The sequence below is a fragment of the Pseudotabrizicola sp. 4114 genome (genome assembly GCF_031457365.1).
GTDB lineage: Bacteria > Pseudomonadota > Alphaproteobacteria > Rhodobacterales > Rhodobacteraceae > Pseudotabrizicola.
Genome location: NZ_JAVDWP010000008.1, coordinates 56,339 through 114,009, shown reverse-complemented (window position 1 = coordinate 114,009; position 57,671 = coordinate 56,339). Strand labels below are relative to the sequence as shown.

The 57,671-nt window shown below is 64.0% G+C and carries 49 protein-coding genes and 1 tRNA gene; 29 read left to right on the top strand and 21 right to left on the bottom strand.

The window, feature by feature from the left end; translation table 11 throughout:
* Nucleotides 1-6 precede the first annotated feature (6 nt).
* From J2X53_RS17010 to J2X53_RS16990, 5 genes are all read left to right on the top strand, one after another.
* Complete coding sequence (locus tag J2X53_RS17010; protein WP_349038686.1) at nt 7-1,170, top strand: aminotransferase class I/II-fold pyridoxal phosphate-dependent enzyme; 1,164 nt, start codon at nt 7-9, stop codon at nt 1,168-1,170.
* 46 nt (nt 1,171-1,216) lie between these two features.
* On the top strand, nt 1,217-2,416 hold the full coding sequence (locus J2X53_RS17005) for an N-acetylmuramoyl-L-alanine amidase (protein WP_349038685.1): 1,200 nt from the start codon (nt 1,217-1,219) through the stop codon (nt 2,414-2,416).
* A 128-nt stretch (nt 2,417-2,544) separates the two neighbouring features.
* Nucleotides 2,545-5,100, top strand: a complete 2,556-nt coding sequence (locus J2X53_RS17000) for a PBP1A family penicillin-binding protein (RefSeq protein ID WP_349038684.1) — start codon at nt 2,545-2,547, stop codon at nt 5,098-5,100.
* 91 nt (nt 5,101-5,191) lie between these two features.
* Entirely contained in the window at nt 5,192-6,316 is a 1,125-nt protein-coding gene (prfB, locus tag J2X53_RS16995) for a peptide chain release factor 2 (RefSeq protein WP_349038683.1), read from the top strand.
* A gap of 156 nt (nt 6,317-6,472) precedes the next feature.
* Nucleotides 6,473-7,216: a DUF2189 domain-containing protein gene (locus tag J2X53_RS16990; protein ID WP_349038734.1), complete on the top strand. Its 744-nt coding sequence runs from the start codon at nt 6,473-6,475 to the stop codon at nt 7,214-7,216.
* A 138-nt stretch (nt 7,217-7,354) separates the two neighbouring features.
* On the opposite strand, the gene J2X53_RS16985 is transcribed toward J2X53_RS16990, so the two are convergent.
* The 4 genes from J2X53_RS16985 to bcp all read right to left on the bottom strand — a co-directional run bounded on the left by J2X53_RS16985 (nt 7,355) and on the right by bcp (nt 10,697).
* Nucleotides 7,355-7,891: a polymer-forming cytoskeletal protein gene (locus J2X53_RS16985; RefSeq protein WP_349038682.1), complete on the bottom strand. Its 537-nt coding sequence runs from the start codon at nt 7,889-7,891 to the stop codon at nt 7,355-7,357.
* Nucleotides 7,881-9,221, bottom strand: coding sequence for a M23 family metallopeptidase (locus J2X53_RS16980; protein WP_349038681.1), 1,341 nt, complete (start codon nt 9,219-9,221; stop codon nt 7,881-7,883). Before J2X53_RS16980 ends, J2X53_RS16985 begins: the two co-directional genes overlap by 11 nt.
* Before the next feature lie 181 nt (nt 9,222-9,402).
* A complete protein-coding gene (locus J2X53_RS16975) occupies nt 9,403-10,224 on the bottom strand; it encodes a ferritin-like domain-containing protein (protein WP_349038680.1) in 822 nt (273 codons plus the stop codon).
* The gene (gene bcp / locus J2X53_RS16970) at nt 10,224-10,697 is read right to left on the bottom strand and encodes a thioredoxin-dependent thiol peroxidase (protein ID WP_349038679.1); all 474 of its coding nucleotides are present in this window, start codon (nt 10,695-10,697) and stop codon (nt 10,224-10,226) included. The genes J2X53_RS16975 and bcp overlap by 1 nt, the downstream gene beginning before the upstream one ends.
* A gap of 127 nt (nt 10,698-10,824) precedes the next feature.
* On the opposite strand from bcp, the gene J2X53_RS16965 reads away from it, so the two are divergent.
* The 8 genes from J2X53_RS16965 (at nt 10,825) to J2X53_RS16930 (ending at nt 24,015) form a co-directional block, all read left to right on the top strand.
* The gene (locus tag J2X53_RS16965) at nt 10,825-14,211 is read left to right on the top strand and encodes an AsmA-like C-terminal region-containing protein (RefSeq protein WP_349038678.1); all 3,387 of its coding nucleotides are present in this window, start codon (nt 10,825-10,827) and stop codon (nt 14,209-14,211) included.
* A 14-nt stretch (nt 14,212-14,225) separates the two neighbouring features.
* Nucleotides 14,226-15,257 carry a tRNA preQ1(34) S-adenosylmethionine ribosyltransferase-isomerase QueA gene (gene queA / locus J2X53_RS16960; protein ID WP_349038677.1) on the top strand — a complete coding sequence of 344 codons (1,032 nt, stop codon included), beginning with the start codon at nt 14,226-14,228 and terminating at the stop codon, nt 15,255-15,257.
* A gap of 191 nt (nt 15,258-15,448) precedes the next feature.
* Nucleotides 15,449-16,702 (top strand): MFS transporter, encoded by a 1,254-nt coding sequence (locus J2X53_RS16955; RefSeq protein WP_349038676.1) that lies wholly within the window; start codon nt 15,449-15,451, stop codon nt 16,700-16,702.
* A 53-nt stretch (nt 16,703-16,755) separates the two neighbouring features.
* On the top strand, nt 16,756-17,343 hold the full coding sequence (locus J2X53_RS16950; protein ID WP_349038675.1) for a DUF924 family protein: 588 nt from the start codon (nt 16,756-16,758) through the stop codon (nt 17,341-17,343).
* A gap of 75 nt (nt 17,344-17,418) precedes the next feature.
* Nucleotides 17,419-18,816: a dihydrolipoyl dehydrogenase gene (lpdA, locus tag J2X53_RS16945; RefSeq protein ID WP_349038674.1), complete on the top strand. Its 1,398-nt coding sequence runs from the start codon at nt 17,419-17,421 to the stop codon at nt 18,814-18,816.
* A gap of 80 nt (nt 18,817-18,896) precedes the next feature.
* Complete coding sequence (locus J2X53_RS16940) at nt 18,897-20,057, top strand: MFS transporter (protein ID WP_349038673.1); 1,161 nt, start codon at nt 18,897-18,899, stop codon at nt 20,055-20,057.
* Nucleotides 20,058-20,151: 94 nt separating this feature from the next.
* The gene (gene uvrA / locus J2X53_RS16935) at nt 20,152-23,016 is read left to right on the top strand and encodes an excinuclease ABC subunit UvrA (protein ID WP_349038672.1); all 2,865 of its coding nucleotides are present in this window, start codon (nt 20,152-20,154) and stop codon (nt 23,014-23,016) included.
* 9 nt (nt 23,017-23,025) lie between these two features.
* Nucleotides 23,026-24,015, top strand: coding sequence for a DUF4105 domain-containing protein (locus J2X53_RS16930; protein ID WP_349038671.1), 990 nt, complete (start codon nt 23,026-23,028; stop codon nt 24,013-24,015).
* Here the strand turns inward: J2X53_RS16930 and J2X53_RS16925 are convergent, their stop codons facing one another.
* Nucleotides 24,016-24,222: a DUF2892 domain-containing protein gene (locus J2X53_RS16925; protein ID WP_349038670.1), complete on the bottom strand. Its 207-nt coding sequence runs from the start codon at nt 24,220-24,222 to the stop codon at nt 24,016-24,018.
* Between the two features lie 175 nt (nt 24,223-24,397).
* Nucleotides 24,398-25,897, bottom strand: a complete 1,500-nt coding sequence (locus tag J2X53_RS16920) for a CoA-acylating methylmalonate-semialdehyde dehydrogenase (protein WP_349038669.1) — start codon at nt 25,895-25,897, stop codon at nt 24,398-24,400.
* Nucleotides 25,898-26,004: 107 nt separating this feature from the next.
* Between J2X53_RS16920 and J2X53_RS16915 the strand changes: the two genes are divergently transcribed.
* From J2X53_RS16915 to coaD, 3 genes are all read left to right on the top strand, one after another.
* Nucleotides 26,005-26,925: a LysR family transcriptional regulator gene (locus J2X53_RS16915; RefSeq protein ID WP_349038668.1), complete on the top strand. Its 921-nt coding sequence runs from the start codon at nt 26,005-26,007 to the stop codon at nt 26,923-26,925.
* A gap of 54 nt (nt 26,926-26,979) precedes the next feature.
* Entirely contained in the window at nt 26,980-27,414 is a 435-nt protein-coding gene (locus J2X53_RS16910) for a CBS domain-containing protein (RefSeq protein WP_349038667.1), read from the top strand.
* A gap of 148 nt (nt 27,415-27,562) precedes the next feature.
* On the top strand, nt 27,563-28,063 hold the full coding sequence (gene coaD / locus J2X53_RS16905; RefSeq protein ID WP_349038666.1) for a pantetheine-phosphate adenylyltransferase: 501 nt from the start codon (nt 27,563-27,565) through the stop codon (nt 28,061-28,063).
* A 130-nt stretch (nt 28,064-28,193) separates the two neighbouring features.
* Here the strand turns inward: coaD and J2X53_RS16900 are convergent, their stop codons facing one another.
* The 5 genes from J2X53_RS16900 to gap (J2X53_RS16880) form a co-directional block, all read right to left on the bottom strand.
* Nucleotides 28,194-28,364, bottom strand: coding sequence for a hypothetical protein (locus J2X53_RS16900; RefSeq protein ID WP_349038665.1), 171 nt, complete (start codon nt 28,362-28,364; stop codon nt 28,194-28,196).
* A gap of 123 nt (nt 28,365-28,487) precedes the next feature.
* On the bottom strand, nt 28,488-31,049 hold the full coding sequence (locus tag J2X53_RS16895) for a cation:proton antiporter (protein WP_349038664.1): 2,562 nt from the start codon (nt 31,047-31,049) through the stop codon (nt 28,488-28,490).
* A 92-nt stretch (nt 31,050-31,141) separates the two neighbouring features.
* Nucleotides 31,142-32,143 (bottom strand): type I glyceraldehyde-3-phosphate dehydrogenase, encoded by a 1,002-nt coding sequence (gene gap / locus J2X53_RS16890; RefSeq protein WP_349038663.1) that lies wholly within the window; start codon nt 32,141-32,143, stop codon nt 31,142-31,144.
* A gap of 87 nt (nt 32,144-32,230) precedes the next feature.
* Nucleotides 32,231-32,374 carry a hypothetical protein gene (locus J2X53_RS16885; protein WP_349038662.1) on the bottom strand — a complete coding sequence of 48 codons (144 nt, stop codon included), beginning with the start codon at nt 32,372-32,374 and terminating at the stop codon, nt 32,231-32,233.
* Between the two features lie 27 nt (nt 32,375-32,401).
* The gene (gap, locus tag J2X53_RS16880; protein WP_349038661.1) at nt 32,402-33,403 is read right to left on the bottom strand and encodes a type I glyceraldehyde-3-phosphate dehydrogenase; all 1,002 of its coding nucleotides are present in this window, start codon (nt 33,401-33,403) and stop codon (nt 32,402-32,404) included.
* Nucleotides 33,404-33,582: 179 nt separating this feature from the next.
* Between gap (J2X53_RS16880) and J2X53_RS16875 the strand changes: the two genes are divergently transcribed.
* Nucleotides 33,583-34,551, top strand: a complete 969-nt coding sequence (locus J2X53_RS16875) for a DUF808 domain-containing protein (RefSeq protein WP_349038660.1) — start codon at nt 33,583-33,585, stop codon at nt 34,549-34,551.
* A 9-nt stretch (nt 34,552-34,560) separates the two neighbouring features.
* Here the strand turns inward: J2X53_RS16875 and J2X53_RS16870 are convergent, their stop codons facing one another.
* Complete coding sequence (locus J2X53_RS16870; RefSeq protein ID WP_349038659.1) at nt 34,561-34,995, bottom strand: Rrf2 family transcriptional regulator; 435 nt, start codon at nt 34,993-34,995, stop codon at nt 34,561-34,563.
* Between the two features lie 210 nt (nt 34,996-35,205).
* On the opposite strand from J2X53_RS16870, the gene J2X53_RS16865 reads away from it, so the two are divergent.
* The 8 genes from J2X53_RS16865 (at nt 35,206) to J2X53_RS16830 (ending at nt 48,386) form a co-directional block, all read left to right on the top strand.
* On the top strand, nt 35,206-36,573 hold the full coding sequence (locus tag J2X53_RS16865) for an FAD/NAD(P)-binding oxidoreductase (RefSeq protein ID WP_349038658.1): 1,368 nt from the start codon (nt 35,206-35,208) through the stop codon (nt 36,571-36,573).
* Between the two features lie 13 nt (nt 36,574-36,586).
* Nucleotides 36,587-36,934, top strand: a complete 348-nt coding sequence (locus J2X53_RS16860) for a DUF5368 domain-containing protein (protein ID WP_349038657.1) — start codon at nt 36,587-36,589, stop codon at nt 36,932-36,934.
* A gap of 291 nt (nt 36,935-37,225) precedes the next feature.
* Complete coding sequence (locus J2X53_RS16855) at nt 37,226-39,619, top strand: glycogen/starch/alpha-glucan phosphorylase (RefSeq protein ID WP_349038656.1); 2,394 nt, start codon at nt 37,226-37,228, stop codon at nt 39,617-39,619.
* A 43-nt stretch (nt 39,620-39,662) separates the two neighbouring features.
* Nucleotides 39,663-41,843 (top strand): 1,4-alpha-glucan branching protein GlgB, encoded by a 2,181-nt coding sequence (glgB, locus tag J2X53_RS16850; protein ID WP_349038655.1) that lies wholly within the window; start codon nt 39,663-39,665, stop codon nt 41,841-41,843.
* Between the two features lie 20 nt (nt 41,844-41,863).
* Nucleotides 41,864-43,135, top strand: coding sequence for a glucose-1-phosphate adenylyltransferase (glgC, locus tag J2X53_RS16845; RefSeq protein ID WP_349038654.1), 1,272 nt, complete (start codon nt 41,864-41,866; stop codon nt 43,133-43,135).
* An 81-nt stretch (nt 43,136-43,216) separates the two neighbouring features.
* A complete protein-coding gene (glgA, locus tag J2X53_RS16840; protein ID WP_349038653.1) occupies nt 43,217-44,641 on the top strand; it encodes a glycogen synthase GlgA in 1,425 nt (474 codons plus the stop codon).
* On the top strand, nt 44,638-46,764 hold the full coding sequence (gene glgX / locus J2X53_RS16835; RefSeq protein ID WP_349038652.1) for a glycogen debranching protein GlgX: 2,127 nt from the start codon (nt 44,638-44,640) through the stop codon (nt 46,762-46,764). Before glgA ends, glgX begins: the two co-directional genes overlap by 4 nt.
* Nucleotides 46,761-48,386: an alpha-D-glucose phosphate-specific phosphoglucomutase gene (locus tag J2X53_RS16830; protein WP_349038651.1), complete on the top strand. Its 1,626-nt coding sequence runs from the start codon at nt 46,761-46,763 to the stop codon at nt 48,384-48,386. Before glgX ends, J2X53_RS16830 begins: the two co-directional genes overlap by 4 nt.
* 133 nt (nt 48,387-48,519) lie before the next feature.
* Here J2X53_RS16830 and J2X53_RS16825 read toward each other — a convergent pair whose 3' ends face one another.
* The 8 genes from J2X53_RS16825 to J2X53_RS16790 all read right to left on the bottom strand — a co-directional run bounded on the left by J2X53_RS16825 (nt 48,520) and on the right by J2X53_RS16790 (nt 54,460).
* On the bottom strand, nt 48,520-49,596 hold the full coding sequence (locus J2X53_RS16825; protein ID WP_349038650.1) for a 2'-deoxycytidine 5'-triphosphate deaminase: 1,077 nt from the start codon (nt 49,594-49,596) through the stop codon (nt 48,520-48,522).
* Nucleotides 49,597-49,666: 70 nt separating this feature from the next.
* Nucleotides 49,667-49,744: transfer RNA gene (locus J2X53_RS16820), tRNA-Pro, on the bottom strand.
* A 96-nt stretch (nt 49,745-49,840) separates the two neighbouring features.
* On the bottom strand, nt 49,841-50,968 hold the full coding sequence (locus J2X53_RS16815; RefSeq protein ID WP_349038649.1) for a MerR family transcriptional regulator: 1,128 nt from the start codon (nt 50,966-50,968) through the stop codon (nt 49,841-49,843).
* 27 nt (nt 50,969-50,995) lie between these two features.
* Nucleotides 50,996-51,298, bottom strand: coding sequence for an integration host factor subunit alpha (ihfA, locus tag J2X53_RS16810; RefSeq protein WP_349038648.1), 303 nt, complete (start codon nt 51,296-51,298; stop codon nt 50,996-50,998).
* 93 nt (nt 51,299-51,391) lie between these two features.
* Nucleotides 51,392-52,363: a beta-ketoacyl-ACP synthase III gene (locus J2X53_RS16805; protein ID WP_349038647.1), complete on the bottom strand. Its 972-nt coding sequence runs from the start codon at nt 52,361-52,363 to the stop codon at nt 51,392-51,394.
* Entirely contained in the window at nt 52,360-53,472 is a 1,113-nt protein-coding gene (gene plsX, locus J2X53_RS16800) for a phosphate acyltransferase PlsX (protein ID WP_349038646.1), read from the bottom strand. The genes J2X53_RS16805 and plsX overlap by 4 nt, the downstream gene beginning before the upstream one ends.
* A gap of 27 nt (nt 53,473-53,499) precedes the next feature.
* Nucleotides 53,500-53,706: a 50S ribosomal protein L32 gene (rpmF, locus tag J2X53_RS16795; protein ID WP_103333526.1), complete on the bottom strand. Its 207-nt coding sequence runs from the start codon at nt 53,704-53,706 to the stop codon at nt 53,500-53,502.
* A gap of 154 nt (nt 53,707-53,860) precedes the next feature.
* A complete protein-coding gene (locus tag J2X53_RS16790) occupies nt 53,861-54,460 on the bottom strand; it encodes a DUF177 domain-containing protein (RefSeq protein ID WP_349038645.1) in 600 nt (199 codons plus the stop codon).
* 233 nt (nt 54,461-54,693) lie between these two features.
* Between J2X53_RS16790 and J2X53_RS16785 the strand changes: the two genes are divergently transcribed.
* The gene (locus tag J2X53_RS16785) at nt 54,694-55,191 is read left to right on the top strand and encodes an outer membrane protein assembly factor BamE (RefSeq protein WP_349038644.1); all 498 of its coding nucleotides are present in this window, start codon (nt 54,694-54,696) and stop codon (nt 55,189-55,191) included.
* A gap of 55 nt (nt 55,192-55,246) precedes the next feature.
* Here the strand turns inward: J2X53_RS16785 and msrB are convergent, their stop codons facing one another.
* Nucleotides 55,247-55,642 (bottom strand): peptide-methionine (R)-S-oxide reductase MsrB, encoded by a 396-nt coding sequence (gene msrB, locus J2X53_RS16780; protein WP_349038643.1) that lies wholly within the window; start codon nt 55,640-55,642, stop codon nt 55,247-55,249.
* Nucleotides 55,643-55,747: 105 nt separating this feature from the next.
* Here msrB and J2X53_RS16775 point away from each other — a divergent pair, with 105 nt between their 5' ends.
* The 3 genes from J2X53_RS16775 (at nt 55,748) to rpsI (ending at nt 57,598) form a co-directional block, all read left to right on the top strand.
* Complete coding sequence (locus J2X53_RS16775) at nt 55,748-56,485, top strand: GNAT family N-acyltransferase (RefSeq protein WP_349038642.1); 738 nt, start codon at nt 55,748-55,750, stop codon at nt 56,483-56,485.
* A gap of 151 nt (nt 56,486-56,636) precedes the next feature.
* On the top strand, nt 56,637-57,101 hold the full coding sequence (gene rplM, locus J2X53_RS16770; RefSeq protein WP_118154820.1) for a 50S ribosomal protein L13: 465 nt from the start codon (nt 56,637-56,639) through the stop codon (nt 57,099-57,101).
* Nucleotides 57,102-57,103: 2 nt separating this feature from the next.
* A complete protein-coding gene (gene rpsI / locus J2X53_RS16765) occupies nt 57,104-57,598 on the top strand; it encodes a 30S ribosomal protein S9 (RefSeq protein ID WP_349038641.1) in 495 nt (164 codons plus the stop codon).
* The last annotated feature ends 73 nt before the right edge of the window (nt 57,599-57,671 follow it).

Below are 57,671 nucleotides of genomic sequence, written 5' to 3'. Positions count from 1 at the left end.
GCGGGCATGAAGAGTTCAAGTCGGGGCGCAGTTGATCCCTTTATTGTGATGGATGTGATGGAAGAAGCACGCACACTGGAGGCTGCGGGCCGCCGGATCATCCATATGGAGGTCGGGCAACCCGGCACCCCGGCCCCGGCGGCGGCGCGGGCGGCGTTGACCGATGCAATGGCGGCAGGGTCTTTGGGCTATACCGTGGCGCTGGGGCTGCCAGAGCTGCGGGCGGGGATCGCGCAGCTGTACCAGCGTTGGTACGGGGTGGATCTGGACCCTGCGCGGGTGGTGGTGACCTCGGGCTCTTCCGCCGCGTTCCTTTTGGCGTTCACCGCGCTGTTTGACGCAGGCGACCGGGTCGGGCTGGGGGAGCCGGGCTATCCGAGCTATCGCCAGATCCTGCGGGCGCTGTCCTTGCAGCCGGTGGGGATACCGACGCGTGAGGAGAACCGTTTGCAACCGGTGCCCGCCGATCTGGAGGGGGTCGATATGGCGGGGCTGATCGTCGCCTCGCCCGGCAACCCGACCGGCACGATGCTGGATCATGCCGCCCTGAAGGCCCTGATCAGCCATTGCGCGGCGCGGGGGATTTCCTTTGTGTCGGATGAGATTTACCACGGGCTGCATTACGGCGAGCGGGCGGTGTCGGCGCTGGAAATCACCGATGAGGCTTACGTCATCAACTCGTTTTCCAAGTATTTCAGCATGACCGGCTGGCGGGTCGGCTGGATGGTGGTGCCGCCGGGTCATGTGCGCACCATCGAGCGGCTGGCGCAGAACATGTTCATCTGCCCGCCCCATGCCAGCCAGATCGTGGCGCTTGCGGCGCTGGACTGTGTGGACGAGCTGGAGGCCAACCGGGCTACCTATGCGACAAACCGCCGGCTGATGCTGGACGGGTTGCCGCTGGCCGGGTTCACCCGGATCGCGCCGCCGGACGGGGCGTTCTACGTCTATGCCGATGTCTCAGCGCTGACCGAGGACTCGCTGGGCTTTGCCCGCGAGATCCTGCATGAGGCAGGTGTGGCGGTGACGCCGGGGCTGGACTTTGACCCGGTGCGGGGGCGACAGAGCCTGCGGTTTTCCTATGCTCGGGCGACAGCGGATATTGTCGAGGGGCTGGCACGGTTGCAGGCCTATATGGCCTCACGTCCGGGTGGGATCGTGCAGGGCTGATGTGCACCTGCGGCGGGGATTTTTTCAGAATGAGTAGGGCGTGGTGATGAAGCTGTTTGTGCTGGTTCTGGGTCTGTTGCTGTCGCCGAGTCTTGCGGCGGCGCAGGAGCTGTCGGCGCTGGCGCGGCTGGTGCCGGAGCAATCCCGGGTGGCGGACAAGAGCGGCGGCATTGATGTGGAACTGGTGCTGAGCCAGCCGGTGCCCTGGCGGGTGCGGGTGCTGGATCAGCCGCCGCGTCTGGTGCTGGATGTGCGCGAGGTGGACTGGACCGGGCTTGGCTCGGTGGCGCAGGGCAGTGACGCGGTTGCGGGCCTGCGCGCCGGGGTGGTGCGGCAGGGCTGGTCGCGGCTGGTGCTGGAACTGACCGGGCCGCATCTGGTGGCGCGGGCCGATATGCTGACGGGTGACGCAGCGGCGACGGTGCGGCTGCATCTGGCCCCGGCGACGGCGGAGGAATTTTCGGCGGCGGCGGCGCAGCCGGAGCCTGCAGGCTGGGCGCTGCCAAAGATCGCCGATCTGCCCAAGCCGGTGCCACGCGGCAGCGGGCCGGTTGTCGTGGTGCTGGACCCCGGCCATGGCGGCATTGATCCGGGGGCGGAGCGCGATGGCTATACCGAGGCCGGGCTGATGCTGACCTTTGCGCGGGAATTGAAAGATCTGTTGGTGCGCGACGGTGGGTTTCTGGTGATCCTGACGCGCGAGGAAGACGAATTCGTGCCGCTGGAGTCGCGGATTTCCATCGCGCGGGCGGCGGGGGCGCATGTGTTTGTCTCGCTGCATGCCGATGCGATTGCCGAGGGCGAGGCGGTGGGGGCGACGATTTATACCCTGTCGGAAGAGGCCTCTGACGCCGCCTCGCAGGCGCTGGCCGAGCGGCATGACCGGGCCGATCTGCTGTCTGGCGTCGATCTGACCGCGCAGGATGATCTGGTGGCGACGATCCTGATGGATATGGCGCGCACCGAGACCGGGCCGCGGATCGACCGGCTGGCGCTGGCGCTGGAGGCGGCAATCAAGGCGGCGGAGCTGCGGATGCACCGGCACCCACGCCAGACGGCAGGGTTTTCGGTGTTGAAATCGCCCGATATTCCGTCGGTTCTGGTCGAGCTGGGGTTCATGTCTTCAGAGCGCGATCTGGCGCGGCTGATCGACCCGGAGTGGCGGGCAAGGATGGCCCTCGCCCTGCGCGACGGGCTGAAGGCCTGGGCTGCCGAGGATGCGGCGCTGTCGGCGCTGCAGCGCTGAGGCGCGCGGTTTGCCCGCATCCACGCCCGGGTGACGATTGCGCGAGGCGGCGCCTGTGCCGGGGGGTTCGTTTTGACCGGGACCGTGCAGGTATGTATAAGGCGCGGACAAGATACGGGGGTTACGGCTTGGTCCGCTTCATAGGCTCATTCTTTGGTGGCATTTTCACCCTGATCACCATGGGGGTGCTGTTTGCGGCCCTGTCGGTCGGGGCGATTTTCTATATGTATTCCCGTGACTTGCCCAGCCACGAGCGTCTGGCGCAATACACCCCGCCCACCATCAGCCGAATCTATTCGGGCGAGGGGCAGATCATCGACGAATTTGCCAAGGAACAGCGCCTGTTCGTGCCGGTCGAAGAGATTCCCGATCTGATCAAGCAGGCGTTCATCAGCGCCGAGGACAAGAACTTCTATACCCATGGTGGCTATGACGTGACCGGCATGGCCTCAGCCTTGCGGGATGCGGTGGTCAGCCGGGGGGAAACCCTGCGCGGTGCTTCGACTATCACCCAGCAGGTAATGAAGAACTTTCTCTTGTCCAGCGACAAGACCGGCGAGCGCAAGATCAAGGAACTGATCCTGGCCAGCCGGCTTGAGGAAACCCTGAGCAAGGACAAGATTCTCGAGCTCTACATGAACGAGATCTTTCTGGGCCAGAACAGCTATGGCGTGGCTGCGGCGGCACGCACCTATTTCAACAAGCCCCTGACCGATCTCGCCCCGCATGAGGCCGCGATGCTGGCCGCGATGCCGCAGGCGCCGGGCCAATACCATCCGGTGCGGGCCAAGGAGCGGGTGACGCAGCGCCGCAACTATGTGCTGCGCGAGATGTGGCAGAATGGCTTTATCGACGAGGCGACCTATGAGGCCGAGCGGGAATTGCCGCTGAAATCGGTGCAGAACGGTGATTTTTCGGCGTTCCGCGATGCCTTGCCGCCACGCGATTACTTTACCGACGAGATCCGCCGCCAGCTGTCGGGGACGTTTGGCGAAGAGGAATTCTTTGGCGGCGGGTTGTCGATCCGCGCCACCGCCGACCCGGAGTTGCAGGAAGAGGCCGCCCGTGCCTTGCGCCGGGGGCTGGAACGCTATGACCGGGGGCAGGGCGTCTGGCGCGGCACCCGCAAGACCATTGCGGCAGAGCAGCTGACCTCGGAAGACAGCTGGCGCGCGGCTTTGGCCGATGTCGATGTGCCGCGCGACATCGAGGGATGGTTCCCGGCGGTGGTGCTGGAAACCGGCGAGCGCGCGGCCCGGATCGGGATCGAGGGCCAGCCCGAGGAGGGCGATGGCCATTTCATCCCCGCCGAAGACGTGACCTGGGCCCGCAAGCGGCAGGAAAACGGGCGGCTGGGGCCGCAGGCCAAGCGCGCCAGCGATCTGGTCGCGGTCGGCGATGTGGTGCTGGTGCGCGCGGTGACCAAGGATGACGACGGCAGCTTTGTGCGCTGGTCCCTGCGGCAGGTACCGGAGGTGCAGGGCGGGTTCATGGCGATGGACGTGAACACCGGGCGGGTGCTGGCGATGCAGGGCGGGTTTTCCTATCAGGAGTCGGTGTTCAACCGGGCCACGCAGGCCACACGCCAGCCGGGATCGAGCTTCAAGCCGTTCGTTTATGCGGCGGCGCTGGACTCGGGCTTTACCCCCGCCACAATCGTGGTCGATGCCCCGATCGAGGTGAACACGCCGCAGGGGCTGTGGCGGCCCAAGAACGCGTCGAACAAGTTCTACGGCCCCACCACCATCCGCACCGGGATCGAGCAGTCGCGCAACCTGATGACGGTGCGGATTGCCGAAGAGATCGGGATGGACACGGTGGCCGGTTATGCCGAGCGGTTTGGCGTCTATGACCGGATGCCGACGTTTCTGGCCAACTCGCTCGGGTCGCAGGAAACCACGCTGTTCAAGATGGTGGCGGCCTATGCAATGTTTGCCAATGGCGGCGAACGGGTGGAGCCGACACTGGTAGACCGGGTGCAGGACCGCTTTGGCCGCACCGTCTATCGCCATGACCAGCGGGTCTGCGAAGATTGCCAGCTGGCCAGCCTGAACCCTGGCGCCGGGTTGCAGATCACCTCAAAGCGCGAGCGGGTGATGGATGCAATCACCGCCTATCAGCTGACCAGCATGATGGAGGGCGTGGTCAAACGCGGCACCGCGCGCGGCATCAACCTGCCGGTGCCGGTGGCGGGCAAGACCGGGACCACCAACGACAACAAGGACGTGTGGTTCGTGGGCTATACCAGCAACATCGTGGCCGGCTGCTATATCGGCTATGACCAGCCGCGCACCATGAACGGCGCCTCGGGCGGCGGGTTCTGTGGCCCGGTGTTCGAGCAGTTCATGCGCACGGCGATCAAGAAATACGGCGGGGCCAAGTTCAAGGTGCCACCGGGCGGCTATTTCATCAACATCGACCGCTTCAGCGGCGCGCGGCTTCCCGACGGGGCCACGGGCGACAACGTGGTGGCCGAATACTTCCGCGAAGGCGAAGAGCCGATCTTTGGTCTGGGCGCGCTGGTGGATGGTGGCTTCCAGATGGGGGGCAACCTGCCGCTGTTCGCTTATGGCGAAACCGACCGGGGCGGCAGCTCTGCCACGGTGACCACCGCCACGGGCGAGCGCAAGTCTGTGCCCGCCAAGGCCGATTTCGGCACGCTCAGTTCGGGCGGATTGTATTAACCCTTGCGAAACCGGCGCGGCAGGGGCGCACCCTTGCCGCGCAGCCCCCTTTTCGCTATGTGCCGGGCATCAGCCCGAAGGATAAAGACCCATGCGCGCCGAGACGCAGAACAATGTGACCACCATCGAGAAATCGCTGAAGCTTCTGGCGCAGCGGATGGACCGCGAGACCGCTCCGCACCGGTTGGAAGAATTCAATGCGATGATTGAAGACCCCAACCTGTGGAACGACCCGGCCAAGGCGCAGAAGCTGATGAAAGAGCGTCAGGGGCTGATGGAGTCGATCTCGACCTATGATCTGATTTCCTCGGGTCTGCGGGACAATGTCGAGCTGATCGAGATGGGCGAAGCCGAAGGTGACGCCGAGATCGTGACCGAGGCGGAAAATGCCTTGCGCGACCTGACCAAACTGGCCGCCGCCAAAGAGCTGGAGGCGCTGCTGGATGGCGAGGCCGACAGCAATGACACCTTCCTGGAGGTGAACGCGGGCGCGGGTGGCACCGAGTCCTGCGATTGGGCGAGCATGCTGGCGCGGATGTATGTTCGCTGGGCCGAGAAAAAAGGCTACAAGGTCGAGCTGCAGTCGGAAACCGCAGGCGAAGAGGCGGGCATCCGGTCGGTGTCGTACAAGATCACCGGGCACAATGCCTATGGCTGGCTGAAATCGGAATCGGGCGTGCACCGGCTGGTGCGGATCAGCCCCTATGACAGCGCCGCGCGGCGGCACACCTCGTTTTCCTCGGTCTGGGTCTATCCGGTGATCGACGACAATATCGAGATCATCGTGCCCGACAATGAAATCCGCATCGACACCTACCGGTCGTCCGGGGCCGGGGGACAGCACGTCAACACCACCGACTCGGCGGTGCGGATCACCCACTTGCCGACCAATATCGTCGTGACATCGAGCATGAAGTCGCAGCACCAGAACCGCGAGATTGCGATGAACGCGCTGAAATCGCGGCTATATCAGATGGAGCTGGACAAGCGCAACGCCGCGATCAACGCCGCCTATGACAACAAGGGTGAGGCGGGCTGGGGCAACCAGATCCGGTCTTATGTGCTGCAACCTTACCAGATGGTCAAAGACCTGCGCACCGGCGTGGAAACCTCTGACACCGGCGGCGTTCTGGATGGCGATCTGGATCAGTTCATGGCTGCCACGCTGGCGCTGGACGTGGCAGGCAAGAGCCGCGCCGAGGCGAATGCCGGCTGACGTGGCGTGGCGAATGCCGGCTGACCATGCCCTGCAATTGCAGCGGTGAGATACATCTTTGAGCCCCGTGCGGTTTGCGCATAGCCTTGCCGCAATGCGGGAGGGCTTATGGACGCGGGCGAGGCAAAGGCAGGGGCAAACCCGGCCAGTGACATCATGGAACTGGATCTGTCAGATCTGCGCGCCGCCTTGGCGGCGGGCTGGCGCGATTTTCTGGCGGCCCCGCTGTACGGGCTGCTGTTTTCCAGCGTTTACGTGGCGGCGGGGTGGCTGATCAGCTATGCGCTGCTGTCAAAGGGGCAGGTGTGGTGGACCATCATCGCCGGGGCCGGTTTCCCCATTCTGGGCCCGTTCATCGCCTGCGGCTTTTATGAAGTGTCGCGGCGGCTGGAAGCGGGCGAGGCGCTGAACCTGGCCGGGGTGGCGGGGGTGATCTTTCGCCAGAAAGATCGACAGATCCCGTCGATGGCGGCGGTGGTGGTGGTGTTCTTTCTGTTCTGGAATTTCCTGGGCCACATGATCTTTGCGGTGTTTCTGGGCAATGCCACGATGACCAATATCTCCAGCAGTTTTGCGGTGTTTCAGACCGCCCAAGGGGTGATGATGCTGGTGGTGGGCACTGTTGTCGGGGCGGCGTTTGCGGGCACGCTGTTTGCGCTGACGGTGGTGAGCCTGCCCTATCTGCTGGACCGCGAGGTGGATTTCATCACCGCGATGATCACCAGCGTTTCGGTGGTGACGACCAGTCCCGTGACGATGCTGATCTGGGGGCTGGGGATCGCCGGGGCGCTGTTTGCGGGCATGGCGCTGGGGTTTCTGGGGCTGTTCGTGGTGCTGCCGGTATTGGGCCATGCGACATGGCACCTCTATCGCCGCGCACTGGTGTTTGACGGCATGTGAGCGGCTGAAGCGTCGCCCCCCGCTCACGAGGGGGAGGGAAGTGCTGCGGAGCTGTGATCTTTCGCCAACTGGCCATGGTGCCAAAGAAAAAGCGCGCCCGGTGGGGCGCGCTTTTGTCATTGGACGGAAAGCTGTGGCTCAGACGCCGTCGCCGGGCTTTTGCGCCGGGGCGTTGGCACTGGCGCCCATCGGTGGGGCCAGTTGTGCCTGCGGCACCGGGGCCGAGATGCGGCCTTGGGCGAGCGGGTCTTCCTGACGCTGAACCGAGCCTTCGAAATGGGCACCGGATTCGATCGCGATGGTCTTGTGGATGATGTCGCCCTCAACCCGCGCGGTGGCGGTGAGGCGGACCTTGAGCCCACGGACGCGGCCGATGACGCGGCCATTGACCACGATGTCATCGGCGACGATTTCGCCACGGATCGTGGCGCTTTCTCCCACGGTCAACAGGTGGGCGCGGATATCGCCCTCAACAGTGCCTTCGACCTGAATGTCACCTGTGGTGCGCAGATTGCCCACGATGGTCAGATCAGAAGAGAGCACAGATGCAGAAACTTTGCCCTTGGGGGCTGACGGCGTGAAGTCCATGTTCGGTTTCGAAGCCTGAGTTTCGGGGGCCTTCGATTTGTCGTCAGACTTTGGCCCGGGTTCATTGATTCGGCTCTTAGAAAACATGGTTCGCTGCCTTTATGAAGGTCATCGGATTCACGGCTCTGCCGCCGATGCGGATTTCGTAATGCAGGTGGGTCCCGGTGGACCGACCTGAGTTGCCCATATCACCGATCTGCTCGCCGCGCGATACCCTATCGCCCACCTTTACCTTGATCGCTGACATGTGAGCATAGCGCGTTTCGATTCCGAATTCGTGCTTGATCTTGACCAGACGGCCATAGCCCGAAGACCAGCCCGCATGGGTGACAACCCCATCGGCGGTGGACAGAATCGGCAGACCATACGCGCCGGCCATATCGGTGCCTTCGTGCATCCGGCGGCCCATGCCTTTGGGGTCGTTGCGGGTGCCAAAGCCGCTGGTCCAGCGGAAGTTGCCTTTGACCGGCATCGCAAACGGTGCCTTGAACGCCGCCAGCCGGTACAGGTTCATCCGGTCCAGCCCTTGCAGGATGGCATTGGCGCGGCGCTCATCGGCGTTGGACTCGGCGCTTTTGGTCGACAGCGTCAGCGGGGTCAGCGGACCGCCCTGACCGGAATAGCCGCGCCGGACCTGGCTGAGCATGTCGTCGGGCGACATGCCCGCGGCGCGGAACATCTTGTCGAGCGGTTCCATCGAGACAGAAACCGCCTCTTCCAGCTTGGCAAAAATCTCGTTGTTGCGGGTTTGCAGCGCCTTTTTCTCGGCCATCACGGTTTCGACCCGCTCGGCCGATTTGGCGGCGGCACCTTCCATCAGGTCGCGCTGCTGTGCGGTGGCGGACAGCGCATCGGCCAGAATATCGACGGTGGCCATCGCATCCTTGGCGCGACCGGCATCGGATTTGGTGGCACCGTTTTCCGCGACCTGCGCGACCCCGGCGGCCTGCGCCTGTTCGCGGGCAGCGTCGCGTTCCTTGATGGTGCGGCGCAGGGTGTTCTGGATCACGTCGATCCCGGTTTCCAGCTCGCGGCGGCTGTCTTCAGAGGCGAGCAGGCGGGCCTGCATCTCGGCCACCTGCTGCAACGCGAGGTTGAAGCGTTCCTGCGCGCCTGCGGCTTCGTCTGCACGGGCGTCGCGGTCCTGGCTCAGCGCATTCAGGCGCTGTTCATACAGGCTTTGCTGGCGCAGGGCCTGATCGCGGCCGGACCCGGCGCTGATCGAATCCATCAGGATGATCGCAGTGGCCAGAATAGTCCAGCCCAGGGTGACTGCACCGCCCGCGACGGCCACGGCTTGCGTCGTCGGGCGAAGGCGGATGAACCGGGTTTCGGTGTCGGATTTCAGAAACAGACGTTGTTCGGGAAAATACCGCTCAAGTCCAAGATTGATGCGATAGGTTAGTCGCGTGAGCACTGGGGGCGTTTCCGTTCGTGACCTACGGGAAGGGCGAGTGCCCGCTCCTCCCATGCGGGGGGCAAGCGCCTTCTGATTAGCCAGCGCTTTACACTATCGCAACAAATTTGACCGTGGGGTGCCGCGAACCTGCCGGTTTGCGAGGGGAATCGGCGTGTTCCCGCCTATTCTGGCGGTTGCGTCAGGTTCGATTTGGAATGCTTTCGGCCAGTGGCCAGTAAAAATCGGGCGGCAGGCCCGCGTCGGCGCGCTTTTCCTCGTTGAAAGGGGGCTTGAGTGTGCCGTGGAAATAGTGCCGCACCAGACGGTGAAACACCTCTTTCGGATCAGATCCTTCACGCCCGCACAGCCAGTTGAACCATTTGGAGCCATAGGCGACATGGCCCACTTCTTCGGCATAGATCACCTCCAGCGCGGCCACTGGCCCGGCCTCACCGGCTTTGCGGAACAGATCAATCATGCCCGGCGTCACGTCCAGCCCGCGCGCCTCCAGCACCATTGGCACCACGGCCAGACGGCCATGCAGGTCGCTGGCGGTGTCAGAGGCGGCACGCCACATGCCGGCATGGGCGGGCATGGCACCATAATGGCTGCCAAGGGCTTCAAGGCAGTCGCACATCAGGTTGAAATGCTTGGATTCCTCATCGGCGGCTTTCACCCAGTCGTCATAGAACCCGAGCGGCATCGGATGATCGGTAAAGCGGGCGATGATATCCCAGTGCAGATCGACCGCGTTCAGCTCGATATGCGCCACCGCATGCAACAGCGCGATCCGCCCGGTGGGCGATCCGGGGCGGCGGCGCGGCACGTCGCGCGGGTCCAGCAGTTCGGGCTGCTCCGGGCGGGCAGGGGAATCCGGCGGGGTGGCCTTGCCGATTGGCAGCGGGGTGCCTGCTGCGCGTGCCGCCATCCAGTCGGCGGCATGCGACCGCGACAGCGCGCATTTGGCGCGCCCGTCAGCGGTGGTCAGCACCTCGACCGCGCGTTCGGCAAGGCTTTGCATCACAGCGCCTGTGCTGCTGCCAGCACCTCATCGGCATGGCCCTTGACGCCGACCTTGGGCCAGACGCGGGCAATTTTTCCCTCAGCGTCGATCAGGAAAGTGGCGCGGGTGATGCCCATATAGGTCTTGCCATACATGCTTTTCTCGGCCCAGACGCCGTAATCCTCGCAGGTCTGGCCTTGCTCGTCGCTGGCCAGAATGATCTGCAGACCGTGCTTTTTGCAGAATTTGTCATGCGCTTTCACGCTGTCTTTACTGATGCCGATCACCGTGGTGCCGGCGGCGGCGAACTCTGCCGCGCGGGCGGTGAAATCCTGCGCTTCCAGTGTGCAGCCGGGGGTGTCATCCTTTGGGTAGAAGTACAGCACGACCTTGCCCGGGCGGAAAGATGACAGCGTAACCGTCTCGCCGCCATCGCGCGGCAGGGTGAAATCGGGGGCGATGGTTCCGGTTTCAGGGATCTGGGTGGTCATTTCAGCGGCTCCTTGCCTTTTGGGTCACGACCCTTTGCGTTTTAGTTGCCGATCCGCGTAGATAAAGGCAAGCCCAAGTGACAAATGGGCATAAGGGGCAGCGATTGGTCAAAAGGGCACAGGCGCGATGACGGATCTGTCAGCGCAGGGCAAACCCATGACGGGGGAGGAGCAGGGCGGCGACGGTCCCCGGCCCCCGAAGGCTGCTGCGCGCCGCCCGCGCCTGCGTCGCGCGGGCAAGGCCGGTCTGGTGCTGCTTTTGGTGCTGGTGGTGCTGGCCACAGTGTCGGTGCTGGGCGTGCTGGCGCTGACCGGCAAGCCGATCCGCCTGCCGGAATGGACCGTGGCCGAGGTGGAAACCCGCGCCAATGCCGCGTTGCAGGATGTGCTGCCGGGCGCTGCGGTGTCGGTGGGCGCGATTGAGGTCGCACTGGACCCGGACTGGACCCCGCGCCTGCGGCTTGAGGATCTGCGCCTGCTGCAAGGGCAGGGCAGCACCTTGCTGGCGCTGCCCGATCTGCGGATGAGCTTTGACGCCGGGGCCTTTGTCCGCGAGCGCAGTCTGCGCCCGGCCGCCTTGCGCATCACCGGCGGCGCCGTAACGCTGACCCGGCGCGAGGATGGCAGCTTTGACCTGAGCATCGGGGCCTCGGGCACCGCCCCGCCGATCAACGGGTTGAGTGATCTGTTTGCGCAGATCGACCGCGCGCTGGAGGCACCGCTGTTGTCGCGGCTGGACCGGATCGAGGCCGAAGCCGCCAGCCTGACGCTGATTGACCAGCGGCTGCGGCGGACCTGGACGGTGGGCGATGGCCGCATCACGCTGGAAAACCGCCCCGATGCGCTGGCCGCCGAAGTCGGGTTGTCGCTGGCCTCTGACACCGGCGAACCGGCGCAGGCGCTGGTCACGCTGATCCGGCCCAAGGGGCAGACGCTGGTGCGGGTGACGGCGGCGGTCGAGGGGGTGGCGGCGGCCGATATCGCGGCGCAGACCCCGGTGCTGGGCTGGCTGGGGGTGCTGGACGCGCCGATTTCGGGCCGGATTTCGGCCGAGCTGAACAATGACGGGCTGACCGCGCTGAATGCGCAGATGTCGCTGGGGGCGGGCGCACTGCAGCCTGATGCGGCCACCCCGCCGATCGGCTTTGACGGGGCGGCGGTATCGCTGAGCTATGATCCGGCGCGGGGCCGGGTGGTGCTGGGCGATCTGTCGGTCGAGGGGCCGACGCTGCGGCTGAAGGCGGCAGGCCATTCCTATCTGCTGGGCGATGCGGGCAAAATCCTGACCGGGCCTTTGGGCCGTCGTCTGCCTGCCGGGTTTCTGGGGCAGGTGCAGATTTCCGAGGCACAGATCGACCCCGAGGGGCTGTTCGACCAGCCTTTGCGCTTTTCCGGTGGCGCGATGGATGCGCGGCTGACGCTCGACCCGTTCCGGCTGGAAATCGGACAGGTCGCGCTGATCGAAGAGACCGGGCGGCGGCTGGCGCTGTCGGGCGCGGTAGAGGCGCTGACCACGGGCTGGCAGGTGGCGCTGGATCTGACGCTGGATGCGATTGCGCATGACCGGCTGTTGCAGATCTGGCCGAAAAGTGCGGTGCCGCGCACGCGTGAGTGGGTGGGTCAGAATGTGGCGCAGGGCCTGCTGACCAATGTGAAAGCCGCGCTGCGGGTGACACCGGGGCAGGATCCGCGATTGGCGCTTGGCTATGAATTCGACGGGGCCGAGGTGCGGTTCCTGCGCACCTTGCCGCCGATCCAGGGCGGGCGCGGGCGGTCGTCGGTCGAGGGCAGCGCCTATACGGTGGTGCTGGATGGCGGCACGGTCGAGGCCCCGCTGGGGGGGCAGATTGATGTGGCGGGTTCGGTGTTTTCGGTGCCCGACGTGTTGGCCAAACCTGCCCGCGCCGAGATCCGGTTGCGCACCGAAAGCTCGCTCACCGCCGCGCTGTCGCTGCTGGATCTGCCCCCCTTTGGCTTTATGACAAAGGCCGGACGCACGCCCGATCTGGGGCAGGGTCGCGCGGTGATGGATACCCGGCTGTCGCTGCCGCTGGCGCGGCGGGTGGAGCTGAAAGACGTGGCCTATGCGGTGCGCGGCCAGATCCTGGGCCTGTCATCGGACGCGCTGGTGCCGGGCAAGACCATCACTGCCGAGGGGCTGACCCTGACCGCCGACCCGACCGGTTTGCAGATCAGCGGGCCGGGGCGGATCGGCAAGGTGCCGTTTGACGTGGCCTTTACCCAAGGCTTCGGCGCGGATCAGCGTGGCAAAAGCCGGGTGGCAGGCTCTGTCACCCTGTCGCCCGACACGGTGGCCGAGTTCGGTCTGGGCCTGCCTGCGGGCATGGTCAGCGGCGCGGGGCAGGCTGAGGTCACGATTGATCTGGAGCAGGGATCGCCGGGCCAGCTGCGGCTGACCTCGGATCTGGGCGGCATCGGGCTGACCCTGTCAGCGGTCGGCTGGACCAAAGCCGCGCGCTCTGCCGGGCGGCTGGAGGTAGAGGCGGTGCTGGGTCCGGTGCCGCAGATCTCGCGGCTGGCGGTGCGCGGTGGCGGGCTGGAGGCAGAAGGCGCGATCACACTGGCGCAGGGCGGCGGGTTGCAGACGGCGCGCTTTGGCTCGGTCCGTCTGAACGGCTGGCTGACCGGCGGCGTGACCCTGACCGGGCGCGGCGCAGGGCGCGCGCCCGATGTGGCGGTGACCGGTGGCACGGTGGATCTGCGCCGTTTTGACCGCCCCGCCGGCGCGGACGGCGGCGGCCAGACCCAAGGTGCCCTGTCGCTGAGCCTTGACCGGCTGATTGTCAGTGATGGCATCGCGCTGACCGGGTTTCGCGGCGATTTTTCGCAGCGCGGCGGGCTGAACGGCAGCTTTCGCGCCAGCATCAACGGCGCGGCGGCGGTCAACGGCACCGCCGTTCCGTCGCGGCATGGCCTTGCGGTGCGGCTGCAATCGGCGGATGCCGGGGCGGCGCTGCGGGCGGCGGGGATCTTTGCCTCGGCCCGGGGCGGTGCGCTTGATCTGCGGCTGACGCCACGCGCGCAAAAGGGGGTCTATGACGGCCGGGCCGAGATGACGCGGCTGCGGGTGCGCGGGGCCAATGTGCTGGCCGAACTCTTGTCGGCGATTTCGGTCGTGGGGCTGCTGGAGCAATTGAACGGCGAGGGCATCTTTTTCAGCGAGGCCGAGGCGGATTTCATCATCACCCCCGATGCCATCGAGGTCACGCGCGGCTCGGCCATGGGGGCCAGTCTGGGGGTGTCGCTGGCGGGGCTCTACGGCACCAGAACCAAGCGGCTGGCCTTGCAGGGGGTTGTGTCGCCGATCTATCTGGTCAATGGCATCGGGGCCTTGCTGACGCGGCGGGGCGAGGGGCTGTTTGGCTTCAACTACGCGCTGCAAGGCACGGCCGATGCGCCGCAGGTGAGCGTCAACCCGCTGTCGATCCTGACGCCGGGCATGTTCCGCGAGATTTTCCGCCGCCCCGCGCCCGTGCTGCGCCAGGGCAACTGACGATAAGGCCCGAGATGAAACTGTCCGATTTCGATTTTGATCTGCCCGAGGCGCTGATCGCCACCCGCCCCGCGCGCCCCCGCACGGCGGCGCGGTTGCTGCTGGCCGAGGGGGAGGCGATTTCTGATCTGCACGTGCGCGATCTGCTGGGGCTGTTGCGGGCTGGCGACCGGCTGGTGCTGAACAACACCCGCGTCATTCCCGCCCGGCTGACCGGGCAGCGCCAGCGCGGCGAGGCGGTGGCAAAGATCGAGATCACGCTGATGGAGCCTGCGACGGAAGGCTGGCGCGCGATGGCAAAGCCGCTGCGCAAGGTGCTGGTCGGGGAGGAGATCGTGTTCTCGCCGGAGCTGTCGGCCTCGGTGGCGGAAAAATCCGACACCGACCTGCGGCTGGTGTTCAACTTGACCGGAGAGGATTTTGACGCCGCTCTGGCACAGGCCGGGGCGATGCCGCTGCCGCCCTATATCGCCGCCAAACGCGCGCCCGACGCGCAGGATGACGACGATTACCAGACCGTGTTTGCCCGCCACAAGGGCGCGGTCGCGGCCCCGACCGCCAGCCTGCATTTCGATGCCGCGTTGCTGGCCGCGCTGCGCGACAAGGGCGTGCAGTTCACCGAAGTGACGCTGCATGTCGGCGCGGGCACGTTCCTGCCGGTCAAGGTTGAGGATGTGGCGACCCACAGGATGCACGCCGAATGGGGGCAGGTGACGCCGGAGGCGGCGGCGCAGATCAACGCGACCAGGGCGGCAGGCGGGCGGGTGATCCCGGTCGGCACCACCGCGCTGCGCCTGATCGAGACGGCGGCGCGCTCGGGCCGGGTGGAGCCGTGGGAGGGGCCGACGGATATCTTCATCTATCCCGGGTTCACCTTTCACGCCACCGATGCGCTGATGACCAACTTTCATTTGCCGAAATCGACGCTGCTGATGCTGGTGTCGGCCCTGATGGGCAAGGACCGGATGGACCGGATCTATGCCCATGCCATCGCGCGGGAGTATCGGTTTTTCAGCTATGGCGACGCGTCTTTGCTGATCCCGTAGCGGCGGCGGGCGGCACCGCCCGCCACCCCATCCCTCCCCCACCAGGGGGGAGGGAGGCACACGGGATTGTCGCTTGCGTTCTGGCGGCTGGCGTCGCAAAGGCCGCGTTCCGGGCGGGGTGGCCGACTCCGACATGACTTTTTTACGCCGCGCGCCTAGAGTGACCGGACTGACCAAAGGATGCCTGCACCATGCTGACCGTTCTGCGCAATACCTGGGCGCTGCTGCTCGGACTTGGCCTGTTGATGCTGGGCAACGGCATGCAGGGCACTTTGCTGGGCATCCGGGGCGGGATCGAGAATTTCTCGACCTTTCAGATGTCGCTGGTGATGTCGGCCTATTTCGTGGGGTTTCTGTTCGGCAGCCGGCTGGCGCCGTCGATGATTCGCCGCGTCGGCCATGTGCGGGTGTTTGCGGCGCTGGGGTCGATGATCTCGGCGGTTCTGATCCTCTATGCGGCAGCCCCCGACTGGATGGTTTGGGCGGCGCTGCGGGTGGTGATCGGATTTTCGTTCTCGGGCGTGTATATTACCACCGAAAGCTGGCTGAACAACGCCTCCACCAATGAAAACCGGGGGCAGGCGCTGTCTTTGTATCTGATCGTGCAGATGATCGGGATCATCGCGGCGCAGCTGTTGCTGAATGTCGGCGATGCCTCGGGCTATATCCTGTTTGTCATCCCGTCGGTGCTGGTGTCGCTGGCCTTTACCCCGATCCTGTTGTCGGTCAGTCAGGCCCCGGCGTTTGAATCGACCAAGCCGCTGTCGTTCCGGCGGTTGTATGCGGCCTCGCCTCTGGGCTGTGTCGGCATGTTTCTGCTGGGCGGCGTGTTTTCGGCGCAATTCGGGATGGCGGCGGTCTGGGGCACGCAAGCGGGCCTGAGCATTGCCGATCTGACGATCTTTGTCGCGGCGATCTATGTTGGCGGGCTGGTGCTGCAATACCCCATAGGCTGGCTGTCGGACCGGATCGACCGGCGCATCGTGGTGCTGTGGCTGGCGGTGTTTGGTGCGGTGGTGCTGATGATTCCGGTGATCTTTGATCCGCCGTTCTGGGTGCTGGTCGGGATTGGCGCGGTCTGCGGCGGGGTGTCGAACCCGCTCTATTCGCTGCTGCTGGCCTATGTGAACGACTATCTGGACAAGACCGATATGGCCGCCGCCTCGGCCGGGCTGATGTTCATCAACGGGCTGGGGGCGATTTCCGGCCCGGTCATCACCGGCTGGATGATGGAGGAAATCGGCTCCTCGGGGTTCTTCCTGTTCATGGGCATTCTGTTCGCCGTTCTGGCGATTTACGCAGGCTGGCGAATGACCCAACGCCGCGAGACGCCGATGGTGACCTCGGGCTATACGCCGGTGTCACCGACCGCGTCGATCATCGCGGTCGAGACCGCCGCACTGGTCGAGGCCGAGGATGCGCGGCAGGGCAACGGGCGGAACTGATTTGCCTTTCGGGGCATCCCCTGTCAGGTTGAGACAATGGCAAAGGGGGCGGCATGTCTGATCCGATCGAGGTTCTGGATTTCTGGTTGGGCGAGATCGGCCCCGAGGGCTGGTATGCCGGCGGCGAAGAGATCGACGATGCCTGCGCCGTGCGGTTTGGCGCGTTGTGGGACGCGCTGCATGAGGGCGGGCTGGAGCATTGGGTCGATGGCGTGGTCGGCACGCTGGCCTATCTGATCGTGGCCGACCAGTTTTCGCGCAACATCCATCGCGGCAAGCCGGAGGCCTTTGCCAATGACATTCACGCCCGCGCTGCTGCGCGCCGCGCGCTGGACGAAGGCTGGGATCTGCTGGCCCCGGTGCCGGAGCGGCAGTTCTTTTACATGCCGCTGGAGCATTCCGAGGATATGGAAGATCAGGATGTGGCGGTGTCGCTGATGGCAACGCGGATGGAGGGCGATGCAGAGATTTTGCTGCATGCCCGCGCCCACCGTGAGATCATCGCGCGCTTCGGCCGCTTTCCGTTCCGCAACGCGGCTTTGGGGCGCGAAAGCACCCCTGAGGAAGCGGAATTTCTGGTCGAAGGCGGCTATATGGCGATCGTCAATCAGCTGCGCAGCAGCCATGCGTCTGGTGCATAGGGCCGAGGCGTCAGGTCCGTTGCTTGGTTTTCAGGAATAGTTTAAGGGTAAACCACTTTTTCCAGGGAGGGACGAATGGCAGCTCAGAGCTTTGACGTGATCGTGGTGGGCGCAGGCCCCGGTGGCTATGTGGCGGCGATCCGCGCCAGCCAGTTGGGCCAAAAGGTCGCGATTGTCGAACGCGAGCATCTGGGCGGCATCTGTCTGAACTGGGGCTGTATCCCGACCAAGGCCATGTTGCGCAGCGCCGAAGTGTTCCATTTGATGGAGCGCGCCAAGGAATTCGGCCTGAAAGCGGATGGCATCGGCTATGACCTGCCCGCCGTGGTGGCGCGGTCCCGCGCGGTGGCCAAGCAGCTCTCGGGCGGCATCGGCCATCTGATGAAAAAGAACAAGGTGACCGTGTTCATGGGCGCGGCGACGCTGCCCAAAGCCGGTGTGGTGTCGGTGAAGACCGACAAGGGTAGCGAAGAGCTGACGGCGAAGAACATCATCCTCGCCACCGGCGCGCGGGCCCGCGAATTGCCGGAGCTGGAGGCGGATGGCGATCTGGTCTGGTCGTACAAACACGCGCTGGTGGCGACCCGGATGCCGAAAAAGCTGCTGGTGATCGGATCGGGCGCGATCGGGATCGAGTTTGCGTCGTTCTTCAACACGCTGGGCGCTGACACCACGGTGGTCGAGGTGATGGACCGGATCCTGCCGGTCGAGGATGCCGAGATTTCGGCCTTTGCCAAGAAGAGCTTTGTCAAACAAGGCATGAAGATCATGGAAAAGGCGGCCGTCAAGAAGCTGGACCGCAAGCCGGGTGTCGGTGTCACCGCGCATATCGAGGTCGGCGGCAAGGTCGAAACCCATGAGTTTGACACGGTAATTTCGGCCGTGGGAATTGTCGGCAATGTCGAAAACCTTGGGCTGGAGGCTTTGGGGGTGAAGATCGACCGGACCCATGTGGTGACGGATGAATTCTGCCGCACCGGGGTGCCGGGCCTGTTCGCCATCGGCGATATCGCGGGCGCACCCTGGCTGGCGCACAAGGCCAGCCATGAGGGCGTGATGGTGGCCGAACTGATCGCGGGCGGCCATCCGCATGCCATCAAACCGGGCAGCATTGCCGGTTGCACCTATTGCCACCCGCAGATCGCATCGGTCGGCATGACCGAGGCCAAGGCGAAAGAGGCCGGGCATGAGATCAAGGTCGGGCGGTTCCCGTTCATCGGCAATGGCAAGGCGATTGCGCTTGGCGAGTCGGAAGGCATGATCAAGACGGTTTTTGACGCGAAAACCGGCGAATTGCTGGGCGCGCATATGATCGGCGCGGAAGTGACCGAGCTGATCCAGGGCTATGTGATCGGTCGCCAGCTGGAGACCACCGAGGAAGACCTGATGAACACGGTCTTCCCGCATCCGACCCTGTCGGAGATGATGCATGAGGCGGTGCTCGACGCTTACGGCCGCACACTGCATATGTAAGGCACGATTTTTCTGCGAAAAATCAGGGGGGCCTCGGCCCCCCAAGCCCCCAGAATATATGATAAGATGAAGGGCCGGTCATGCGGGCTGTTGTGACGGTGCTGGCCATCTGGTGTGCCGGGCTTGGGGCTGCGGCGCAGTTTGGCAAGATCTCGGTTCTGTTCGAGGTGCTGGGGGACCAGTATGCCGGGGCCTCTCCGGTGGCGCTGGGGCTGATCGTATCCATTGTCGGCATGGTGGGGCTGGTGTTTGGCACCACGGCGGGGCTGTTCGTCGCGCGGATCGGGCCGCGCCGGGCGATTGTGGCGGCGTTGCTGATGGGGGCTGCGATGAGTGCGCTGCAGTCGCTTGGCCTGTCCTACCCCGCGATGCTCGCCAGCCGGGTGGTTGAGGGTGTGTCGCATCTGGCCATTGTGGTGGTCGGGCCGACGGTGATTGCCGGACTGGCGGCGGCGCGGTTCCGGGCGCTGGCGATGACGCTGTGGTCAAGCTTTTTCGGGGTGACCTATGCGGTGCTGGCGCTGCTGGCGCCGCCCTTGCTGGCCGCCTATGGCGCGGCTGGGGTGTTTGTGGCGCATGCGCTCTGGATGGCGGGGATGGGGATCTGTCTGGCGCTGTTGCTGCCGCGCGATCCGCCCGCGCCGCAGATCGCCCGGCGGGGGGTGTTGCAACAGCATCTGTCGATCTATGCCTCGCCCCGGTTGTCTGCCCCGGCGCTGGGGTTCTTTTGCTATACATTCCTGTATGTTGCGATGCTGACGCTGGTGCCGCCCGATGTGCCGCTGGCGCAGCGGGCGCTGGCGGCGGCGGGGATGCCGCTGATCTCGATTGCGCTGTCGCTGACACTGGGGGTCTGGCTGTTGGGCCGGGTCTCGGCGGTGCGCGTGGTGCAGGGCGGCTATCTGGCGGCGGTGCCGGGGTTTGTGCTGCTGGCGCTGTTCTGGGGGCAGGGTACGGGGATGGTGCTGGGCGCGCTCTGGGTGTCGGCGGCGCTGGGGATCGTGCAGGGCGCGAGCTTTGCCGCGATCCCCGAGCTGAACGCCACGGCGGAAGACCGGGCGCAGGCGGCGGGGGCGATTGCGCAACTGGGCAATCTGGGGACCACCACAGGCACGCCGGTGCTGGCGGCGCTCTTGTTGGGGGCTGGCCCCTGGGGGTTGGCGCTGGTGGCCGGGCTGGCCTGCACGCTTGGCATAGTGCTGCATGCAGTGCAGGCCCGGCGGCGGGCGCGGCTGATCTGAGCGGCTTTTGCCTGTGTTCTTAATCTGTTCTTAATTTGATCTTGGAGACTCGCGCGAAAGCCCCTATCTGTGTCTCGGTATTGCGGGGTAGGTCATGGCTGAGCAGAAGTTCATCGAGGTGCGCGGCGCGCGCGAACACAATCTCAAGAACATTGATGTGGATATTCCGCGCGATCAGCTGGTGGTGATCACCGGGCTGTCAGGGTCGGGCAAATCCAGCCTCGCGTTTGACACGATCTATGCCGAAGGGCAGCGGCGCTATGTCGAGTCGCTGTCGGCCTATGCCCGGCAGTTTCTGGATATGATGGGCAAGCCCGATGTGGACCATATCTCGGGCCTGTCGCCTGCGATTTCCATCGAGCAGAAGACCACCAGCAAGAACCCGCGCTCCACCGTTGGCACGGTGACCGAGATTTACGACTACCTGCGCCTGTTGTTCGCCCGCGTCGGCACGCCCTATTCCCCCGCGACCGGGTTGCCGATCACGGCGATGCAGGTGCAGGATATGGTCGATGCGGTGATGGCGATGCCAGAGGGCAGCCGCGCCTATCTGCTGGCGCCGATCATCCGCGACCGCAAGGGGGAATATAAAAAGGAATTTCTGGACCTTAGAAAGCAGGGCTTTCAGCGGGTCAAGGTCAACGGCGCGTTCTACGAGCTGGAAGAGCCACCCACTCTGGACAAGAAGTTCCGCCACAACATCGACGTGGTGGTCGACCGCATCGTGGTGCGTGAGGGGCTGGAGACCCGGCTGGCCGATAGTTTCCGCACCGCGCTGAACCTGGCCGATGGCATTGCCGTGGTGGAAACCGCGCCGGCGGAAGAGGGGGCCGAGGGCGAGCGGACGACGTTTTCCGAGAAATTCGCCTGCCCGGTTTCCGGCTTTACCATTGCCGAAATTGAACCAAGGCTGTTTTCGTTCAACGCGCCGTTCGGGGCCTGCCCGGTCTGTGACGGGCTGGGGGTGGAGTTGTTCTTTGACGAGCGGCTCGTGGTGCCCGATCAGGGCCTGACCCTGATGCAGGGCGCGATTGCGCCATGGTCAAAGTCGAAAAGCCCTTATTTCACGCAGACCATTGACGCTTTGGCCCGGCATTACGAGTTTGATAAAAAGAAGAAATGGAAAGACCTGCCCGCGCATGTGCAGCAGCTGTTCCTGCACGGCTCGCATGGGGAGGAAATCGACTTTTCCTATGACGAGGGCGGCCGGGTCTACAAGGTGCGCCGGGTGTTCGAAGGCGTGATCCCGAATATGGAGCGTCGGTACAAGGAAACCGATTCTGCCTGGTCGCGTGAGGATATGGAGCGGTTTCAGAACAACCGCGATTGCGGCGCCTGTGGCGGCTACCGCCTGCGCCCCGAGGCTTTGGCGGTCAAGATCGGCGGGTTGCATGTGGGTCAGGTGGTCCGCATGTCGATCAGCGAGGCGCATGCCTGGATCTCGACCGTGCCGGAGGAGCTGACCGGGCAGAAGAACGAGATTGCGAAAGCGATCCTGAAGGAAATCCGCGAGCGTCTGGGATTCCTTGTCAATGTCGGGCTGAACTACCTGACCCTGTCGCGCAATGCGGGCACGCTGTCGGGCGGCGAGTCGCAGCGGATCCGGCTGGCAAGCCAGATCGGATCGGGGCTGACCGGCGTGCTCTATGTGCTGGACGAACCCAGCATCGGGCTGCATCAGCGCGACAATGACCGCCTGCTCACCACGCTGAAAAACCTGCGCGATCAGGGTAATACCGTGCTGGTGGTGGAGCATGACGAGGATGCGATCCGCGAGGCGGATTATGTGTTCGACATCGGGCCGGGGGCCGGGATTCATGGCGGCCGGGTGATCGCGCATGGCACCCCGGCGCAGGTTGCGGCCGATCCGGCCAGTCTGACCGGGCAATATCTGTCGGGCACGCGCGAGATTGCGGTGCCGAAAGTGCGGCGCAAGGGCAGCGGCAAAAAACTGACCGTGGTGGGCGCGACCGGCAACAACCTGCAAAATGTCACCGTGACCTTCCCCTTGGGGAAATTCGTTTGCGTGACCGGCGTGTCGGGCGGTGGCAAGTCGACGCTGACCATCGAGACGCTGTTCAAGACCGCTGCAGGCAAGCTGAACGGCGCGCGTGAAACGCCCGCACCCTGTGAGACGATCACCGGGTTTGAGCATCTGGACAAGGTGATCGACATCGACCAGCGCGCGATTGGCCGGACGCCACGCAGCAACCCCGCCACCTATACCGGGGCCTTTGGCCCGATCCGCGACTGGTTTGCCGGATTGCCGGAGTCGAAAGCGCGCGGCTATCAGCCGGGGCGGTTCTCGTTCAACGTCAAGGGCGGGCGCTGTGAGGCCTGTCAGGGCGATGGCGTGCTGAAGATCGAGATGAACTTTCTACCCGATGTTTACGTGACCTGCGAGACCTGCAAGGGCAAGCGCTATAACCGTGAAACTCTGGAAATAAAGTTCAAAGACAAGAGCATATCGGACGTTCTTGATCTGACATGTGAAGAGGCGCTTGGGTTTTTCCAGGCGGTGCCCAGCATCCGTGACAAGATGGATGCGCTGTGTCAGGTCGGACTTGGCTATATCAAGGTTGGCCAGCAGGCGACCACGCTGTCGGGCGGCGAGGCGCAGCGGGTAAAGCTGTCAAAGGAGCTCAGCCGCCGGGCGACCGGGCGGACGCTGTATATCCTGGACGAACCGACCACCGGCCTGCACTTTGAAGACGTGCGCAAGCTGTTGGAAGTGCTGCATGAACTGGTCGAACAGGGTAACACCGTGGTGGTGATTGAGCACAACCTTGATGTGATCAAAACCGCCGACTGGATCATCGACATCGGCCCCGAGGGCGGCGATGGCGGCGGTCTGATTGTGGCCGAAGGCACGCCGGAGGATGTGGCGCAGGTCGAGGCCAGTCACACCGGGCGCTACCTGAAAGACATGCTGAAACCCCGGCGTCACGCGGCTGAGTAGGGGTCTGATGTGAAAAAGGCGCTTCGGCTGTTCGGGCGCGGCTTTCAGCTGAAAGCTGCGGTCATGTTGCTGGTCTGGGTCTGGCTGGCGGTGTCCTTTCATGCGCATGGCGCGCTTGGTCTGGCGCTGCACGCCGCGCTTCTCGCGCTTGGTGCCGGGTTTGGCTGGGCCGCGTGGCAGCGACGCTGGGGGCTGCTGTGGTCGGGGATGGCAGTGTTGGCCGCGATGGCTGCGGTCTGGTGGGTGCTGCAAGACCCCCGCGATGACCGGATCTGGGCCAAGGATGTGCGCCACGGTGTGACGGCGGAATTTGACGGCGACCGTGTGACCTTGAGAAACGTGCGCAACTTTCGCTGGCAAGACCCTGATACGGCAGTGGAAAACTGGGAAACACGGGTGGTCGATGCAGGCCGCATCACCTCGCTCGATATGTTCACATCCGTATGGGACAGCCCGCTGATCGCGCATGTTCTGGTCAGTTTCGGCTTTGCGGATGGCCAGCGGATCGTGTTCTCTGGCGAGATCCGCCGCGAGGAAGGCGAGGTCTTCTCAGCCCTCGGGGGGTTTTTCCGACGCTATGAGCTGGTGATGATCGCCGCGGATGAGCGCGACATCGTTCATCTGCGCACCGATGCGCGCGGTGAGCAGGTGTCGCTGTTTCCAGTGACGCTGGACCCAGCTGCGCGCAAGCAGCTGTTTTTCAATTTCGTCAACCGCGCCAATGAATTGGCGGCGGAACCGGAGTGGTATCACACGCTGTTGGCCAATTGCACCACGGTGCCGTTCCGGCTGGTCAAGGGCATCGCCCCCGGTCTGGCGCTGGATTGGCGGGTGCTGGCCTCGGGCCATCTGCCGGGGTTCCTGCATGAGCTGGGCGTGGTGCAGCCCGATCTGCCGCTGGAGCAGGTGCTGGAGCGGGCAAAGCTGCCCAAGGCGGGCATGGATGCCCCCTCGGGTCAAAGCTATTCGGACTTGCTGCGCCGCGCCTGGACGCCCTGATCAGGTTTTCTTGACCGGGCAGGTGCTGACCCCGAGGATCGAATAGAGCGGGCAGGTCTGCATCAGCCCAGTGGCCAGCGGGATCACACCCAGCAGGAACAGCCAGCGATAACCTGCCCCCGGCATCAGGAAAAAGCCTGCGATCAGGGCCAGTCCGACGACGATGCGCAGAATTCGGTCGATGCCGCCAACATTGGTTTTGAGCATGGTGATCTCCTTTTGCTGCCCCTCAGGTCGGGCGTTTATGCTTTATACATCATATATACATATTCATCTATGTTAATTGATCTGGCGCAACGGATCATGCGCCAAGGTGTCGCAAGGCCTGCAAACGCAAACGGCGCCCCGGTGAGGGGGCGCCGCGATGGCCGTGCAGGCAGAATCAGTCCATCTGGCGGAAGTTGAGGCTCGCGCCCTCCTTGATCCCCGAGGGCCAGCGGGAGGTGATGGTCTTGGTCCGGGTGTAGAAGCGGAAGGCATCGGGCCCGTGCTGATTCAAGTCGCCGAAGGACGATTTCTTCCAGCCGCCAAAGGTGTGATAGGCCAGCGGCACCGGGATCGGCACGTTGATGCCGATCATGCCCACGTTGATCCGGTTGGCGAAATCGCGGGCGGTGTCGCCGTCGCGGGTGTAAAGCGCGATGCCGTTGCCGTATTCGTGGTCCATCGCGTAGCCGATGGCCTCCTCATACGACTTTGCGCGCACGGTTGACAGCACCGGACCAAAGATCTCCTTGCGGTAGATGTCCATGTCGGTGGTGACATGGTCAAACAGATGCGGGCCGACGAAGAAGCCGTTTTCATAGCCTTGCAGGTTGAAGTTGCGGCCATCGACCACCAGTTTCGCGCCTTGTGCGATGCCGGATTCGACCAGTTTCAGGATATTGGCCTTGGCGGCGGCGGTGACCACCGGGCCGTAATCCACATCATTGCCAGCGGTATAGGGGCCGACCTTGAGTTTTTCGATCCGGGGGATCAGCTTTTCGATCAGGCGGTCGGCGGTTTCATCGCCCACCGGCACCGCGACCGAAATCGCCATGCAGCGTTCACCTGCCGCGCCATAGCCAGCCCCGATCAGCGCATCGGCGGCCTGATCCAGATCGGCGTCGGGCATGATGATCATGTGGTTCTTGGCACCGCCAAAGCACTGCACCCGTTTGCCATTGGCGCAACCACGGCCATAGATGTATTCGGCAATCGGGGTCGAGCCGACAAAGCCCACGCCAGCGATTTCGGGGTTGTCGAGGATCGCATCAACCGCCGTCTTGTCGCCGTTGATGACCTGCAGCACGCCATCTGGCAGGCCCGCCTCCTGCATCAACTCGGCCAGCATCAGGGGCACTGACGGCGCGCGCTCGGAGGGTTTCAGGGTGAACGCGTTGCCGCAGGCCAAGGCGGGCCCCATTTTCCACATCGGGATCATGGCGGGGAAGTTGAACGGGGTGATTCCGGCAGCAACGCCAATGGGTTGGCGCATGGAATACATGTCGATGCCGGGGCCTGCGCTGTCGGTGAACTCCCCCTTCAGCAGGTGCGGTGCGCCGATGCAGAATTCCATCACCTCCAGCCCGCGCTGAATGTCGCCCTTGGCATCGGGGATGGTCTTGCCGTGTTCCGACGACAGCGCCTCGGCCAGCTTGTCCATGTCGCGGTTCAAGAGGTCGACGAACTTCATCATCACCCGCGCGCGACGCTGCGGGTTGGTGGCGCCCCATTTGACCTGCGCACGTGCGGCATCGGCGGTCGCGGCGTTCAGCTCTTCCGGGCTGGCAAGTGCCACGCGGGCCTGCACCTCGCCGATGGCGGGGTTGAACACATCGGCAAAGCGGCCTGACGTGCCGGCAACATGCTTGCCGTTGATCCAGTGACCGATCTCTTTCATAGGAACCTCCCTTTGGGTTGGCGTCACTATAGTCTTGCGGAAAAGTCGGATAAAGCGGCAATATCCCAAAAAGGTTTTGCAGGATTGCAAAGGTAGGGGCCCAAATCATGGATTGGGATGATCTGCGGGTGTTTCTGGCGGTCGCGCGCACCGAGACGCTGTCGGGGGCAGGCAAACGGCTGGGCCTGGACCCGGCGACGGTGGGACGGCGGGTGGCGCGGCTGGAGGAAGGGGCGGGGGCGCGGCTGTTCCTGAAATCGCCGCAGGGCTATGCGCTGACGGAGGAGGGCGCAAAGCTGGTGCCGCATGCCGAGGCAGCGGAGGCCGCGCTGACCGGCGCCGAGGAGGCGCTGCGGGGTGGTGGCGGCACCGGGCTGTCGGGGCAGATCCGCTTAGGCGCGCCGGATGGCTGCGCGAATTATATCCTGCCGCAGGTGATCCGGGCGATCTGTGACGAGAATCCGGCGCTGGAGGTTCAGATCGTGGCGCTGCCGCGCGTGTTCAACCTGTCGCGGCGCGAGGCGGATCTGGCGATCGGGGTCAGCCGTCCGCAGGCCGGGCGGCTCACGGTGCAGAAGCTGACCGATTACCGGCTGCATCTGGTGGCGCATCCGGAGTATCTGGCCGATGCCCCGCCACTGCGCGGACTGGCCGATCTGAAGGCGCATCGGGTGGTGGGCTATATCGCCGACATGATCTTTGACAAAGAGCTGGATTATCTGGGCCCGCTGGGCGCGAACACGCCAGCGATGGCGTCAAATTCGGTCTCGGTGCAGCTGAACCTGCTGCGCGCCGGTGCGGGGGTGGGGGTCGCGCATGATTTTGCGCTGCCCTTTGCGCCGGAGCTGGTCAAGGTGCTGACCGGGGCGCTGTCGCTGACCCGCGCGTTCTGGCTGATCCGGCATGAGGGGGACGCGCATTCGGCGCGGCTGTCGCGCTTTGCTGACCGGCTGGCGCAGGGCATCCGGCGTGAGGTGCAGCGTCTGGAATCCCGGACCACGGCCGCCGATGACCCACAGGACGCTTGACAGAATGTCGCAGCGGGCGGACGCTTGGCCTTGCCGGGTCAAGGGAGGACAAGGATGATTGTTCAGCAAATTCTGAAACTGAAAGCCAGCAATGATGTGATCACTGTACCGCCAGGCGCTGATGTGAGCCATGTGGCGGAGATTCTGGCCACGCGCAAGATCGGCACGGTTGTGGTGTCGAGCGATGGCAAGACCATTCTGGGGATCGTGTCAGAGCGCGATATCGTAGCGGAGGTGGCGCGCAACGGTAATGTTTGCCTGATTGCCCCGGTCGAGGCGATCATGACCAAGGCAGTGCAATGCTGCAAATGTGCGGAAAGCGCGGATTCGGTGCTGGAGCGGATGACCACGGGCCGGTTCCGTCACATGCCGGTGGTCGAGGGCGATGAGATGGTCGGCCTGATCTCGATCGGCGATGTGGTCAAGGCGCGGCTGATGCAGCTGGCTGCCGAAAAAGATGCGCTGGAAGGCATGATCAAAGGGTTCTGACCCGCGCCCGGCTGCCCTTCGGGCGGGGTCGCTGTCGGCGACGGTTGCCCGGAGGGGGCTAGGTGCGGCCAAGCCCCGTCACGCTTTCGTGCTTGCAATCCGCTGCCTAATATTGTTGCGTGCCCGGAGTTTGGAAACGGGGGATCTCATGCGCATCGGCCTTTATCCCGGCACATTCGATCCTGTCACCCTGGGGCATGTCGATATCATCCAGCGCGCGATGGCGCTGGTTGACCGGCTGGTGATTGGCGTTGCGATCAACCGTGACAAGGGGCCACTGTTCAGTCTTGAGGACCGGGTGTCGATGGTCGAGGCGGAATGCGCCGCCATCACCGCCCGCACTGGCGGCGAGATTGTGGTGCATCCGTTTGAAAACCTGCTGATTGATTGCGCCCGCGATGTGGGCGCCGGTGTGATCGTGCGCGGCCTGCGGGCGGTGGCGGATTTTGAATATGAATTTCAGATGGTTGGCATGAACCGTGCGCTGGACGCCAGCATCGAGACGGTGTTTCTGATGGCCGATGCCCGGCGGCAAGCGATTGCGTCAAAGCTGGTGAAAGAGATTGCGCGGCTGGGGGGGGATGTGTCGAAGTTCGTGACGCCCCCGGTCGATGCCGCGCTGCGCCGCAGGTTCGGCACCCGGTTGTAACGCACTGATCCGGCACGAAAAAGGGGGGCAGATGCCCCCCCTTTGCGATTGATCGGGCGAGATCGCCGGCTGATCCCTGCCCGAGGCCCAATACCCCCTCCCCAGAAGGGGTGGGCCTGTGCCAAATGCTTCAGGCGGCCTGACCGTAGACAGCGCTGCGCGCAATGCGCGGGGCATCGCCCGGGTAAATTCCAAGGTCGAGCGCCACATCCAGCGGCAGGTTTGCAATCTCGTTTCGGGTCTTGCGGTAGCGCGCATAGGTTGCAGCAGCGTCGCGGATCATTTCATAGACAGAGATCATCATGTCTCTCCTTTCACAAAGGCGGTGAATCGGATGTTCCTTGCCGCCTGTCCGTGAAATGGGGGCCATGGATAGCGCTAACAACCCGCAGAACTGGCGCGGCTCCATGCAACCTGTGCATGGCTACTTCGCGGCGCTCATCCCCCGACGCAGCCAGCTGGCTTTGACCGGAGCCGGTTCGCCACTTTGCGGCAGCTGGCTGGCATCCAGCGCCACACCACGCTTTTCGGCACTGGCCTGAACGGCGGTGCACAGCTGCGGCGCGCGGCGCAGCAGATCCAGAAACCGCGTTTCCTCCAGCGTGAGCAGGGTGGTGTGGCTGATCGCTGTCACCCGCGCCCGGCGCGAGCGGCGCAACAACAACGACAGCTGCCCGAACATCTCGCCCCGGCCCAGCAGAAAGCGGCTGCTGGCCTGCTCCGCCTCGACCGCGCCGCTTGCGATGAACCAGACCCGGTCGGGCTTGTCATCCTTGCGCATCAGAATGTCGCCGGGTTTGGCGTAAACCGTCTTCATCTGCTTGGCGAGTTGCGACAGCGACTCGGGGTCCAGATCCGAGAACAGCGGAAAGCTGCGCACGATGTCGCTGCGTTGCAGGCGCAGGTCCAGCCGGGGGCGGGCGGCAAGGGCCGCGCGCTCGCCTGCGGTCTGATCACGCAGCGACAGCCGCAGTTCGGGGCCGATCAAGCCGTCGGCGGTCATCTGGTCATACTCCGCCTCTTCGCGCTGCATCACCAGACGGCGGATCAGGCGGCGTTCCAGCTCTTCGGCATAGCCGGGGAACTGGGTGCGCAGCCCCTCCATCTCGCGGTTGGTGTCCTCGATCCGGCGTTTGATCAGATCGTGCAGCAGGCCCGCCACCCGGCGCGAGTGGATGCGCATGATCCGGCCCTCGATAAATCCGGTAAGCGCCCGCAGCATCTGACGATGCGCAACCAGCGCCTCGAACCGGTCTTCGGTCAGCCGGGCCAGCGGTTGTTTCAAGCGGAAGCGGTTGTGCAGCCATTCCGCCGCGCGCAGGGTGCGGCTGGCCATCAGCGACCGGCGCGCCTGCGCACGATAGCCGGAGCGGCCTTCGGTCAGGGTGGCCTCGATCAGGCGGTCGGCGTCGGCCAGCATCCGGTCGGCCAGACGCGGCGACATCAGGTTTTCCTGAAACGCCTCCAGGATCAGATCGCGCTCATGCCCGGCAAGCGCAAGCAGGCCCAGCGTCACCCGGTCTTTTTCCAGAATGTCGCGCGCCTCATCGGCGCGTTCCACGGCCAGGTTCAGCCGCTCGCCAAAGCGCACGGCCTCATCCCGGACGATGGCGGGGGTCAGGTCCATCTCACGCGCGGTTTCCGACACGGTTTCGCGCACCTCTTGCAAGGACACCGCCACCACCTGATCCGACAGCGCCCGGTCAAGGGGCGACAGGCGGTCAAGGCCAAGTCTGGAGATCACCCAGCGCAGCGTGGTCCCCTGAACCAGCAGCGTGAACAGGACAAAGCCGGTGGCGATGATGCCGACCTGACGTTTGGTTTCGACAAAGATGCCGGGGTTTTCGGTCACGGCAAGCGCCAGCGCCAGAGTGACGGCACCGCGCAGCCCGCCCCAGAGGATCGCGATCCGGTAGGGCGGATCGACCTGCGGCGACAGTCCCGTCGCGGTCAGCAGCGGCAGGATGCCGTACAGCACGATGGCGCGAGCCACAAACGCGGCGATGACCGTCACAAAGATCAGGCCGATATCGGTGGGGCGCAGGTCGGCCAGCACACGCGGCACCAAGAGGGCGGCCAACACAAAGATCAGCCCGCCGGCCCAATAGGCGATCAGCGCCCAGGCATCGCGCAGCTGCGCCAGGGCGGGCGGCGAGATCCGGCCCGGGGCGGAAAAGTTGACCGTCATCCCCGCCGCAACCACGGCCACCACGCCAGACGCGCCGATCACCTGATCGGTGAACAGAAAGGTGACAAAGGGGGTGGCAAAGCTGATCGACACCTGCGCCAGCGGCCAGAGGTTCATCCAGCCCATCACCTGAACCGCCAGCCTGCCGACCAGCCAGCCAACCGACGCCCCGGCGATGATCAGCCAGGGCAATTCCAGCAGCGCCAGACCGATGTTCGGCTCGGCATCACGGGCGGCAACGGCGACCAGAAACACCGAGGTCAGCGCGATGGCGGCCGCGTCGTTCAAGAGACTTTCGCCCTCCACGATCCGGGCCAGCCGTTGCGGCGCGGGGGTGGCGCGGAAGATGCTGACCACGGCAGACGGATCGGTGGTCGAGACAATCGCGCCGATCAGCAGACAGGCGATCAGCGGCAGCGGGGTAAAGGGTTTCAGCGCCATGCCGATCACAAAGGTCGCCACCACCACGGCCACCACTGCCAGCACCAGAACCGGCACCCAGTCGTCGAGCAACCGGCGCAGGTTCAGGGTCAGCGAGACCTGAAAGATCAGCACCGGCAGGAAGATATAGATGAACAGATCGGACGAGATCGGCAGCGTCAGAATCGCCAGCGCCAGCGGGTTCAGCGCATCGGTGACTTCGGTGCGGAAGAACCACGCCGCCGCCGCCCCGATGCCGATGCCGATGGCGGCCAGAATCACGGTGACAGGCAGGCGCAACCGGGCCGCCAGCGGCTCGGACAGGGCGATGGCCAAAAACAGGCCAGACAAAATGGCGAGGAAAACAATCAGGTCCATGCCGCGATGATAACCCTTTGGTCACCCGAGAAAAAGGAAGGGCCGGTCACGAAACGTGACCGGCCCGAAACATGTACGCGATGGCGCGATCCTCAGATCAGTTTGCCCATGGCGACAGCGGTATCGGCCATCCGGTTCGAGAACCCCCATTCATTGTCGTACCAGGTCAGGATCGAGCAGAACGTGCCGTCCATCACCTTGGTCTGGTCCATATGGAACACCGAAGAATGCGGGTCGTGGTTGAAGTCGGACGAGACATTCTTGAACTCGGTATAGCCCAGAATGCCCTTGAGCTTGCCATCCGCCGCCGATTGGATCGCGGCGTTAATCTCATCGACCGAAGTTTCGCGTTTGGCGATGAATTTCAGGTCCACCACGCTGACGTTCGGCGTGGGCACGCGGATGGCAAAGCCATCCATGCGGCCCTTCAGCTCTGGCAGGACCAGACCGACCGCCTTGGCCGCCCCGGTGCTGGTCGGGATCATCGACAGGGCGGCGGCGCGGCCCCGGTACAGATCCTTGTGCATGGTATCCAGCGTCGGCTGGTCGCCGGTGTAGCTGTGGATCGTGGTCATCATGCCTTTTTCAATGCCGATCACCTCGTTCAGCACATAGGCCACGGGCGACAGGCAGTTGGTGGTGCACGACGCGTTCGAGACGATCAGATCGTCTTTGGTCAGGGTGTCATGGTTCACGCCATACACGATGGTCTTGTCCGCGCCCTCACCGGGGGCCGAGATCAGCACGCGTTTGGCACCGTTTTCCAGATGCGCCTGGCACTTTTCCTTGGACGTGAAGATGCCGGTGCATTCCATCACCACATCCACATCCGACCACGGCAGATCGGCGGGATTGCGCAGGGCGGTGACGCGGATGCGGCCCCGGCCCGCGTCGATCCAGTCTTCGCCGGTGGTTACGGTGCCGGGAAAGCGGCCATGCACCGAGTCGAACCGCAACAGGTGCGCGTTGGTCTCAACCGGCCCCAGATCATTGATCGCAACGACCTCAATATCGGTGCGGCCCGATTCGATGATCGCGCGCAGCACATTGCGCCCGATGCGCCCGAATCCGTTGATGGCAACTTTGACCGTCATGGCAATCTCCTCTGATAGCGACTCGGATGTCACGTTTAGCGCTAACATCACCAGTCAGCGCCAGAAATCAACGGCAGACTGGCGCGATCAGCGCCAGAATGCCAGCCATTCGATCATATCGGCGAATTTCATCAGAAGAAACATCATCGCGCGGGACTCGTTCAACCCGATGTCAGCGGCTATCGCCGCCACGATGATCAGGCCAAGGCTCAGGGCAATCCGGTCGGTCACGTTGTCCCCATCCGGGGGCCAGCCCCGTTATTGCAGCAGCCGTCCCATCACCCCGGCCACATCGGCCATCCGGCAGGAAAAGCCCCATTCGTTGTCATACCATGCCAGAACGCGGACAGAACGGCCCACCACACGGGTCTGGTCAGGGGCAAAGATAGACGAATGCGGCGTGTGATTGAAGTCGATAGAGACCTTGGGTTCGGGATCATAGGACATGACCATGCCCATGTATCCGCCGCAGGCCTCGCGCACGATCTGGTTCACCTCGTCCACCGTCACAGACTTGGCGGCGATAAAGGTCAGATCCACGGCGCTCACATTCGGGGTCGGCACCCGCAGCGAGGTGCCATCCAGTTTGCCCGCCAGTTCCGGCAGCACCTCGCCCAGAGCTTTTGCCGCGCCGGTGGTGGTGGGGATCATCGCCATGGCGGCAGCGCGGGCGCGGTACAGATCCTTGTGGCGGCGGTCGAGCGTGGGCTGATCGCCGGTATAGCTGTGGATCGTGGTCATGATGCCGGATTCGATGCCGATGGCGTCATTCAGCACCTTGGCCAGCGGGGCAAGGCAATTGGTCGTGCAAGACCCGTTCGACACCACATGATGATCCGGGGTCAGGGCGCGATGGTTGACGCCGTATACCACCGTCATGTCGGCGCGTTTGGCCGGGGCGCTGACCAGCACCCGCTTGGCCCCGCGCGTCAGATGCACGGCGGCGCGGTCGCGGTCGTTGAACTTGCCGGTGCATTCCAGCACCACATCGACGCCGTCCCAGTCCAGTTCAGACGGCTCATAGGTGCTTTGCACCCGGATCGGGCCACGGCCCAGATCCAGCGTGGTGCCGCTGACCTTGATCACACCGGGATACCGGCCATGCACCGAGTCGTATTTCAGCAGATGGGCGTTGGTTTCAATCGGCCCGGTGGCGTTGATCGCCACCACCTGCACGTCATTGCGGTTCGATTCCGCGATATGCGCCAGCGTGCAGCGCCCGATACGGCCAAAGCCATTGATGCCGACGGTGATGGTCATGCGTCTCTCCTGCCTGAAGCTGGCTGTCGGATACAATCCGCGTCGGCGTCTGCCTAGATCAAAAGCGACACATTATCATGATGTTAGCGCAAACCTGCGCTGTTTGCGCTAACGATTTGCGGGCTTTGCCTTTGTCTTGGGCGTCAGCTAAAAGCAACCGAACGTCATGGGGTGACTGAATGAGCGGTTTGCTGGCCTTGCTGGATGATGTGGCCGCGATTGCCAAGGTGGCGGCGGCCTCGGTTGATGACATTGCGGCGGCGGCGGCCAAGGCCGGGGCAAAGGCAGCCGGGGTGGTGATCGACGATGCCGCCGTGACGCCGAAATATGTCACCGGCTTTTCCGCCGAGCGTGAATTGCCGATCATCTGGCGCATTTCGCTGGGGTCGCTGAAAAACAAGCTGGTGATCCTGTTGCCGGGCTTGCTGGCGCTGGACGCGTTCCTGCCACAGGCGATCACGCCGCTGTTGATGCTGGGCGGAGCCTATCTGTGCTTTGAGGGGGCGGAAAAGGTGTTTCACCTGCTGTTTCCGCATGCCGATGCCGTGGTGGCGGCGGATCTGTCCACTGGCGACCCGCTGCATCTGGAAGAAGAAAAGGTCGCAGGCGCGATCAAGACCGATTTCATCCTGTCCGCCGAGATCATGACCATCGCCCTTGCCGCGATCCCGCAAGGGGAATTGTGGATAGAGGCAATCACGCTGGCCATTGTGGGGGCGATGATTACGGTCGTGGTCTACGGCGCGGTGGCGCTGATCGTGAAGATGGATGATGTCGGCCTGCATATGGCGGCCACCGGCCGCACTGGCGCCGGTCGCAGCATTGGGCGCGGGCTGGTGGCCTTGATGCCAAAGCTGCTGGCGGTGCTGTCGGTCGTCGGCACGCTGGCGATGCTCTGGGTCGGCGGGTCAATCGTTATTCATGGCATGGAAGAGCTGGGCTTTGGCTGGCTGGGCCATCATATCCACGACTGGGCCGCTGTCGCAGGGCATCTGGTGCCGCAAGGGGTGGCGGCGGTGGAATGGATCGCCAAGGCGGTGATGGACGGCATCTTTGGTCTGGCCCTGGGGCTGGTGCTGATCCCGGTTGCCACCCGGGTGATCATGCCGCTGTGGTCGGCGGTCACCGGCAAGCGCTCTGCGCCCTGATCAGACCGCTCAGGCGACTTTCAGCAGGTGGTTCAGATCGGTGTTGTCGCGCATCAGATCGGCGACCGTCATCGTATCAAGTTTGCTGTAAAACGCATCCAGCGCAGAGGTCAGTGCCGGTTTCAGCCGACACGACCCAATGAGCGGGCAATTGCACTCTTCCCCCGCAAAGCACTCGGCAAACGGCAGTCCGGCTTCGAACTGGCGGAAGATCTCGCCCACCGAGATCCGTTCGGGGCTGCGGCCCAGCATCAGCCCCCCGGCACGTCCGCGCACGGTGCGCAGATAGCCCTGTTGGGCGAGCAGGTGAATCACCTGCGCCAGATGGTTTTCACTGGCGTTGCAGGCTGCGGCCACCTCGCGTTTGCGCACGATCTGGTCGGGATTTGCGGCGCAGAACATCAGGGTCCGCATCGCGAGATTGGTTCGGGTGGTCAGTCGCATTGCTGGGCCTCGGGTGTTTGGGTCTGTGGGCACCATGCTCAAGTTGGCTGGCCGCGAGGTTGATCCAGATCAGATTGCCGGGCTCTGAGGTAAAATAAACCTGTATCAGCGGTTCGTATTTCGCGGCCCGTGCCTGCTGATTGATCCAGATCAAGTTTCCCTGACGAAAATACATTCATTTATATGAATGGATTTAAAGGGGGAGTGACCATGTCCGAATCACTGTATTTACGCGCAGCGCTGCCATCGCGACGTGGCTTTCTGACGGCGGCAGCGGGGGGCGTGGCCCTTGCCAGCCTTGGCGCGCCCGCGCGGGCGCAGGCGGTGCGCACCAAGGCGCGGATCGTGATTGTCGGGGCAGGGGCGGGCGGCACCGGTATCGCCAATCGTCTGGCCGAACGGCTGGAGGGGGCCGAGATCACCATCGTCGATGGCCGCAAGGATCACTGGTATCAGCCGGGGTTTACGCTGATCGCGGCAGGGCTGAAACCGGCGGGGTATTCGGTATCCTCGACCGGCGACTGGCTGCCCCGGTCGGTCAAATGGGTCGAGGATTATGCCGCCAACATCGACCCGGTGGCGCAGACCGTGACCACAGCGGACGGCACCAGGCTGGATTACGACTACCTGATCGTCGCGGCGGGCCTGACGCTGAACTGGGCCGGGGTCGAAGGGTTCGATCTGGCGCAGGTCGGCCAGAACGGCATCGGCGCGGTTTATGCCGGGCCAGACCAGGCGGAAGCCACCTGGCGCGCGATGGATGCCTTTACCGACACCGGCGGCACCGCCCTGTTCAGCCGTCCGGCGACCGAGATGAAATGTGCGGGGGCACCGCTGAAATACGCCTTCCTCACGGACGATTATCTGCGCCGCAAAGGCACGCGCGACAAGAGCCAGATGATCTATGCCGCCCATAACAAGGCGCTGTTTTCAGTGCCGATCGTCAATGAAAAGCTCAAACTGCTGTTTCGCGACCGGGGCGTGGATGTGCGCTATGACCATGTGCTCAAGGCCATTGATGTGGCAGCGAAAACCGCGACCTTCACCACTCCGGCCTCTCAGGCGATCAAGGAGGGCGTGATCGTCGATACCGCTGCCACCGAGCAGACCATCGCCTTTGACTTCATCAACGTGATCCCGCCGATGACCGCGCCAAAGGTGGTGCAGGAGTCGGGCCTGTCCTGGGCTGACAAATGGGTGGGGCAGGGCTGGATCGAGGTGGATCAGGGCACGCTGCGCCATCTGCGCTATCCCAACGTTTTTGGCATCGGTGATATCAACGGCGTGCCCAAGGGCAAGACCGCGGCTTCGGTCAAATGGCACATTCCGGTGGTCGAAGATCACCTTGTGGCCGCGTTGCAGGGCAAAGAGGGCACGGCGGTGTTCAACGGCTATACCTCTTGCCCGATGATCACCCGGATCGGCCGCGCGATGCTGATCGAGTTTGACTATCAGGACAATCTGGTGCCGTCGTTCCCGGGCGTGATCGCGCCGCTGGAAGAGCTGTGGATCAGCTGGCTGATGAAGGAAACCGCATTGAAGCCAACCTATAACGCCATGCTGCGCGGCAAAGCCTGAGGAGGGGAAAACCATGAAGGATCTGACACTTCAGACGCTGATCGCGGTCTGGGAAGAGATGTTCGGGCGGGGGCTGTTCTGGCTTATGGCCGGTGTCGCTGTTGTGGTGACCGCGGCCTATCTGTTCGTGCTGTTGCGCGACCGGCAGATGTCGATGCGCAAGTTTCTGCTGGCGCAGTTGTCGATGCCGTTCGGGGCGATTGCCGCCGTGCTGTTCGTGCAGGGCATCACCTCGTCCGGGTTCCGCGATATTGGCGGGCCGGTTGATGTGCTGGTGCTGCTGGCGGTCGCGGCAGCCGGGGCAATCGGCCTTGCGATACTGGTCTACACCGCCCAGTCTTTGCTGCGCAAACAGGACTGATGCCTGCAGATTGGGCAGCACGCGCGCCGTGACGGTTCTGCCGTCGCGGCGCGTCTTGGGTTGCGACCGGAGCAAAGCCGGATCATTCAAAGCGCTTTGAAAGATTTAAGTACCCGATAAATAACAGATTTAATTCCGTGCGTTTGCGGGGCGATTGCGGTAACTGTTGGTTCAGGCTTCGTGACATGACGCCAAGGGGGAAGGCGTGGCAAAGGTGCGGGTGCTTGACCCTGCGCGCCACGCGACTAGCCTGAGGCGGATGTGCCGCAACCCCAAACCGTGGAACCCGATGTGAACGATCTCAGCCCCAATCCGACCACGTTGAAAGCGAATGTTCTGCGGCATCTGGCCTTTACGCTGGGCAAGGACGTTGATCACGCCAGCACCTATGACTGGCGCATGGCGCTGTCATTCGCGATCCGCGACCAGATCATGGAGCCGTGGTTCGCCTCGACCCGCAAGACCTGGGGCACCGATCACAAACGGGTTTACTACCTGTCGATGGAATTCCTGATCGGGCGTCTGCTGGAGGATGCGACCGTCAACCTTGGCCTGCGCGATCAGGCCGAAGAGGTGATGGCCGGCTTTGGCCAGGATTTCCGCACCCTTGTCGAAGATGAGCCGGATGCAGCCCTTGGCAACGGCGGGTTGGGGCGGTTGGCGGCCTGTTTCATGGAGTCGATGGCCACGCTGGGCTGCCCGGCCTATGGCTATGGCATCCGCTATGAACACGGGTTGTTCCGCCAGCGCTTTGAAGGCGGGCGTCAGGTCGAAACCCCCGAGGATTGGCTGAAGCAGGATCATCCGTGGGAGTTCGCGCGGCCCGAAGCGGCCTATGTGATCCCGTTCAAGGGCCATATCGAGCAACAGGGCGGCCGCGATGTCTGGGTGCCTGGGGAGACCTTAGTGGCCTCGGCGCATGACACGCCGGTGGTTGGCTGGCAGGGCAAATGGGCCAACACGCTGCGGCTGTGGGGGGCGCTGCCCACCACGATGTTCGACCTCGACCGGTTCAACCGGGGCGATTACGCCGCTGCCGCCGAGCCGGAGACGCTGGCGCGCACGCTGTCGCGCGTGCTTTACCCCGATGACACCACCTATCAGGGCAAGGAACTGCGCCTGAAGCAGGAGTTTTTCCTGACCTCTGCCGCCCTGCAAGACATTCTGCGCCGCTTTCTTACCTCGCATTCCGATCTGCGCAAACTGCCCGATCATGTTGCGATCCAGATGAACGACACCCACCCGGCGATTGCTGGGCCAGAGCTGATCCGGCTGCTGGTCGATGATCATGACATGCCGTTCGATCAGGCGCTGCCGGTGGCGCGGGCCTGCCTTGGCTATACCAACCACACCCTGCTGCCCGAGGCGCTGGAACGCTGGGCCACCTATACCTTTGGCAACGTGTTGCCGCGCCATATGCAGATCGTCGAGCAGATCGACCATTGGCACAAGACCGAGCACCGGGGTCGCCCGCATTACATCGGCATCGTCAAGCACCATGAGGTGCGGATGGGCGAGCTGGCGTTCATCATGGCGCACAAGGTCAACGGCGTCTCGGCGCTGCATTCCGACCTGATCAAGAAGAACCTGTTCCCGGAACTGCACGCGCTGCACCCCGACCGGATTGTGAACCAGACCAACGGCGTAACCCCGCGCCGCTGGCTGAAGATGTGCAACAAGCCGCTGTCGGGCCTGATCACCGATACCATCGGATCAGGCTGGGAGGCGGATCTGGATCTGCTCAAGGGTCTGGAAAAACCGATTGAAACCAAAGCCTTCCGCGCCGAATTTGATGCGGCCAAACGCGCGAACAAGGTGGCGCTGTCGGACTGGCTGGCCAGCCATGAGGGCATCATGGTGAACCCGGATGCGCTGTTTGACGTGCAGATCAAGCGGATCCACGAATACAAACGGCAACTTCTGAACATCCTGCAGACCATCGGCCATTGGGAAGCGATCAAGCAGAACCCGAATGCCAACTGGGTGCCACGCGTCAAGATCTTTGGCGGCAAGGCAGCACCGGGCTATGCAGTGGCCAAGGAAATCATCCGTCTTATCAATGATGTGGCCGAGGTTATCAACAACGACCCCATCAGCGGCGATCTGTTGAAAATCGTCTTTCCGGCCAATTACAACGTCTCGATGGCCGAACGGCTGATCCCGGCGGCGGATCTGTCGGAACAGATCTCGACCGCCGGCAAAGAGGCGTCGGGCACCGGAAACATGAAGTTCATGATCAATGGTGCTCCGACCATCGGCACACTGGACGGCGCGAATGTCGAGATTTTGCAAGAGGTTGGCGACGACAACTTCTTCCTGTTCGGCATGACCACCGCTGAGGCGATGGCGCGGCGGCAAGACCCCGACCACGCCCGCAAGGCGATCGAGGCCAGCCAGACGCTGCAGGATGTGTTGCAGATGATCGCCGAAGGCCGGTTCAGCCCCGATGACAAGGGCCGCTACCATGATCTGGTCCACCGGGTCTGGCATCACGATTATTTCCTCGTGGCCAGTGACTTCGACGCCTATGATCAGGCGCAGGCGCGGGTCGATACCGCCTATGCTGACCGCGACAACTGGGTGAAAATGGCGGCTCTGAACACGGCGCGGTCGGGGTTCTTTTCCTCGGACCGCACCATCCGCAGCTATATGAAAGACGTCTGGAACGTGACCTCGGCGCTGTAGCGCCGGGGCCGGACCGGGCGCGCTGACTTTGGGAGGAGCCAGCATGGCCGATATCACGATCGACGAAGACGTGGCCTGGGCCATTGCCGAGGGGCGTCACGGCGACCCGTTTTCGGTGCTGGGCCTGCACAAGCGCGGTGGCAAATGGGTGGTGACCGCCTTTGTGCCGGGGGCGGAACGGTTGTGGGTCCTGACCGGGAAATCAGGTCAGCAAACCGAGGCAAGCCATTGGGGGCAGGGGATTTTCATCGCAACCCTGCCGCGCAAGGCGGCGTATCGTCTGCGCGCGACCGGTCATGACACCACCTGGGAATTCGAAGATCCCTTCCGCTTTGGTCCGGTGCTGGGCGAGCTGGATGAATACCTGCTGGGCGAAGGCACGCACAAGCGGTTGTGGCAGGTGCTGGGCGCGCATGTGATCACGCATGAAGGGGTGTCGGGCACCCATTTCGCAGTCTGGGCTCCGAACGCCGAACGCGTCTCGGTGGTGGGGGATTTCAACATCTGGGACGGCCGCCGCCACCCGATGCGCCGTCGTGGTGCTACCGGCGTGTGGGAAACCTTTGTGCCCGGTCTGGGCGAAGGCGCGACCTATAAATACGAACTGCGCGGTCCGGGTGGCCAGACCCTGCCGCTCAAGGCCGATCCGGTTGGCTTCGGCTCTGAACATCCGCCTGCAAATGCCTCTGTTGTCAGGACAATCTCCGGCGACTTCCATGATGCTGACTGGATGGAAACCCGGCACACGCGGCAAAATGTCGATGCGCCAATCTCGGTCTATGAGGTGCATCTGGGCTCATGGCGGCGCGCGCCGGGCGACCGGATGCTATCCTACATTGAGCTCGCCGAGCAACTTGTTGATTATGCAGTCGATATGGGCTTTACCCATATCGAATTGCTGCCCGTCAGCGAATTTCCGTTTGATGGCTCCTGGGGTTATCAGCCGGTGGGCCTGTTTGCTCCCACCATCCGCCACGGCACCCCGCCGGAGTTTCGGGCGTTCATTGATGCCGCTCATAAAAGGGACCTGGGCGTTCTGCTCGACTGGGTGCCGGGGCATTTCCCGACCGATGCGCATGGGCTGGGCCAGTTTGACGGCACCCCGCTCTATGAGCATGCCGACCCGCGCGAGGGGTTTCACAACGACTGGAACACCCTGATCTACAATTACGGGCGCAATGAGGTGCAGAACTTTCTGGTCTCCAACGCGCTGTATTGGCTGGAGGAATTCCATATCGACGGGCTGCGCGTCGATGCAGTCGCCTCGATGCTCTACCGCGATTACAGCCGCAAGGCGGGCGAATGGGTGCCCAACCGCGACGGCGGACGCGAGAATTACGAAGCCATTGCCATGCTCAAACGCATGAACATCGTGGCCTATGGCGAGAGCCCCGGCGTGATGACGGTGGCCGAGGAGTCGACGGCCTTTCCGGGCGTCAGCCGTCCGGTGAACCATGGCGGGCTTGGGTTCGGGTTCAAATGGAACATGGGCTGGATGAACGACACCCTGTCCTACATGGAAAAAGACCCGATCCACCGCAAGTTTCACCACCACATGATGACCTTTGGCCTGCATTACGCGTGGTCGGAAAACTACATCCTGCCGATCAGCCATGATGAGGTGGTGCATGGCAAAGGCTCGATGCTGGGCAAGATGCCGGGCAATGGCGACGAGAAATTCGCCAACCTGCGCGCCTATTACGGCTTCATGTGGGCGCATCCGGGCAAGAAGCTGTTGTTCATGGGACAGGAGTTTGCCCAAGGGGCAGAGTGGAACCATAACCAGAGCCTCGACTGGCATCAGCTTGAAATCCCTGCGCATTCCGGCATTCAGGCGCTGGTGCGCGATCTGAACCGGGTGTACCGCGACACGCCCGCGCTGCATGTGAACGACACAAGGCCCGAGGGGTTCGAGTGGATCGAGAGCAATGACGCCGAGGCCAGCGTTTACGCCTGGGTCCGCAAGGGCAGACCGGGCGATGCGATGGTGGTGGCGCTGGTCAACATGACCCCGGTGGACCGGCGCTACCGCGTCGGGCTGCCTGCGGGCGGCGATTGGGCGGAACTTCTGAACACCGATGCGGTTGTTTATGGCGGGGGCAATCGCGGCAATCTGGGCGGGATCACGGCAGAGGAGGTGCAGTGCCACGGCCGGCCGTGGTCGGCGGTTGTCACAGTGCCGCCGCTGTCGGCGGTCTATCTGAAACAGGGGGGTCTTGCGTAACGCAAGAAGAGGGAGGGATCATGAAGGCAAAACCAAACACACGGCTCTCGTCACAGGCCATGGCTTTTGTTCTGGCAGGCGGACGGGGAAGCCGCCTGAAAGAACTGACCGACCGCCGCGCCAAACCGGCGGTCTATTTCGGCGGCAAGACCCGGATCATCGACTTTGCCCTGTCCAACGCGCTGAATTCGGGCATCCGCAAGATGGCGATTGCCACGCAGTACAAGGCGCACAGCCTGATCCGCCACATGCAGCGTGGCTGGGGGTTTTTCCGGGCCGAGCGGAATGAATATCTGGACATCCTGCCCGCCAGCCAGAGGGTGGACGAGACGAAATGGTATCTGGGCACCGCCGATGCGGTCACGCAAAACATTGATATCGTGGATGATTACAAGGTCAAATACGTCATCATCCTTGCGGGCGACCATATCTACAAGATGGATTACGAGATCATGCTGCAGCAGCATGTGTCGTCGGGGGCCGATGTGACCATCGGCTGTCTGACCGTGCCCCGGATGGAGGCTGTGGCCTTTGGCGTGATGCATGTCGATGCCGAAATGAACATCACCCAGTTTCTGGAAAAGCCCGCCGATCCGCCCGGCATTCCCGGCGATCCCGACAATGCTCTGGCCTCGATGGGGATCTATATCTTCAACTGGGATCTGCTCCGCGATCTGTTGATCCGCGATGCCGAAGACCCGAACTCCAGCCATGATTTCGGCAATGACATCATTCCGCAGATCGTGAAGAACGGCAAAGCGGTGGCGCACAAGTTTGCCGACAGCTGCGTGACGGCGGGGCTGGAGGATGAGCCGTATTGGCGAGATGTCGGCACGATTGATGCGTTCTGGCAGGCCAATATCGACCTGACCGAGTTTGTGCCCAAGCTGGACCTTTATGACAACAGCTGGCCGATCTGGACCTATGCCGAGATTCTGCCGCCGGCCAAGTTCATTCATGACACCGAAGGCCGGCGCGGCATGGCGGTGTCTTCGCTGGTGTCGGGCGATTGCATCGTCTCGGGGTCTGAGGTGCGCAATTCGCTGCTGTTCACCGGCTGCCGCACCCATTCCTGGAGCACGCTGGATCATGTGGTGGCGCTGCCGCAGGTCTGCGTCAACCGCAAGGTCGAGTTGCGCAATTGCGTGATTGACCGCGGGGTGATCATTCCCGAAGGGCTGGTGGTGGGGCAAGACCCGGAAGAAGATGCAAAGTGGTTCCGCCGCACCGAGGCGGGTATCGTATTGATCACGCAAGATATGCTGGATATGCGGGCGCGAAAGCTGGACTAGGGGATTTCGGGTGGAAACCCCGGGGGGCTGTCTGCCCCCCGGACCCCCCGAGGATATTTGAGCCAAGATAAAGGGGCTAAGATGACGGGTCGGGTTCTGTCTGTTGCGTCGGAATGTGTGCCCTTTGTCAAGACTGGCGGGCTGGCCGATGTTGTCGGCGCTTTACCCGCCGCGCTGGCCGCCGTCGGGTGGGACATGCGGGTGCTGATCCCGGCCTACCGCGCCTTGCGCCCGATGCTGGCGCAGATGACCCCGCTCTGGGAAGAGCCGGGGTTGTTTGGCGGCCATGGCACGGTTTATGCGGGGCAGGCCGAGGGGATAGCGCTGCTGCTGTTGGACGCGCCGCATCTCTATGACCGCGAGGGCGGGCCCTATAGCGGTCCGGGGGGCGACTGGTGGGACAATCCGCAACGCTTTGCCGCCCTGTCCTGGGTGGCCGCCCGGATCGCGCGTGAGGGGATTGCGGATTGGCGGCCGGATGTGCTGCACGCGCATGACTGGCAGGCCGGGTTTGCGCCGGCTTATCTTGCCTATCAGGGGGCGGGTGCGGTGAAATCGGTGATCACCATTCACAACATCGCCTTTCAGGGCTGGGCGCCGGTCAGCCTGATCAACGAGTTGCGGCTGCCGGGCGAGCAGTTTTATCCCGACGGGCTGGAGTATTACGGCGGGCTGTCGAGCCTGAAGGCCGGGCTGGTGACGGCGGACTGGATCACCACCGTCTCGCCCACCTATGCGGCCGAGTTGATGCGGCCCGAGTTCGGGATGGGGCTGCAAGGCGTGGTGGCGGCGCGTTCTGCTCGCGTGTCGGGCATTCTGAACGGGGTCGATACCGGGCTGTGGTCGCCCGAGGCCGGGCCGCGGCCCTACAGCGCCAAGGCGCCGGGGGGCAAGGCGCAGGCGCGGGCGGCGCTGTGCGCGGAATTCGGGGTCGAGGTGCCGGGGCCGCTGGCGATCGTGGTCAGCCGGTTGACGGATCAGAAGGGCATTGACCTGCTGCCGCAGGTGGTGCCCGGTTTTGTCGCGGCGGGCGGTGGTCTGATCGTGCTCGGCTCTGGCGATCCGGGGCTGGAGGCGGCGATGCGCGCTCTGGCGCAGGCGCATCCGGGCCGGGTGGCGGTGCGGATCGGGTATGACGAGGCGCTGAGCCACCGGCTGTTTGCCGGGGCCGATGCGGTGCTGGTGCCGTCGCGGTTCGAGCCCTGCGGGCTGACCCAGATGTATGGCTTACGCTTTGGCACCCTGCCGGTGGTGGCGGCGACGGGCGGGCTGGCGGATACGGTGATCGGCGTCTCACCGGCGACTCTGGCTGCGGGTGTCGCGACGGGGGTCGTGTTCCATCCGACCGATGCGCTGGCCTTTGGTCAGGCATTGACCAAGCTGGTGGAGGTCCATGCCCAGCCCAAGTTGTGGGCGCGGCTGCAAAGGAACGCGATGGCGCATCCGGTCGGCTGGGAAACCTCGGCTGCGGAATACGCCGCCCTGTACGAAAGCCTGCGCGCATGACACCGGGGCTGACGCCCTTGCCCGCGCGCTTGCCGGGCCATGCGGTCGGGCCGGGGCGGCCCTGGCCGATGGGGGCGAGCCTTGAGGGCGACGGCGTCAATTTCGCGGTGTTCTCGGCCCATGCCGAGCTGATCGAGCTGTGCCTGTTTTCGGCAGACGGGCGCAAGGAGATGGTGCGGCTGCCGTTCCGCGAGCGCGATGGCGACATCTGGCACATGCATGTCGGCGGGCTGACGCCCGGCACGGTCTACGGCTTTCGCGCGCATGGGCCTTATGCGCCCGAGCAGGGCCATCGGTTCAACCCGCACAAGTTGCTGCTGGACCCCTACGCCCGCGCGCTGGAGGGGCGGCTGCGCTGGTCCGATGCGGTGATGGGCTACAAGATCGGCTCCAGCCGGGGTGATCTGTCGTTTGACACGCGGGACAGCGCGTTCGCGGTGCCAAAGGCGGTGGTGACCGACACCTCGTTCACCTGGGGCAATGACGCCGCCCCGCGCATTCCGCGCTGCGAGACGGTGATCTATGAGACGCATGTCAAGGCGCTGACGCAACTGCACCCGGGCGTGGACAAGCCGCTGCGGGGCAGCTACCTCGCGCTGGCCTCTGACCCGGTGATCGCGCATCTGCAAAAGCTGGGGGTGACGGCGGTGGAGCTGTTGCCGGTGCAGGCCTTTCCTGATGACCGCTTTCTGGTGGCCAAGGGGTTGCGCAACCATTGGGGCTATAACACGCTGGCGTTTTTCGCGCCCGAGCCGCGCTATATGGCACGTGGCGCGCTGTGGGAGTTTCAGACCATGGTGCGCCGCCTGCATTCGGCGGGGATCGAGATCATTCTGGATGTGGTCTACAACCACACCGCCGAGGGCGATCAATGGGGGCCGACGCTGTGCTACCGCGGCCTTGATAACGCCAGCTATTACCGGCTGGCCGATGGCGGGCGGCATTATGTCAATGACACCGGCACCGGCAACACGCTGAACCTGACGCATCCGATGGTGCTGCGCATGGTGATGGATTCCCTGCGCTATTGGGTGGAGGTTTGTCACGTCGATGGCTTCCGATTTGATCTGGCGACCGTGCTGGGGCGGGAACTGCATGGTTTCGATCCCAACGGCGGATTCTTCGATGCTATAAGACAAGACCCGGTCCTGAGCCGGGTCAAGCTGATTGCGGAACCGTGGGACATTGGCCCTGGCGGCTATCAGCTGGGGCAGTATCCGCATCCGTTTCACGAATGGAACGACCAGTTCCGCGACGGGGTGCGCAGGTTCTGGCGCGGCGATGCCGGGATGACGCCGGATCTGGCCAAGCGCCTGCTTGGCAGCGCCGAGCGGTTTGACCATTCCGGGCGCTCTGCCACCAGTTCGGTGAATTTCCTGACCGCGCATGACGGCTTTACGCTGGAGGATCTGGTCAGCTTTACCGTCAAGCGCAACTGGGCCAATGGCGAGGACAACCGCGACGGCCATTCCGACAACCATGCCGACAATATGGGGGTGGAGGGGCCGAGCGATGACCCCGCCGTGCGGGCGGCGCGCGCGCTGCGCAAGCGCAACCTGCTGGCGACGCTGATGCTGAGCCAAGGCGTGCCGATGCTGCTGGCGGGCGATGAGCTGGGCCATTCTCAGGGCGGCAACAACAACGCCTATGCGCAGGACAATGCGGTGACCTGGCTCGACTGGTCAGACCCCGACCCCGCGCTGACCGATTTCATCGCACGGCTGACCGCGCTGCGCCGGGCGCATCTGGTGTTGCGGCAACGCCGCTTTCTGCACGCGCGCAAACGGGCCGCCGATGGTCTGCCGGATGTCAGCTGGCGCAAACCCGATGGCAGCGCGCCCACCCCGCAGGACTGGCACGACCCGGCGTTCCGCGCGCTGGGGGTCGAGCTGCGGATGGCTGCCGAAGGCGGGGATCCGTGCTGCGATGCGGTGCTGGCCTATTTCAACTGTGGTGGTGCTGTCCCGCTGACCTTGCCCGCCTCGGCCCGATGGGAGCTGGTGCTGGACACCACGCGCCCCGATCTGACCACCGGACCCGCGCCTGCCGAGTTGCCGGCGCAGTCTGTCTTGATGTTTCGCTCCGCCCCGGAGGAGGGGCGAGCCCAAGGAGAACACCCATGATCACCACCGTCGCCACCCAACCGATTGCCGGACAAAAACCGGGCACCTCTGGCCTGCGCAAGAAAACGCCGGTGTTCATGGGCCGGCACTATCTGGAAAACTTCACGCAGGCGATTTTCGATGTGGTGGGGGCAAAAGGCAAAACCTTTGTGCTGGGCGGTGACGGGCGCTATTTCAACGACCGCGCCGCGCAGGTCATCCTGCGGATGGCCGCCGCCAATGGCGCGGCGCGGGTGATCGTGGGGCAGGGTGCGATCCTGTCGACGCCCGCTGCCAGCCATCTGATCCGTCTGAACCAGACCGATGGCGGCATCATCATGAGCGCGTCGCACAACCCCGGCGGGCCGGAGGAGGATTTCGGCGTCAAGTTCAACATGCCCAATGGTGGCCCGGCCCCGGAGCAGGTGACCGAGGCGATGTTTCAGCGCACGACAGAGCTTACCGAGTACAAGATGCTGGAGGCGCAGGATGTTGATCTGAACACCATCGGGCGCTCTGACCTTGGCGGCATGATCGTCGATGTGGTCGATCCGGTCAGCGATTATGCAGCACTCATGGAAACCCTGTTCGATTTCCCCGCCCTGCGCGCGCTGTTCGCAGGCGGCTTTCGCATGCGGATGGATGCGATGTGCGCGGTGACCGGCCCCTATGCGGTGGACATTCTGGAACACCGTCTGGGCGCGCCCAAGGGCACCGTGACCCATGCGACCCCTTTGCCCGATTTCGGCGGCATGCACCCCGATCCGAACCCGACCTGGGCGCATGAGCTGATGGCCGAGATGATGGGGCCGGACGCCCCTGACTTTGGCGCGGCAAGCGACGGCGACGGCGACCGCAACATGGTGGTGGGTCGCGGGATCTATGTCTCGCCCTCCGACAGCCTTGCGGTGCTGGCCGCCAATGCGCATCTGGCCCCCGGCTATGCACGCGGCCTGGCCGGTGTGGCGCGTTCTATGCCGACCTCTGCCGCCGCCGACCGGGTGGCCGATGCGCTGGGGATCGCAAAGTTTGAAACGCCGACAGGCTGGAAATTCTTTGGCAACCTGCTCGACGCGGGCAAGGTCACCCTCTGCGGCGAGGAGAGCTTTGGCACCGGATCGGACCATGTGCGCGAGAAAGACGGGCTTTGGGCGGTGCTCTTGTGGCTCAACATTCTGGCCGCGCGCAAGCAGTCGGTGGCCGAAATTCTGGGCGACCATTGGGCCACCTATGGCCGCAACTACTACAGCCGCCATGATTTCGAGGCGATTGCAACCGACAAGGCCGATGCGATGATGGCGGCCCTCCGCGATCTGTTGCCCGGCCTGCCGGGGCGCGAGATCGAGGGCATGACCATCACCGCCGCCGATGATTTCGCCTACACCGACCCCATAGACGGGTCCGTCAGCGCGCAACAGGGCGTGCGTATCCTGTTCGCCGATGGCAGCCGCATTGTGATGCGCCTGTCCGGCACCGGCACCGAAGGGGCCACGCTGCGGGTCTATCTCGAACGCTACACGCCCGGCCCGGGCGGGCTGGACCATGACCCGCAACAGGCTCTGGCCCCGGTGATCCGCGCGGCCCATTCGCTTGCGCGGCTGGAGGAGTTTACCGGCCGCACCACGCCGGATGTGGTGACCTGAGCCAAAGGGCGGACGCCTCCGGCGGGAGTATTTCAGAAGCAGCAATGCAAAGGGCGCTTACCTGGTCATTGCTGCTTGCCAAATACTCCCGCCGGAGGCGTCCGCAGCTTTCGTCTGGCCGGAGCGGTGTCGTTCAGCGGAATTGCTTGGCCAGCTTCAGGCCTTGGCCCTGATAATTCGAGGCGATTTTCTCGCCATAAAGCGCGTCGGGACGTTCGGCCATGCGCTCGTAGACCAGACGGCCCACCACCTGCCCATGTTCCAGCACGAAAGGCGCTTCGTGGCAGCGCACCTCCAACACCCCGCGCGAGCCTGCGCCCCCTGCGGCAGCATGGCCGAAGCCGGGGTCGAAGAACCCGGCGTAATGCACGCGGAATTCGCCGACCATCGCCAGATAGGGGGCCATCTCAGCCGCGTAATCGGGCGGGATGGTCACCGCCTCGCGGCTGACCAGAATGTAGAACGCGCCGGGATCGAGGATGATGCGGCCGTCAAGCGTGCGGATTTCTTCCCAGAACTCGGCGGCGGGGTAATGGCCAATCCGGTCCAGATCGACCACGCCGGTATGCGGCTTGGCCCGGTAGCCGACCAGATCGCCGGTAGTGGGGCGCAGATCGACCGAAAAGCCAAGGCCTTCGGAGATCACCGGGGTGCCATCGACCAACGGCTCGACCGTGTGCAGCGCGGCCAGATCGGCATCGGACAGGACCGCTTGCCCATGGCGAAACCGGATCTGGTTCAGCCGCTGACCGGCGCGGACCAGCACCGAGAACGACCTGGGGCAGACCTCGGCATAAAGCGGGCCGTCGTAACCATCGGGAATCCGGTCAAATTCGGTGCCGCCATCGGTGATCAGCCGGGTCAGCAGATCCAGCCGCCCGGTCGAGGATTTGGCATTGGCCACCGCTGACAATCCGGCGGGCAGGGCCAGCCGCTCCATCAGCGGAATCACATAAACGCAGCCCTTTTCCAGCACCGTGCCATCGGTCATGTCCATCCGGTGCATCTCGAACTCGGCGAGACGCTCGGCCACCGGGCGGCCCTTGCCGGCCAGAAACGAGGCGCGCACGCGGTAGGCCATGGTGCCCAGCCGCAGGTCAAGGCTGGCGGGCTGGACCTGTTCGGGCAGGATCGCGGGGGTCGCATGAATCGCGCCCTGGGTGATCATCTGGCGCAGTTGTTGCGCGGCAAGAACCCCGGTCTTCGTCATGGCGCACCCCCCAAAGGCTGTAAATGAAAACCGCCCGCAAGGCGCAAAGCCAAGCGGGCGATTTTGGAAATGGTCGGGCCGGAGAGATTCGAACTCTCGACCTTCCGCCCCCCAGACGGACGCGCTAACCAGGCTGCGCTACGGCCCGAACATGCCGGGATACATACTGATATTCGCGGGCGGCACAAGCAGGAAAGCACCGGAGTCTCGTGACAAAACGACGGGCCCCACAAAACGTCAGGACTCAGCCTTGCGCCCGCGCCGGGCCGGACAGCCGGGCGCGCAGGGTCAGAGCCTGATCCCGGATGTCCGTCAGGCGCTGCCGGTCAGCCGGTGACAGATCTGCTGCTGGCACTGCACGCAGCCTTTGCGCGAGGGTCGGGCCAGTGATCACCACCGGGTGTTCGGTCATGGCTTGAGGGGGGGCCGGTTCGGGCTCAGCCGGTGCGGGCTCAGCTGGGGCAGGCTCAGCCTTTGCAGGTTCAGCCTTCGCAGGTTCTGGCACTGTTGGCCCAGACTCTGCTGCCTCAGCCGGGGCCGGAACGGGAGGCGCTCCTATCCGGGTGATGCGCAGCGCAAGGGGGGGCACGGACCCGCGCGATCCGCTGTCTGCCGATTCGTCCGGCGACAGATCTTGCGTCTCTGCCTCATCGGCCCAGACGGCCATCGGCGCCTCGGCCACCGGGGTTTCCGGCATGCTGGGCGGCGCGACGGGCGGCGGGGGGGGCGCGCGGGAAAACAGATCGGCCACAACGGGGGCGGAGGTCGGGGGCGCTGTGGGCCCAGACGCAGTCGGCACAGGTTCCGCCGTCACCGGAGGTGGCGGTTCGGCAATATGTGGTGGGTCGTCGTCGGGCAAGCTGACGCCCGCCTCTTCCGCCTCGCTGTCGTCTTGCCAACCGGCAGGACCATCGGCCTCGGGCTCGGGAAGCTCTGCCACAGGGGCGGGGGGCGTGACCACCGGCGCGCGCAGGGCGGCTTGCAGGGCGATGATCTGGGCGGTTTCAGCCTCTGCCGGCGGCAGGCTTTCGGACAGTTCGGGCGAGCCGGTGGCCTGAGCCAGCGCGGTTGCCAGATCGTCATCCTCGTCCATGTCGGTGCTGTCATCGGAAACGCCAGAGACATGGCGCACGCCTTGCTCGCGCAAGATTTTCTGCACGCCGCGAATCGTCAGACCCTCTTCGTGCAACAGCCGCTTAATGCCGGTCAGCAGGGCCACGTCGGCCGGGCGATAATAGCGCCGCCCCCCCGCGCGTTTGACCGGGCGGATCTGCGGAAACCGGCTTTCCCAGAACCGCAGCACATGGGCCGGGGTCTCGAGCAGGTCAGCAACTTCCGAAATGGTGCGGAAGGCGTCGGGCGATTTGTTCATGCGCCGCGCTCTCCTTGTGTCATGCGGTTACTTCTTTTTGCCGGCTGCCACGCGATCGCGCATCAGATGCGACGGGCGGAAGGTCAGCACCCGGCGCGGGCTGATCGGCACCTCATCCCCGGTCTTGGGGTTGCGGCCCACGCGCGCAGATTTGTCGCGGACCGAAAAGGTGCCAAAGGACGAGATCTTTACCTGCTCGCCCGAGGCAAAGGCATCAGACATATGTTGCAGAACCGCTTCGACCAGCTGGGCTGATTCATTCCGGCTCAATCCCACCTCGCGGAAAACGGCTTCCGACAGGTCCATACGGGTCAGTGTTTTTTCGCTCATTCGCAAATCCCCCCCGGGCTGGTTCAGCAAAGGATGCGCTGACACGATTTGCGAGTCAATATCAGACACTTGAAGGGCGTAGTTAAATCGCCCTCACCAGCGAAGAACCACCGATCCCCAGGCCAGACCACCGCCGATGGCTTCGGTCACGATCAGATCGCCCTGCTTGATCTGGCCGCGCGCCTTGCCGACCGACAGCGCCAGCGGGATCGACGCGGCCGAGGTGTTGCCGTGATCCTGCACGGTGACCACCACCTGATCCATCGACAGCTGCATCTTTTTGGCGGTGCCTTCGATGATGCGGATATTGGCCTGATGCGGCACGATCCAGTCGACATCGCCACTGGTCAGACCGGCCTTTTCCAGACAGGCATGCGCAGTTTCTGCAAGTTTTTCAACGGCATGGCGGAACACTTCCTTGCCCGCCATCCGCAGGTGCCCGGTGGTGCCGGTGCTGGTGCCGCCATCGACATACAACAGATCCTTGTAGCGGCCGTCGGAATGCAGGTCGCTGGCAAGGAGCCCCCGGTCTGACGACTCGCCGGTGCCGGTCTGCGCCTCCAGCATCAGCGCGCCCGCGCCGTCGCCGAACAGAACGCAGGTGGTGCGGTCGTTCCAGTCCATCAACCGGCTGAAGGTCTCGGCGCCGATCACCAGCACCCGCCTGGCCTGACCCGACAGGATCATGCCATTGGCGGTGGTGAGGGCAAAAACGAATCCGGCGCAGACTGCCTGCACGTCAAAGGCAAAGCCCTGGGTCATCCCCAGCTCGGCCTGAACCATGGTGGCGACCGAGGGAAAGGTCAGATCAGGGGTCGAGGTGGCAACGATGATCGCGTCGATGTCATCGGCAACCATGCCTGCATCGGCAAGGGCGGCGCGCGCGGCATGGGTGGCCAGATGCGAGGTCATCTCCCCTTCGGCGGCAAAGTGCCGCCGTTCGATCCCCGAGCGCGAGCGGATCCATTCATCACTGGTTTCCACCAGCGCTTCCAGATCGGCGTTGGCCACAACGCGCGCGGGCAGGTAATGGCCCACGCCCGCAACAACGGCGCGTAATGTCATGATCTTGCCCCGACTTCCCCGGCAGGTTCCTCTGCCACTTTCTTGACGGTCGATGCGATCCGTGCGGCCAGACGCTCGACAAAGCCGCTGCGGGCCAGCTGGATCGCCAGACCGATGGCGGCCGCCACGCCGGTTTCATCCGCCGAACCATGCGATTTGACCACTGTGCCGTTCAAACCCAGAAATACCCCGCCATTGACCCGTCTGGGATCAATGCGCTTTTGCAGGCGTTTCAACGAGTTGAGCGCCAACAGGGCCGCGAATTTCGACAACAGACCGGCCCCGAACGCTTCACGCAGGAAATCTGCGATCAGCTTGGCGGTGCCTTCGCCGGTTTTCAGTGCGATATTGCCGGTAAAGCCGTCGGTGACGATCACATCCGCGCGGTCGCCCGGAATATCCCCCCCCTCGACAAAGCCGACAAATTCAAACCCGCCTGCCTCGGCCGCCTCGACCATGCGGTCATGCGCGGTTTTCAGCTCGGCCCGGCCCTTGTGCTCTTCAGTGCCGACATTCAGCAGACCGACGCGCGGGCAGGACAGAGCAAGGCCATTGCGGGCATAAGAGGCACCCATGGCGGCAAATTGCAAAAGATCTTCGGCCTCGGCCTCGATTCCGGCCCCGACATCGAGCATCACGTTGAACCCGCCGGGGTTCCGGCTGGGCCACAGACAGGCAATGGCGGGACGGTTGACGCCGGCAATCTTGCGCAGGCGGACCATCGACACCGCCATCAAGGCACCGGTATTGCCGCAAGACACAGCGGCTTGTGCCGCACCGGATTTCACCGCGTCAATCGTGGACCACATCGACGTGCCCTCGCCATGGCGCATCACCTGGCTGGGCTTGTCACTCATGGTCACCACGCGGTCGGCATGCACGATTGTCACCCGGTCCGACAGACCGGGTTGCGCTGCGACCAGCGGGGTCAGCGTGGCACTGTCGCCATGCAGGATAAAGCGCACGTCACCGTGTTTGGCGGCACACAAGCCAAGACCGGCGACAACCACCGCCGGCCCACGGTCGCCGCCCATGGCGTCAACCGAAATGACTGTAAAAGCCCCGCCGTCAAGCTTGCCCGTCGCCGGATGTAGCAGTCCGCTTGTCATGGGCAGGGTGCGCCGTTCAGACGCGGCTTACGCCGCGTCCTCGTCCAGATCGACGTCTTTGGTGGTCGCCACGACTTCGCGGGCGTCATAGTGGCCGCAAGCGCCGCAGACGTGGTGCGGGCGTTTCAGCTCACCACAGTTGGGGCAATCAGCGGGGTTTCCAGCGACCAGGGCATCGTGAGCACGACGCATGTTACGCTTGGATTTGGTGACTCGGTTCTGCGGGACAGCCATGTCGCAACCTTTGGGTAGTGGGGACATGCCCCTGTTTTACTTGACGATTCTTCTAGCGGATAGCGCCGCCGGGGGCGCGTTTCCACACCCCGAATGAGGCGCGGAACATACATTTATCTGGGCGCGGTGCAAGCCCCATTCAGCAGATTGTGCATCAGCCTTCTGCACCACCCCCCATTTTGTCTTTCAATGCCGCGAGCGAGGCAAAAGGTTTCAGATCGGCATCACTTAACGGTTCCGCTCCCGGCGGGGTGGCCGCCACTTCGCCCAGTTCAGCCCCGGCCGCACGCGGGTACAGCGGCAAGGCCAGCACCAGCGCCTCCAGTGCGACGAGACCCACATCAATCACCTCGGGGATCGGTTCGGCCGTGTCGTCTTCGGGCATCTCTGCCTCGTCGCCGGTGGGCTCTTCCCAGTCAGAGACATAGCGCCGCAGCACTTTCTCGGTGATCTCGGCCCGGACCGGGGCCAGCGTCACGACACAGGGCTGATCGACCACTGTCTTCAGCTCGGCCTCCAGCACGAAATCGCGGTTCGGCGCCGGGCGGATTTCCCCCTTGAAGTGCAGGAACGGCACTGCCAGCAGACCCAGCTCGTCGGCAATCGCCCGGCGGGTTGCCGCATCGGGTTGCAGATCGAACCGCGTCGGCTTGCGCATCGACAAAGCACCGCTACGGAAGGTCTGGCTCAGGGCAGGTGGGGCGGCAGGGACCGACAGCTCGGGCGGGGAAACAGGGGCGCTTGGTTTTTTCATGGCGGGATCACCTTTGTATCACGTCGGGAAGGCACGAAGGGCACAAGGCCGGGATGAGACGCAGGCCACACGCGTTCCATTCTTGAACCGGCCCGCGTCCTTCTGTAAGCCTTTGTGTCAGGAGACGGGTCTTGATCCTGTGGCACCTAAGCGGCGATACCCCGCTTGGCAAGGCCGCAGGTGCAGTCATGGGCCGTGGTTGCACAGTAGACGATGGGTAGGGAATACAACGGATGGCATCGACGACAGCGCAGCGCGCCCGCAAGCCGGCGGCTTTTTCCCCACGCGGCATGCTGCGGGCCGTGGCCGTGCTGTGCCTTGCCGCAGCATTGACCGCCTGCGCCCCGATCTATCGCAATCACGGCTATGTTCCCGCCGAGGAAGATCTGGCAAAGCTGGAAATCGGTAAAGACACCCGTGAAACCGCCGCGCCAAAGGTCGGGCGGCCTTCAGCCTCGGGTCTGCTGAATGATACCGGCTGGTTCTACGTGCAAAGCCGCTGGGAACAGCGCGGCGCGATCGCGCCAAAGGAAATCGACCGTCAGGTGGTCACTCTGACCTTTACCGACGGCGGGGTGCTGCAGAATGTCGAACGCTTCGGGCTGGAGCGCGGCCAGATCGTGCCGCTGTCGCGCCGCGTGACCCAGAGCAGCGTCAAGAGCATGGGCGTGTTGCGCCAGTTGTTCTCCAGCTTTGGTCGCCTGAGTGCCGGGCAGCTTCTGGACAACTGAGGTTTTGTGCAGGCCCCCGGTCAACACGGGGGGCCTGAGCGGCCTGATCCTGGGGTTATTCCGACTCTGGCTCAAAGGTCAGCGCGACGCCGTTCATGCAATAGCGCAGGCCGGTCGGGGCCGGGCCGTCGTTGAAAACATGGCCCAGATGCGCGTCGCAGCGGTTACAATGCACTTCGGTCCGGCGCATGAACCAGCTGCTGTCTTCGGATTCGCCCACCAGCTCGCTGCTGATCGGCGCGAAAAAGCTGGGCCAGCCGGTGCCGGAGTCGAATTTCGTCGCCTGATCGAACAGGGGCGCGTCGCAGCAGACGCAGCGATAGGTGCCCGGCTCCTTTGGAAAATCATCATGGCTGAACGCACGTTCGGTGCCATGTTTGCGCGTGACCTTATAGGCAAGGTCTGACAGCGACTCGCGCCATTCGGAATCGGATTTGACAACCTTGTCCATAAACATCTCCTGTGGTTCTGTGCGGCTGACCTGCGCGCGGATGCGCCCGGTCACCGATGTATTTAGGGTGGGCCGGACGGTGTGCCAAGTGTCAGCGGAGGCGACATGACCCCATTGTCGCGAGGGCGGTATCAGGTTCGCCTCGCCCGCACCGGGGCCGAGATTGACGCAGCACAACGGCTGCGACACGTCGCCTTTTGGGCGGCACGGGGCAGGGCGCTGCAGGATGGCCGTGACGCCGATGCCTTTGACGCTGTTGCCCAACACATGCTGGTGCAGGACCGGGCGACCGGCGATCTGGTGGCGTGCTACCGCGTGCAGGTGTTCGACGGCGCGACGGTGGCGCAGTCCTATGCCGCGCAATACTACGATCTGTCACGGCTGGCGCAGTTTCCCGGTCCGATGCTGGAGCTGGGGCGGTTCTGTCTGCACCCCGCGCAGCATGACCCCGACATTCTGCGTCTGGCCTGGGCTGCGATGACGCGGATGGTGGATGAAATGGGCGTGGGGCTGCTGTTTGGCTGCTCCAGCTTTTCCGGGGCCGATCCGGCTGTTCATGCAGCGGCGCTTGGCGCGCTGATTCCCCGCATCGCGCCAGATCAGTGGCGTCCCGCACCACTTGCGCCCGAGCGTATCGCGCTGTCCGATCTGCCGCTGCCGGGTGCGGGGCAGATGGCGCCGATGCCACCCTTGCTGCGCACCTATCTGTCGATGGGGGGCTGGGTCAGCGATCACGCGGTCATTGACCGCGATATGGACACGCTGCATGTGCTGACCGGCGTGGAAATCGCCGCCATCCCCCCGGCGCGCGCCCGTGCCTTACGGTTGATTGCGGCCGGATAGCTGGGGTATCATAATACCACTTTTGCAAGCTGCTGTTTTTAAACAACTATATATTGTTCCCGCCGCTTGACGCTGCACGTCCTATGCGCGATAAGCCGCCATCCGAGTTACCGGGGGGCAACCCCTGCCTATCCTCCATGGGACACCACCGATGAAAACCTTTACCGCTACTCCGGCGGACATCGAGAAAAAGTGGATCCTGATCGATGCCGAAGGCATCGTTCTGGGCCGCCTTGCCACGATCGTCGCCAACATCCTGCGCGGCAAGAACAAGCCGACGTTTACGCCGCATATGGATATGGGTGACAATGTCATCATCATCAATGCGGACAAGATCCAGATGACCGGCAACAAGCGTGCCGACAAGATCTATTACTGGCACACCGGCCACCCGGGCGGCATCAAGCAGCGCACCGCGCGGCAGGTGCTTGAAGGCAATCACCCCGAGCGTGTGGTGATCAAGGCCGTCGAGCGTATGATCACCCGCAACCGTCTTGGCCGTCAGCAGATGACGAACCTGCGCGTCTATGCCGGTGCGGAACATCCGCATGAAGCTCAGCAGCCCACCGTCCTCGACGTTGGCGCGCTGAACCCCAAGAACACCCGGAGCGCGTGATCATGGCTGACATCAAATCTCTCGACGATCTGAAATCGGCCGTCTCCGGCACCACCGCAGATGCGCCCGGCACGCCGATGGCCGCGCCGCGTGTGGCTGTGCGTGATGCGCTGGGTCGGTCCTATGCGACCGGCAAGCGGAAGAACGCGGTTGCCCGCGTCTGGGTCAAGCCCGGCACCGGCAAGGTCACTGTGAACGGCAAGGAAATGGCGGCCTATTTCGCCCGTCCGGTTCTGCAGATGATCCTGAAGCAGCCCTTCACCATCGCAAACGTGGAAGGCCAGTTCGACGTGATGGCCACCGTGGTTGGCGGCGGTCTGTCGGGGCAGGCGGGTGCGGTGAAGCATGGCATCTCGAAAGCCCTGCAGCTGTACGAACCCGGCCTGCGTGGCGCGCTGAAAGCGGCAGGCTTCCTGACCCGCGACAGCCGCGTGGTGGAACGGAAGAAATACGGCAAGGCGAAAGCCCGGAAATCGTTCCAGTTCTCGAAGCGCTGAGCTTTCGACATTGGTTTTGGAAAGGCTCGCCATCTGGCGGGCCTTTTTGCTGTTCCCGCTGTGGTACAAGGTG

Excerpts from the sequence above, each read along its gene's own strand:
- J2X53_RS17010 (WP_349038686.1), top strand. The coding sequence starts at position 7 with ATGAAGAGTTCAAGTCGGGGCGCAGTTGATCCCTTTATTGTGATGGAT.
- J2X53_RS17005 (WP_349038685.1), top strand. The coding sequence starts at position 1,217 with ATGAAGCTGTTTGTGCTGGTTCTGGGTCTGTTGCTGTCGCCGAGTCTT.
- prfB (WP_349038683.1), top strand. The coding sequence starts at position 5,192 with ATGCGCGCCGAGACGCAGAACAATGTGACCACCATCGAGAAATCGCTG.
- J2X53_RS16990 (WP_349038734.1), top strand. The coding sequence starts at position 6,473 with ATGGAACTGGATCTGTCAGATCTGCGCGCCGCCTTGGCGGCGGGCTGG.
- J2X53_RS16985 (WP_349038682.1), bottom strand. The coding sequence starts at position 7,891 with ATGTTTTCTAAGAGCCGAATCAATGAACCCGGGCCAAAGTCTGACGAC.
- J2X53_RS16975 (WP_349038680.1), bottom strand. The coding sequence starts at position 10,224 with ATGCAAAGCCTTGCCGAACGCGCGGTCGAGGTGCTGACCACCGCTGAC.
- bcp (WP_349038679.1), bottom strand. The coding sequence starts at position 10,697 with ATGACCACCCAGATCCCTGAAACCGGAACCATCGCCCCCGATTTCACC.
- J2X53_RS16965 (WP_349038678.1), top strand. The coding sequence starts at position 10,825 with ATGACGGATCTGTCAGCGCAGGGCAAACCCATGACGGGGGAGGAGCAG.
- queA (WP_349038677.1), top strand. The coding sequence starts at position 14,226 with ATGAAACTGTCCGATTTCGATTTTGATCTGCCCGAGGCGCTGATCGCC.
- J2X53_RS16955 (WP_349038676.1), top strand. The coding sequence starts at position 15,449 with ATGCTGACCGTTCTGCGCAATACCTGGGCGCTGCTGCTCGGACTTGGC.
- J2X53_RS16950 (WP_349038675.1), top strand. The coding sequence starts at position 16,756 with ATGTCTGATCCGATCGAGGTTCTGGATTTCTGGTTGGGCGAGATCGGC.
- lpdA (WP_349038674.1), top strand. The coding sequence starts at position 17,419 with ATGGCAGCTCAGAGCTTTGACGTGATCGTGGTGGGCGCAGGCCCCGGT.
- J2X53_RS16940 (WP_349038673.1), top strand. The coding sequence starts at position 18,897 with ATGCGGGCTGTTGTGACGGTGCTGGCCATCTGGTGTGCCGGGCTTGGG.
- uvrA (WP_349038672.1), top strand. The coding sequence starts at position 20,152 with ATGGCTGAGCAGAAGTTCATCGAGGTGCGCGGCGCGCGCGAACACAAT.
- J2X53_RS16925 (WP_349038670.1), bottom strand. The coding sequence starts at position 24,222 with ATGCTCAAAACCAATGTTGGCGGCATCGACCGAATTCTGCGCATCGTC.
- J2X53_RS16920 (WP_349038669.1), bottom strand. The coding sequence starts at position 25,897 with ATGAAAGAGATCGGTCACTGGATCAACGGCAAGCATGTTGCCGGCACG.
- J2X53_RS16915 (WP_349038668.1), top strand. The coding sequence starts at position 26,005 with ATGGATTGGGATGATCTGCGGGTGTTTCTGGCGGTCGCGCGCACCGAG.
- J2X53_RS16910 (WP_349038667.1), top strand. The coding sequence starts at position 26,980 with ATGATTGTTCAGCAAATTCTGAAACTGAAAGCCAGCAATGATGTGATC.
- coaD (WP_349038666.1), top strand. The coding sequence starts at position 27,563 with ATGCGCATCGGCCTTTATCCCGGCACATTCGATCCTGTCACCCTGGGG.
- J2X53_RS16900 (WP_349038665.1), bottom strand. The coding sequence starts at position 28,364 with ATGATCTCTGTCTATGAAATGATCCGCGACGCTGCTGCAACCTATGCG.
- J2X53_RS16895 (WP_349038664.1), bottom strand. The coding sequence starts at position 31,049 with ATGGACCTGATTGTTTTCCTCGCCATTTTGTCTGGCCTGTTTTTGGCC.
- gap (WP_349038663.1), bottom strand. The coding sequence starts at position 32,143 with ATGACGGTCAAAGTTGCCATCAACGGATTCGGGCGCATCGGGCGCAAT.
- gap (WP_349038661.1), bottom strand. The coding sequence starts at position 33,403 with ATGACCATCACCGTCGGCATCAATGGCTTTGGCCGTATCGGGCGCTGC.
- J2X53_RS16875 (WP_349038660.1), top strand. The coding sequence starts at position 33,583 with ATGAGCGGTTTGCTGGCCTTGCTGGATGATGTGGCCGCGATTGCCAAG.
- J2X53_RS16870 (WP_349038659.1), bottom strand. The coding sequence starts at position 34,995 with ATGCGACTGACCACCCGAACCAATCTCGCGATGCGGACCCTGATGTTC.
- J2X53_RS16865 (WP_349038658.1), top strand. The coding sequence starts at position 35,206 with ATGTCCGAATCACTGTATTTACGCGCAGCGCTGCCATCGCGACGTGGC.
- J2X53_RS16860 (WP_349038657.1), top strand. The coding sequence starts at position 36,587 with ATGAAGGATCTGACACTTCAGACGCTGATCGCGGTCTGGGAAGAGATG.
- glgB (WP_349038655.1), top strand. The coding sequence starts at position 39,663 with ATGGCCGATATCACGATCGACGAAGACGTGGCCTGGGCCATTGCCGAG.
- glgC (WP_349038654.1), top strand. The coding sequence starts at position 41,864 with ATGAAGGCAAAACCAAACACACGGCTCTCGTCACAGGCCATGGCTTTT.
- glgA (WP_349038653.1), top strand. The coding sequence starts at position 43,217 with ATGACGGGTCGGGTTCTGTCTGTTGCGTCGGAATGTGTGCCCTTTGTC.
- glgX (WP_349038652.1), top strand. The coding sequence starts at position 44,638 with ATGACACCGGGGCTGACGCCCTTGCCCGCGCGCTTGCCGGGCCATGCG.
- J2X53_RS16830 (WP_349038651.1), top strand. The coding sequence starts at position 46,761 with ATGATCACCACCGTCGCCACCCAACCGATTGCCGGACAAAAACCGGGC.
- J2X53_RS16825 (WP_349038650.1), bottom strand. The coding sequence starts at position 49,596 with ATGACGAAGACCGGGGTTCTTGCCGCGCAACAACTGCGCCAGATGATC.
- J2X53_RS16815 (WP_349038649.1), bottom strand. The coding sequence starts at position 50,968 with ATGAACAAATCGCCCGACGCCTTCCGCACCATTTCGGAAGTTGCTGAC.
- ihfA (WP_349038648.1), bottom strand. The coding sequence starts at position 51,298 with ATGAGCGAAAAAACACTGACCCGTATGGACCTGTCGGAAGCCGTTTTC.
- J2X53_RS16805 (WP_349038647.1), bottom strand. The coding sequence starts at position 52,363 with ATGACATTACGCGCCGTTGTTGCGGGCGTGGGCCATTACCTGCCCGCG.
- plsX (WP_349038646.1), bottom strand. The coding sequence starts at position 53,472 with ATGACAAGCGGACTGCTACATCCGGCGACGGGCAAGCTTGACGGCGGG.
- rpmF (WP_103333526.1), bottom strand. The coding sequence starts at position 53,706 with ATGGCTGTCCCGCAGAACCGAGTCACCAAATCCAAGCGTAACATGCGT.
- J2X53_RS16790 (WP_349038645.1), bottom strand. The coding sequence starts at position 54,460 with ATGAAAAAACCAAGCGCCCCTGTTTCCCCGCCCGAGCTGTCGGTCCCT.
- J2X53_RS16785 (WP_349038644.1), top strand. The coding sequence starts at position 54,694 with ATGGCATCGACGACAGCGCAGCGCGCCCGCAAGCCGGCGGCTTTTTCC.
- msrB (WP_349038643.1), bottom strand. The coding sequence starts at position 55,642 with ATGGACAAGGTTGTCAAATCCGATTCCGAATGGCGCGAGTCGCTGTCA.
- J2X53_RS16775 (WP_349038642.1), top strand. The coding sequence starts at position 55,748 with ATGACCCCATTGTCGCGAGGGCGGTATCAGGTTCGCCTCGCCCGCACC.
- rplM (WP_118154820.1), top strand. The coding sequence starts at position 56,637 with ATGAAAACCTTTACCGCTACTCCGGCGGACATCGAGAAAAAGTGGATC.
- rpsI (WP_349038641.1), top strand. The coding sequence starts at position 57,104 with ATGGCTGACATCAAATCTCTCGACGATCTGAAATCGGCCGTCTCCGGC.